Origin of the sequence: Sorangium sp. So ce381 (genome assembly GCF_051473845.1) — a bacterium.
GTDB classification, from domain to species: domain Bacteria; phylum Myxococcota_A; class Polyangia; order Polyangiales; family Polyangiaceae; genus Sorangium; species Sorangium atrum.
Genome location: NZ_CP150336.1, coordinates 8400999 through 8458669 on the forward strand (window position 1 = coordinate 8400999; position 57671 = coordinate 8458669).

General features: G+C 71.9%; 44 protein-coding genes (2 of these 44 cut by a window edge). 21 read left to right on the forward strand and 23 right to left on the reverse strand.

The window, feature by feature from the left end:
* The 3 genes from WMF29_RS31215 to WMF29_RS31225 all read right to left on the reverse strand — a co-directional run.
* A protein-coding gene (locus tag WMF29_RS31215; RefSeq protein ID WP_272094690.1) for a PTS sugar transporter subunit IIA crosses the window boundary here: on the reverse strand, positions 1–106 show its 5' portion. It extends 374 nt beyond the left edge of the window; the window shows 106 of its 480 coding nt (coding positions 1–106); it begins with the start codon at positions 104–106; the stop codon falls past the left edge of the window.
* Between the two features lie 419 nt (positions 107–525).
* Positions 526–894, reverse strand: coding sequence for a ribosome hibernation-promoting factor, HPF/YfiA family (hpf, locus tag WMF29_RS31220; RefSeq protein ID WP_012238397.1), 369 nt, complete (start codon positions 892–894; stop codon positions 526–528).
* Positions 895–1144: 250 nt separating this feature from the next.
* Positions 1145–1489: a sigma-70 domain-containing protein gene (locus WMF29_RS31225; RefSeq protein WP_437323780.1), complete on the reverse strand. Its 345-nt coding sequence runs from the start codon at positions 1487–1489 to the stop codon at positions 1145–1147.
* Between the two features lie 336 nt (positions 1490–1825).
* Here WMF29_RS31225 and WMF29_RS31230 point away from each other — a divergent pair, with 336 nt between their 5' ends.
* Positions 1826–2692, forward strand: coding sequence for an oxygenase MpaB family protein (locus WMF29_RS31230; RefSeq protein ID WP_437323781.1), 867 nt, complete (start codon positions 1826–1828; stop codon positions 2690–2692).
* Positions 2693–2773: 81 nt separating this feature from the next.
* On the opposite strand, the gene WMF29_RS31235 is transcribed toward WMF29_RS31230, so the two are convergent.
* Complete coding sequence (locus WMF29_RS31235; protein WP_437323782.1) at positions 2774–3829, reverse strand: serine/threonine-protein kinase; 1056 nt, start codon at positions 3827–3829, stop codon at positions 2774–2776.
* Between the two features lie 164 nt (positions 3830–3993).
* On the opposite strand from WMF29_RS31235, the gene WMF29_RS31240 reads away from it, so the two are divergent.
* A complete protein-coding gene (locus WMF29_RS31240) occupies positions 3994–5025 on the forward strand; it encodes an isocitrate/isopropylmalate dehydrogenase family protein (RefSeq protein WP_437323783.1) in 1032 nt (343 codons plus the stop codon).
* A 66-nt stretch (positions 5026–5091) separates the two neighbouring features.
* Here the strand turns inward: WMF29_RS31240 and WMF29_RS31245 are convergent, their stop codons facing one another.
* From WMF29_RS31245 to WMF29_RS31255, 3 genes are all read right to left on the reverse strand, one after another.
* Positions 5092–6831 carry an ATP-binding protein gene (locus WMF29_RS31245; RefSeq protein ID WP_437323784.1) on the reverse strand — a complete coding sequence of 580 codons (1740 nt, stop codon included), beginning with the start codon at positions 6829–6831 and terminating at the stop codon, positions 5092–5094.
* Between the two features lie 170 nt (positions 6832–7001).
* Complete coding sequence (locus WMF29_RS31250) at positions 7002–7445, reverse strand: gamma-glutamylcyclotransferase family protein (RefSeq protein WP_437323785.1); 444 nt, start codon at positions 7443–7445, stop codon at positions 7002–7004.
* 844 nt (positions 7446–8289) lie between these two features.
* Positions 8290–8952 carry a DUF2378 family protein gene (locus WMF29_RS31255; protein WP_437323786.1) on the reverse strand — a complete coding sequence of 221 codons (663 nt, stop codon included), beginning with the start codon at positions 8950–8952 and terminating at the stop codon, positions 8290–8292.
* Between the two features lie 582 nt (positions 8953–9534).
* Here WMF29_RS31255 and WMF29_RS31260 point away from each other — a divergent pair.
* The 3 genes from WMF29_RS31260 (at position 9535) to WMF29_RS31270 (ending at position 11203) form a co-directional block, all read left to right on the forward strand.
* Positions 9535–9807 carry a hypothetical protein gene (locus WMF29_RS31260; protein WP_437323787.1) on the forward strand — a complete coding sequence of 91 codons (273 nt, stop codon included), beginning with the start codon at positions 9535–9537 and terminating at the stop codon, positions 9805–9807.
* A 67-nt stretch (positions 9808–9874) separates the two neighbouring features.
* The gene (locus WMF29_RS31265; protein ID WP_437323788.1) at positions 9875–10270 is read left to right on the forward strand and encodes a VOC family protein; all 396 of its coding nucleotides are present in this window, start codon (positions 9875–9877) and stop codon (positions 10268–10270) included.
* A 195-nt stretch (positions 10271–10465) separates the two neighbouring features.
* Positions 10466–11203, forward strand: coding sequence for a M15 family metallopeptidase (locus WMF29_RS31270; RefSeq protein ID WP_437323789.1), 738 nt, complete (start codon positions 10466–10468; stop codon positions 11201–11203).
* A 10-nt stretch (positions 11204–11213) separates the two neighbouring features.
* Here the strand turns inward: WMF29_RS31270 and WMF29_RS31275 are convergent, their stop codons facing one another.
* Both WMF29_RS31275 and WMF29_RS31280 read right to left on the reverse strand, forming a co-directional pair.
* Entirely contained in the window at positions 11214–11702 is a 489-nt protein-coding gene (locus WMF29_RS31275; RefSeq protein ID WP_437323790.1) for an acyl-CoA thioesterase, read from the reverse strand.
* Between the two features lie 65 nt (positions 11703–11767).
* The gene (locus tag WMF29_RS31280) at positions 11768–14629 is read right to left on the reverse strand and encodes an ATP-binding protein (RefSeq protein ID WP_437323791.1); all 2862 of its coding nucleotides are present in this window, start codon (positions 14627–14629) and stop codon (positions 11768–11770) included.
* A gap of 42 nt (positions 14630–14671) precedes the next feature.
* On the opposite strand from WMF29_RS31280, the gene WMF29_RS31285 reads away from it, so the two are divergent.
* Positions 14672–15847: a hypothetical protein gene (locus WMF29_RS31285; RefSeq protein ID WP_437323792.1), complete on the forward strand. Its 1176-nt coding sequence runs from the start codon at positions 14672–14674 to the stop codon at positions 15845–15847.
* A 15-nt stretch (positions 15848–15862) separates the two neighbouring features.
* Here the strand turns inward: WMF29_RS31285 and WMF29_RS31290 are convergent, their stop codons facing one another.
* Both WMF29_RS31290 and WMF29_RS31295 read right to left on the reverse strand, forming a co-directional pair.
* Positions 15863–16489 (reverse strand): hypothetical protein, encoded by a 627-nt coding sequence (locus WMF29_RS31290; protein ID WP_437323793.1) that lies wholly within the window; start codon positions 16487–16489, stop codon positions 15863–15865.
* Positions 16490–16639: 150 nt separating this feature from the next.
* The gene (locus WMF29_RS31295; protein WP_437323794.1) at positions 16640–17965 is read right to left on the reverse strand and encodes a penicillin-insensitive murein endopeptidase; all 1326 of its coding nucleotides are present in this window, start codon (positions 17963–17965) and stop codon (positions 16640–16642) included.
* Positions 17966–18290: 325 nt separating this feature from the next.
* Here WMF29_RS31295 and WMF29_RS31300 point away from each other — a divergent pair, with 325 nt between their 5' ends.
* The 6 genes from WMF29_RS31300 to glmM all read left to right on the forward strand — a co-directional run bounded on the left by WMF29_RS31300 (position 18291) and on the right by glmM (position 24771).
* On the forward strand, positions 18291–19049 hold the full coding sequence (locus WMF29_RS31300; protein WP_437323795.1) for a CoA transferase subunit A: 759 nt from the start codon (positions 18291–18293) through the stop codon (positions 19047–19049).
* A 20-nt stretch (positions 19050–19069) separates the two neighbouring features.
* Positions 19070–19735, forward strand: a complete 666-nt coding sequence (locus WMF29_RS31305) for a CoA transferase subunit B (protein ID WP_437323796.1) — start codon at positions 19070–19072, stop codon at positions 19733–19735.
* A 10-nt stretch (positions 19736–19745) separates the two neighbouring features.
* The gene (gene accD, locus WMF29_RS31310; RefSeq protein ID WP_437323797.1) at positions 19746–20603 is read left to right on the forward strand and encodes an acetyl-CoA carboxylase, carboxyltransferase subunit beta; all 858 of its coding nucleotides are present in this window, start codon (positions 19746–19748) and stop codon (positions 20601–20603) included.
* Complete coding sequence (locus WMF29_RS31315; protein ID WP_437323798.1) at positions 20600–21922, forward strand: bifunctional folylpolyglutamate synthase/dihydrofolate synthase; 1323 nt, start codon at positions 20600–20602, stop codon at positions 21920–21922. Before accD ends, WMF29_RS31315 begins: the two co-directional genes overlap by 4 nt.
* 84 nt (positions 21923–22006) lie before the next feature.
* Positions 22007–23059 carry an SDR family NAD(P)-dependent oxidoreductase gene (locus WMF29_RS31320; RefSeq protein ID WP_437323799.1) on the forward strand — a complete coding sequence of 351 codons (1053 nt, stop codon included), beginning with the start codon at positions 22007–22009 and terminating at the stop codon, positions 23057–23059.
* Positions 23060–23328: 269 nt separating this feature from the next.
* Positions 23329–24771: a phosphoglucosamine mutase gene (glmM, locus tag WMF29_RS31325; RefSeq protein WP_437323800.1), complete on the forward strand. Its 1443-nt coding sequence runs from the start codon at positions 23329–23331 to the stop codon at positions 24769–24771.
* 207 nt (positions 24772–24978) lie between these two features.
* Here glmM and WMF29_RS31330 read toward each other — a convergent pair whose 3' ends face one another.
* Positions 24979–25986, reverse strand: coding sequence for an ABC transporter ATP-binding protein (locus tag WMF29_RS31330; RefSeq protein ID WP_437323801.1), 1008 nt, complete (start codon positions 25984–25986; stop codon positions 24979–24981).
* Positions 25983–27410 (reverse strand): sigma-54-dependent transcriptional regulator, encoded by a 1428-nt coding sequence (locus WMF29_RS31335; RefSeq protein ID WP_437323802.1) that lies wholly within the window; start codon positions 27408–27410, stop codon positions 25983–25985. Before WMF29_RS31335 ends, WMF29_RS31330 begins: the two co-directional genes overlap by 4 nt.
* A gap of 342 nt (positions 27411–27752) precedes the next feature.
* Here WMF29_RS31335 and WMF29_RS31340 point away from each other — a divergent pair, with 342 nt between their 5' ends.
* The 4 genes from WMF29_RS31340 (at position 27753) to aat (ending at position 33368) form a co-directional block, all read left to right on the forward strand.
* Complete coding sequence (locus tag WMF29_RS31340) at positions 27753–30683, forward strand: carboxypeptidase regulatory-like domain-containing protein (protein WP_437323803.1); 2931 nt, start codon at positions 27753–27755, stop codon at positions 30681–30683.
* A gap of 86 nt (positions 30684–30769) precedes the next feature.
* Positions 30770–31528: a hypothetical protein gene (locus WMF29_RS31345; protein ID WP_437323804.1), complete on the forward strand. Its 759-nt coding sequence runs from the start codon at positions 30770–30772 to the stop codon at positions 31526–31528.
* Between the two features lie 54 nt (positions 31529–31582).
* Entirely contained in the window at positions 31583–32584 is a 1002-nt protein-coding gene (locus WMF29_RS31350) for a glycosyltransferase (protein ID WP_437323805.1), read from the forward strand.
* A 61-nt stretch (positions 32585–32645) separates the two neighbouring features.
* Complete coding sequence (aat, locus tag WMF29_RS31355) at positions 32646–33368, forward strand: leucyl/phenylalanyl-tRNA--protein transferase (protein ID WP_437323806.1); 723 nt, start codon at positions 32646–32648, stop codon at positions 33366–33368.
* A gap of 39 nt (positions 33369–33407) precedes the next feature.
* On the opposite strand, the gene rbfA is transcribed toward aat, so the two are convergent.
* From rbfA to WMF29_RS31390, 7 genes are all read right to left on the reverse strand, one after another.
* Complete coding sequence (gene rbfA, locus WMF29_RS31360) at positions 33408–33779, reverse strand: 30S ribosome-binding factor RbfA (protein ID WP_437323807.1); 372 nt, start codon at positions 33777–33779, stop codon at positions 33408–33410.
* A complete protein-coding gene (locus WMF29_RS31365) occupies positions 33776–34171 on the reverse strand; it encodes a DUF503 domain-containing protein (RefSeq protein WP_437323808.1) in 396 nt (131 codons plus the stop codon). The genes rbfA and WMF29_RS31365 overlap by 4 nt, the downstream gene beginning before the upstream one ends.
* A 10-nt stretch (positions 34172–34181) precedes the next feature.
* On the reverse strand, positions 34182–37322 hold the full coding sequence (infB, locus tag WMF29_RS31370; RefSeq protein WP_437323809.1) for a translation initiation factor IF-2: 3141 nt from the start codon (positions 37320–37322) through the stop codon (positions 34182–34184).
* Between the two features lie 15 nt (positions 37323–37337).
* Entirely contained in the window at positions 37338–38489 is a 1152-nt protein-coding gene (locus WMF29_RS31375) for a YlxR family protein (RefSeq protein ID WP_437323810.1), read from the reverse strand.
* A 38-nt stretch (positions 38490–38527) separates the two neighbouring features.
* A complete protein-coding gene (gene nusA, locus WMF29_RS31380; RefSeq protein ID WP_437323811.1) occupies positions 38528–40171 on the reverse strand; it encodes a transcription termination factor NusA in 1644 nt (547 codons plus the stop codon).
* Between the two features lie 30 nt (positions 40172–40201).
* On the reverse strand, positions 40202–40840 hold the full coding sequence (gene rimP / locus WMF29_RS31385; protein WP_437323812.1) for a ribosome maturation factor RimP: 639 nt from the start codon (positions 40838–40840) through the stop codon (positions 40202–40204).
* Positions 40841–41203: 363 nt separating this feature from the next.
* On the reverse strand, positions 41204–42388 hold the full coding sequence (locus tag WMF29_RS31390; RefSeq protein ID WP_373372165.1) for a phosphoglycerate dehydrogenase: 1185 nt from the start codon (positions 42386–42388) through the stop codon (positions 41204–41206).
* 61 nt (positions 42389–42449) lie between these two features.
* Between WMF29_RS31390 and WMF29_RS31395 the strand changes: the two genes are divergently transcribed.
* Positions 42450–43490, forward strand: a complete 1041-nt coding sequence (locus tag WMF29_RS31395; protein ID WP_437323813.1) for an FG-GAP repeat domain-containing protein — start codon at positions 42450–42452, stop codon at positions 43488–43490.
* Here the strand turns inward: WMF29_RS31395 and WMF29_RS31400 are convergent.
* From WMF29_RS31400 to WMF29_RS31410, 3 genes are read right to left on the reverse strand one after another with little or no spacing between them, the layout of a single operon-like run.
* The gene (locus WMF29_RS31400; protein WP_437323814.1) at positions 43447–45294 is read right to left on the reverse strand and encodes a hypothetical protein; all 1848 of its coding nucleotides are present in this window, start codon (positions 45292–45294) and stop codon (positions 43447–43449) included. The genes WMF29_RS31395 and WMF29_RS31400 overlap by 44 nt on opposite strands.
* A gap of 12 nt (positions 45295–45306) precedes the next feature.
* Positions 45307–45951 carry a hypothetical protein gene (locus WMF29_RS31405; RefSeq protein ID WP_272094732.1) on the reverse strand — a complete coding sequence of 215 codons (645 nt, stop codon included), beginning with the start codon at positions 45949–45951 and terminating at the stop codon, positions 45307–45309.
* 15 nt (positions 45952–45966) lie between these two features.
* Complete coding sequence (locus WMF29_RS31410; RefSeq protein ID WP_012238434.1) at positions 45967–47652, reverse strand: FHA domain-containing serine/threonine-protein kinase; 1686 nt, start codon at positions 47650–47652, stop codon at positions 45967–45969.
* Between the two features lie 1000 nt (positions 47653–48652).
* On the opposite strand from WMF29_RS31410, the gene WMF29_RS31415 reads away from it, so the two are divergent.
* The 4 genes from WMF29_RS31415 to WMF29_RS31430 form a co-directional block, all read left to right on the forward strand.
* Positions 48653–50488: a protein kinase domain-containing protein gene (locus tag WMF29_RS31415; RefSeq protein ID WP_437323815.1), complete on the forward strand. Its 1836-nt coding sequence runs from the start codon at positions 48653–48655 to the stop codon at positions 50486–50488.
* 236 nt (positions 50489–50724) lie between these two features.
* Positions 50725–53385 carry a TonB-dependent receptor domain-containing protein gene (locus WMF29_RS31420; protein WP_437323816.1) on the forward strand — a complete coding sequence of 887 codons (2661 nt, stop codon included), beginning with the start codon at positions 50725–50727 and terminating at the stop codon, positions 53383–53385.
* A 20-nt stretch (positions 53386–53405) separates the two neighbouring features.
* A complete protein-coding gene (locus tag WMF29_RS31425; RefSeq protein ID WP_437323817.1) occupies positions 53406–54938 on the forward strand; it encodes a hypothetical protein in 1533 nt (510 codons plus the stop codon).
* Between the two features lie 132 nt (positions 54939–55070).
* Positions 55071–57671 carry the 5' portion of an FG-GAP-like repeat-containing protein gene (locus WMF29_RS31430; RefSeq protein ID WP_437323818.1) on the forward strand. It continues 1035 nt past the right edge of the window, so the window shows 2601 of its 3636 coding nt (coding positions 1–2601); its start codon is at positions 55071–55073; its stop codon lies off the right edge, out of view.

Consider the following 57671-nt stretch of genomic DNA (forward strand, 5'->3'; position numbering starts at 1 on the left):
GCAGGGCGGCGAGCCGGCGGAGCGCGTCCGCCTTCGAGCGGACGACCCCCTCCTGCTCGCTGGCGACGGATACCTGGTGCGCGGTCAAGATGTCGCGGACTTGCATGCTGATTTCGGCGCTCGGGCGAGGTGAGAGGGCTCTGGAACGGCGCACGTGGCACGGTCGGCGCGGCGCTCGGCCAGGGCCAAGCGAGCCGATGTGGCCATCGTACCCTGGGGACCTCGGGTACGCGACTCAAGGACGCTATCGCGGCGAGCGGCCCAGGAGGGAGCGTTCTTCGCGTTCTTCGCGTCGCGATCGCTGGGCGACCGCCGCGCCGCTCCAGGCAGGCCCCCCCGGGCAGGTTGGGCATGCGCAGGGTGAGCTGATGGAGACGAGCGCCCTTCGCCGCGGCGGCTCACGCGGAGGGAGCGCGCCACCTCGCCCGGGAGCGGCGGCTCACAGGATGGGAGCGCGCCGCGCCAGCGGGCGCGGCGGCCCTCGCTCCGGTTCGCGCGCCGCGCCTGGGCGACGCGCGCGGCGGCTCACGATCGGGTGCGTCCCGTCGCGGCCACCGCTTCGCGCTCCACCTCCACGGCGTACTCGCCGGCGCTCGTGCCGCCGCGCTTCCGCGCTATGGTGTGACCCTTCCCATCCCGGATCTGCCGCTCGAGCTTGTCGTGGACCATGTCGATCGACGCGTACATGTCCTCACCCCGCTCGGTCGCATGGAAGGCTAGACTGCCGGAGGAGAGGCGAACGTCGGCGACGTGCGTCAGACCCTCGACGGAGAGGGTGACCTGCGCCGTCATCGCCTGCCTAAGGAACTTCTGGAGCTTGGCCACCTTCTCATGGGCGTAATTCTTCACGGCGTCGGTACCCACCATATGGCGGAACGTGATCGTGATGTTCATCGGGTCCAGCCTTCCTTCCCTGATGCGTAGATGAAACAATCGACTACGGCTACAGAGCACCCCTCCATCTCCATCGTAACACTGATGTAGAGCTCTGGTCTGCACTCAACGGCGCAGCGCTTTCGTTTTGTTTGGCGTCGTTCCGCTTCTGCGTGCCTTGCCCCGGCTTGCCACCTCTCGCGCACCTCGTCGTCCCCACGCGTCACCATGGCTTGCCGCGCTGCGTCCTGCGCGGCGAGCGCGCCTCCTCTCAACAAGCCTTGGCACGCCCCGCTTGTTCCAGCGCCCGGCGCACCGTGTGCGGGGCATGGCCCGAGGCCAGCGCGATCTCGCCGATCGTGGGTGTGCGCCCGAGCTCGGCCGCGAGCCGCCTCGCGCCCGCGAGGACGGCGCGGAGCACCTCGACATCGCCCCGATCGAGCGGCTCGGCGACGCGGAGGCCCTCCGACTCCAGCCGGTCGATGATGTACTCCACCTCCTCGTACGAGACCGCCCGCCGGTCGACGACTTCGGCGATGTCGTTGAGGTCCACCCGACCGGTCGACCTATGGCGTGTAAGGAGCTCCTGGATCATGTCGTCGATGACAGGCGGCACGGCGCTAGCGTGCCACCTTCGCGCAGGCCGCGCACGCGCCTGCGCGCGCGAAAGCAGGCCCGAAAGCCGAGCGCGAGGCCGAGCTGATCGAGCGTCTCGGCGCCGCGCTCCGCGGCCTCGCCGCGCGGAGCCTGGCCAGCCGGCTCGCCCGCCGCGGGCCCGCCGCCGCATCACGGCTCATGATCACGGCGCTCCACGGTGAACCGCACCTCACCTCGTCTCGCCACGCTCGCCACGACCGACGTCTTCATCTGTTCAGCGATGTTTCCGCCAGGATACGCGAGGCATGATAGAAATGGACGCGTCATCGAGCGGATACACATCAGGAGATCTTCCATGCGCTGGGCCCCTCCCGAATCGCGATCGCGTTATGCGATCCGCGACCACATCGAGGCAAACCTGGATCCGGTCAAGGATCATCAGGAGATCGCATTTCTCTCGACGTGCTATGATTTCCCTTGGGACACGCAGCACGCCCTCGAGCTCGCGCTGTTCCGTGTGTTCGGGATCGCCAAGGGCACACCGCTCCTGGTGCAGACAGGGGAGTTCCTCCAGCGCACCCAGAAGCGCTACGACGACACGGTCCTCATCCTCTCCGAGATGCTGGAGAACGGATACGACAGCGACCGCGGCCGGGCGGCGCTGCGGCGCATGAACCGGCAGCACGGGCGTTACGCCATCCCGAACGACGAGTACCTGTACACGCTGTCGACGTTCATCTTCGAGCCCATCCGCTGGAACGAGCGCTTCGCCTGGCGCGCGCTGCTCGAAAAGGAGAAGCTCGCGGCGTACCATTACTGGAAGCAGGTCGGGGGGCTGATGAACATCAAGGATATCCCGCCGAGCTACGAGGCGTTCGAGCGGTTCAACCTCGATTACGAGGCGGAGCACCTGCGGTTCTCGGAGGACAACCGGAGGCTCGCCGTCGCGACGCGGGACCTCGTGCTGGGCTGGGCGCTGCCGAGAGCGCTATGGCCGCTCGGGGCGCCGGTCCTCCACGCGATGATCGATGATCGCATGCTCGACGCCGTCGGGCTGCCGCGGCCTCCGCCCGGGCTGCGCAGCCTCGTGCAGGCGGCGCTCCGCGCGCGCGGCCCGCTCTTGCGGGCCATGCCGCGCCGGCGCTCGCCGCGCCTGCTCACCCGGCAGAGGAACCGCACGTATCCGGACGGCTACCGTATCGAGGATCTGGGCGCGCGGTGACCAGCGCAGCTCCACGGGCCGGCGAGCCCGGCCGCCGCGCCGGGCGAGCGGCTTCCTACCGGCTCAAGGCTGCCTGCCGGCTCAGGGCAGCTGGCGCCGCAGGAACTTGAGCGCCTCCCGGGCGGCGCGGTTCACCGGTTCGTAGACGTCCGGGGTCTTCCTGAGCGGCACGCCGATCGGCTCGCCGGGGCGGACACCGAGGATGCGCTCGACGTCCTCCAGGAGCGATTGCATCGAGTCGTAGCGGTTCTCGGGGGCCTTGCGGAGCGCGGCGGCGACCAGCGCCTCGATGCGCCGATCGATGCCGGGCCGGATCGTGCTGAGCCGCGGGGCCGGGGTGCAGGCGTGCTGGGCGACGACCACCACGTCGTCCGGCGAGGAGAACGGCAGCTGGCCGGCGAGCATGCGGAACATGGTGACGCCGAGGGCATAGACGTCGGTGCGGCCGTCGATGGGATCGGCGAGGGCCTGCTCCGGGGCCATGTAGGGGACGGTGCCCAGCACGAGACCGGCGGCGGTGGTGGGGCCCGTCTTCAGCTTCGCGAAGCCGAAATCCATCATCTTGAGCACGCGCGGGCCGCCCGGGGAGCGGACGAGGAACAGGTTGTCCGGCTTCACGTCGCGGTGGATGACGCCGGCCGCGTGCGCCAGGGCGAGCGCCGACGCCGCCTGCCGTATCAGCGGAAGCGCGACGGCCTCGCTCACGGCCACCTCGCGGCGGAGCAGGACGCCGAGCGACTCGCCGGTGAGCAGCTCGAGCACGATGAACGGGGACCCGTCCTTGCGCTCGCCCGCGTCGAGGACCCGGACGATGTTGGGGTGCCCGAGCTCGGCCGCCACCTCGAGCTCGCGGAGGAACCGCTCGCGCTGGGCCCGATCGGCGGCGAAGCTGCGGTTCAGGATCTTGATCGCGACCTGCTCCTTCGTGCGGCTGTCCGCCGCGAGGTACACGCGCGACATGCCGCCGGCGCCGATGAAGCCCTGGATCACATAGCGATCCTCGAGGATGGCGCCGAACTGCCGCGTCGGCTGCGCGGGCGGCGCGGCCGACAGCGACTGGACGAGACGCGCGCCGTCGTCGGGGCAGAAGCCGTACGAGCGATCGGTGTACGCGCGGTGGCAGCGCGGGCAAATCATGGGACCCGCGTCATGATGGCGGCGGGGGCGGGGATCCTCAAGGGACTTGCGGGCGGGCGGCGCGCGGCGCAGCTCCGGCGAGGTGGATCGCGGCGCGCACCTCGGCTATGCGTGCGCCTTTCCTCGTCGACGCGACGACTCACCCCGAGATCGAGAGACAGCCCGTGACCTCACAGAAGCACCCTGCGACCCTCATCCCCGGCGACGGCATCGGCCCCGAGATCGTGGACGCGACGCTGCGCGCCCTCGACGCGCTCGGCGCGCCTTTTGAATGGGAGACGTGCGTGGCTGGCATGGCCGGCGTGAAGGACGCCGGCGACCCGCTGCCGCGGGCCACGCTCGACAGCATTCACCGCACGAAGCTCGCGCTCAAGGGGCCGCTCGAGACGCCGATCGGCGGCGGGTACCGCTCGTCGAACGTGCGCCTGCGGCAGGAGTTCAAGCTCTTCGCCAACGTGCGCCCCGCGCGGACGCTCATCCCGGGCGGTCGCTACGAGAACATCGACATCGTGCTCGTGCGGGAGAACCTCGAGGGTCTCTACGTGGGGTTCGAGCACTACATCCCGATCGGCAGCGACGAGCAGGCGGTGGCGATCGGCTCCGGCGTGAACACCCGGGTCGGCTCGCGCCGCATCGCCGAGTTCGCCTACGACTACGCGGAGAAGCACGGCCGCAAGAAGGTCACCATCGTCCACAAGGCGAACATCATGAAGGCGCTCACGGGCATCTTCCTGGAGACGTCGCGCGAGGTGAGCAAGGGCTACGAGGGACGCGTGGCGACCGACGAGCGGATCGTGGACGCGTGCGCGATGCAGCTCGTGCTGAACCCGTGGCAGTTCGATGTCATCGTCACGACGAACCTCTTCGGGGACATCCTCTCGGACGAGATCGCGGGCCTCGTCGGCGGCCTCGGCATGGCGCCGGGGGCGAACATCGGCCAGCACGCCGCGATCTTCGAGGCGGTGCACGGCTCGGCGCCGGACATCGCCGGCAAGGGCGTGGCGAACCCGATCGCGCTCATGCTCGCCGCCGCGATGATGCTCGACCACGTGGACCACCGGGAGCTCGCCGGCCGCCTGCGCGCCGGGATCGACGGGGCGCTGAACCTGGACGGGGTCCGCACCCGCGATCTCGGCGGCAAAGCGGACACGAAGACGCTCACCGACGCCATCGTGGCGCGCATCAAGAACGGCTGAGCGGGCGACGTCAGCACGGCGGATCTCGCCCCTTCGCCGCGGCGCAGGCCGCTGTGGCCCGCGGGGTCAGCCGCGGCCCGAGGGCGCTTCCGGGAGGGGGAGCGTGAAGTGGAAGGACGTCGTCTCGTCCAGCTCGCTCTGCGCCCAGATCCGGCCGCCGTGCGCCTCGACGATGCCTTTGCAGATGTAGAGCCCGAGGCCGGTGCCGGGCGGTCGGCCCCGGGACGGGGGTGACGAGAGCCGCTGGAAGCGCTGGAACAGCCTCGGCAGCTCGTCCGGGGGGATGCCCGGTCCGCGGTTCTCGATCGCGACCTCGACCTCGGCGTCGCGGAGAGAGAGCGTCACGCGGGTCGGCGCGTCGGGATCGCCGTACTTGGCGGCGTTGAGAAGGAGGTTCCCGAGCACCTGATCCATGCGCGCCTCGTCCACGAGGACGAGCGGCGCGGCCTCGTCCGCCGTCAGCACGATCGCGCGATCGGGCCTCTCAGCGGCCGCGAGCTCGACGTTCGCGTGGAGCAGGGCGCGCACGTCCGTCGGCTGCCGCTCGAGGGAGAGGTGCCTCGCCTCGATCTTGGAGGCGTCGAGCAGGTCTTCGGCCATCCGATCGAGGCGGCGGACGTTCGACAGGATCTTCTGGGTCCACGCCGTTGCACCAGCGGACTCGGGCAGCCGCGACAGCATGCCCGCGTAGGCGGAGATCGCGGAGAGCGGTTGCTTGAGGTCGTGCGCCACGAGGGAGGTCCACTCCTCGCGGAGCCGCTGGATCTCCCTGAAATTGGTGACGTCCTCATAGCTCGCGATGGCCCCATGGATCGCGCCGCCCTCGCCCCGGATGGGCCCAGCGCTCACCACGACGGGGACGTAGCTCCCGTCCGTCCTTCGAAACCACAGTTCCTTACACGTCGTCCCCTCGCCACGTGCCGCGCGAACGAGGGGCATTTCAGGCAGCAGGAGCGGCCGTCCCCCCGGTTCACACAAAAGCGCACCTCGCCCCATATCCAGCGCCTCGAGCGGGTGTGGCCCGCCGCAGAGCTCCTGGCAGCGGCGGCTCGCGAGGAGCGAGGGACCGCCGCGCTCGTCCAGGATGGCGATGGCGACAGGGAAGTCTTCGATCACGCTGCGCAGCCATCGCCGCTCCTCCGCGAGGCGCCACTCGACCTCGTGCAAAGCAGCTTCGGTGGGCCCCGGCGCGTCCGCGCCCCGCACGTACTCGGCGCCCCCGGGGCGCGTTCGCGCGCCCGCGGTGGGCTCGGCGCCCGCGAGCGCGAGCGCGAACAGCGCGCATAGGGCCTGCACGCGCGGCAGGATCTCCTGGAAAGGCGCGCTGCGGCTCCCGAACGCGCAGAAGAGGACGCCGAAGAGCCGGTCTGCGCTGAGCAGGGGCGCAGACAGGACCCAGCGGGGCCTCGTGCTGGCCGCGAGCGCGCTCAGGTCGGAGAAGCGCTCGCAGGCGGCCTGGTCGACCACGGCATGCTCGATGCGGCGGCTCTCCGCGGCGCGCAGCACGAGGGACGACATGCCCGTGAGGTCCGCGAGCTGCGCGGCGACCGCGCTCGGCAGGTTGGAGGAGGCGACCAGCCGGATCGGCCGCGCGTGGTGCTCCACTGCAGCGCCGTAGAGGAGCGAGAGGTCTGCGTTGAGCAGCCGGGCGGCTTGCTCGGCGATGATCTCGCGGAGCGCTTGCGGCTGAAACTTCCCTGAAAGCGCGGCGGCCGCCTCGACGACGACCTTGGCGAGCTGGGCAGCGGCGGATTCAGGCTCGCCGTCGTTGTCGCCGAGTTGGTCGTGCGCTGAGATTCCCGCCACGCTTTCCCTCGCCGCCATGCCCATAGCACCTGCGCTGGCACGCGCCGTTCCACGAGCGACGCGCCCTGCCTGCTCCCAGGGTACAGTATGCGCAGTGCGTCGAGGGAAGGCTCGTGTGCCTGCGCAGCGACGACTCGCGCCGAGCGCCGAGAGAGGAGCGCGCAGACTGGTCAGCGGGAGGGGTCGAAGCGGCGCTTCGCCCAGCTCACGAGTGGGCTGTTGTCCCGGGTCCGCACAGCGCCGGGCGCGCCGCGGCGTTTCCGCCAGTCGCCCTCGCGGACGCGTCGGCAGCCGGCCGCCTGCTCCATGGAGAGGAGATAGGCCTGCGCTTCGCGGCCATCGGCGAGGCGGATGGTTGCTCTCCGGTGCAAGACCGGGTGTCCGCGGTGCACGTCGAGCGCGGCCAGCGCGGCCGGAGCGATGGCATAGAGCTCGCCGGTCACGGCGATGAGCCCTCCCTGGACGAGGGCGCCGCTGGTGCCGAGGTCGACGAGCGCGTACTGCGGTGTCGTGGTCGCCGCACCGAGCGGGCGAGCTGATGCGAGCCATTCGTGTTGCTCCTCGCCCGTCATGAGGTTGTCGTAGACGAAGAGGACGATCTCGTGGGTAGTCATTGGCGTGGTCCTCGGACGGGCTCTGCGGCCCGCCTCAGACGCTCGCAAAGGGAGGGCGCGAGCGCAAGGCTCGTCGGAGCGACGCTGGCGAGGCCGTGATGATCATGTAGCTCCAGAGGAATGTTGCACCTGCGCACCTGCGGCGAGCTGCGTTTCCCGCGAGCGACTCGCCAGTTCCAAGGAGCATCCACCAGTTCCGACAGCACCTCATGCGCGCTCGACGCTCGCGTTCGATGGGAGTTCGAGCGCAGTCTTGCGCACAGCCCCCAATTCTCCTGTCCAGCGCGAATGCGGCTCTCATTCGACCGAGCATTCACCCTCTGGGAAGGCGACATCCATTTCTCGGAGGCGACCTCGATCCCTCCCCCCATCGATTCAAGATCACCTCGCGCTGAACGAAGATATCTATGGTCGCCAGGTTCGATAAACCGGCCGCAAGCCGACTCAAATCATCGCAACTCTCTATGTCTCGACGACCCCGCCCTGACCCGGCACCGCCCTCACCGCGAGCGCGCACGGCAACCGCTCCTCGCCGTCGCCCCCTCTCCACCACCGGATCCCCCTCCCCCTACCGCCGTAGCGCCGGCGGGAGGGTCCACGCGGCGGGGGCGGGTGGGCGCGGCGAGCACCGACCGAGGTGCCATAAGGTCGCAGGGGGCTCTACGTCTCAGGCGCGCCTTATGTGGCGCGCAACACAACGCCCCAGCAGGCATGGCCCGAAGGGAGACATGCCGGGTGGTGTTCTCAGCGCAAGCGCCTCGGTCCCCGTCTTGGCGGATGGCCGAGCGCCCGCCCGCCCCCGCCGCGTGGACCCTCCCGCCGGCGCGGCCCACCGGCCCGCGGGTTACCAGCTAACGAGGAACTGAAGCGTCTCCGCCCCCCGCACCTCGACCGAGATGGTCGGCTTGGCGCCGTACCCCATGACGAGCGCCTCGAAGTTCCCCAGCGGGTACTCCAGCGTACCCCGGTGGCAGCTGATGTCGATCTGCACCTCCGACGGCCCCAGCTGCCGCGCCCTGGCCAACGGCCCCTTCACGAGCGCGCCCAGGCTGCCCGTGTAGCGCATCAGCGCGGCGCCCGGGTCGGTCGCGAGGTGCATCGTGATCCGGCCGAGCGCGCTTTCCCTGAACGCCCCGACCTGCTGCCGCGCGAGGCGGCGATAGCCTTCCCGCGAGCTCCGGTTCGGGTGGGAGAGACGCGCGGCCGCGTCGTAGAGGCGCAGGAAGTCGCGCGTCGGATAGTCCGAGAACGGCAGGTAGAGCCCCCCCCTCGGCGGGCTCGACAACGTCGACACCACCTGAGCGAAACGCTCCCCGAGCGTCGCCGCCAGCGCGTTGAAGAACATCCCCTTCATCGCGTAGGACTCGGGGACCCCCGCCACCACGGCGTCGATGTCGATGTTGCCGAGGAGCGGATCGGAAGGCCGCACCTCGAACGAAGCTCCGTTCGGCCCGACAAGCAGCCCCTCTGTGGACGGTGCGCTCGGCGGCGCGACGCTTCGGGGCATGGCGCGCATGACACCGCTCTTGGGAATGGGCGTCTCGTTCGCTTGCCGGCGCTGGTCGCTGCGGACCTCTTTCATAGGGAGCTCGCCGCAAAAAAAGACTCAACACAAAGGCCGCTTGCGGCAACCGCCGCAGCGAAGGGCACACGACCCATCTAGCAACGGCCATGCCGACCACTCACTGAACGAGTCACCGCGTGAACCCGGGGTTCATGCCAGATTTCCCTTGCATGGATGAAACGCTGGTTCAGCGGTGCAACCGCGTGGAGATGACCGGGACGGTGTCGTTCTCCGCTCCCGCCGGCGCACGCGTCTGCGGCGGCACACACTTCCCAGCGTGCCGAGCCGAAGGAACAGCGCGTCAATGCGCCGTGAGGCTCGCGTCAAGTTGCCTCGAGGCTCGCCTCGACGTGCCTTGAAATTCGCATCGATACGCTCCACGACTCGCCTCGACGCGCCGTGAGGCGTCGCGTTGACGCACCCGGAGTGCCGATCTCGCGGAGCTCCGCTCGCGCCGCGGAAGCTCCTCGGCCCTGAAGAACCGTCGAGCGGCGGCGGCTTCACGCGAGCACCGGCGAGCATCGCGTGCGCCTGCCCACGATGAATCTGGTGGACGACGAGGTGGACCTGCGCGCTCCCCACGCGCTCGACCTGGACGTGGTCCGCGTGCAGAAGCCGCACTTCGGCCGCGCAGAAGCCGCACTTCGGCCGCGCAGAAGATGCACCTCGGCGTCGAGCGTGGGGAGCCTCTGGTTCGACCGGGCGTCGTGCTCTGCCATCGATCGAAGCGTGGGGAGGGGGTTCATGCGCGAGCGTTTCGCGCCTCGCTCGCGCCCATACATCGAGCGAGGCTGCTGACCGGACGCTGTCAGCAGCGCCGCCCTAGGATGCCGGCGTGTGGGGCAGGACCCCCGAGGAGGACCTCATGAACACAGGACTGGGTGGCGTGATCGTCTATGTGCCCGATGCGGTGGAAGCCGCCGCGTTCTACGAGCGCGCGTTTGGCTTCGAGCGCAGCTTCGTCTCCAACGGCAAAGAATACTGCGAGCTGAAGGGCAAGGTGCCGCTCGGGTTCGTGCAGGAGGACTTCGCCCAGAAGGGCCTCCCCGAGCTCGCGAAGAACCGGCCAGGGGAGCGCCCCGCCGGGCTCGAGATCATCGTCACGAGCGAGGACGTCGACGCGGCGTTCGCGCGCGCCGTGAAGGCCGGCGCTGCGCCTGTATCGGAGCCCCACGACAAGCCGTGGGGACAGCGCGTCTCCTACGTTCGTGACCTGAACGGCGTCCTCGTGGAGATCTGCTCGCCGTGGACCTCTCCATGAGCTCGCCGCAGCTCACCCCATGAGCTCGCCGCAGCTCACTTCTTGAGCTCGCACGGACCGTGCGGCTGCGAGCGATGCAGCGCGCCGTCCGCTGCCCGCTGCAAGAATGCGCTCGTCTCCCTGACGGTGGTTCTCCTGACAGGCTTTTACGGCAAGTCCTTGCCGCGCCTGACACGGCCTGCTTAACCTCCGGCCGTGAACGCGAACGGACGGACACGGGTGCACCTGCTCGTGGCAGCAGCGATCGCCCTGCTCGCGGCCGGCCCCTCGGGGCTCGGCGGCGGGCCCGTCGCGGAGGCCAAGGAGCCGGCCCGGGGAAAAAAGGCGAAGAGCTACGAGTGCCGCGTGCAGAGCCCGCAGAAGTTCCTGAAGCGGCGCACCTTCGTGCAGAAGGGGATGCTCAACCCGACGAAGCACGCCAAAGCGGTCCGCTACCTCGCCGAGCACTACGGCCACGTCGAGACCGACGAGACGCGGCGCCACAACTCCGAGAGCGCCCACTCCCAGGCGACGACCGTCCAGTTCATGGGCCTCCCGCTCTCCATCCACGAGAAGATCGCGCCCGCGCTCCACTGCGTCGAGAAGCGGATCCGCTCGACGTGCACCCGCAAGTCCCGCCGCTACACGCCGCGCGCGGTCGGCGGGTTCCGCACGGCGAACAGCTACCGCGGCGCCGAGATCTCGAACCACCTCTTCGGCATCGCCATCGACATCGATCCCGACCGGAACCCGTGCTGCGGCTGCGTCGACCCGTGGCCCACGAGCCCGCTGTGCCAGGAGAAGAAGCGCACTGCCTACGAGCGCACGGCCCTGTCCCGCTGCTGGATCAAGGCGTTCGAGCGCTACGGCTTCGACTGGCTGGGACACGACGACCTCGAGGACACGATGCACTTCGAGTTCCTCGGGGATCCCGACCGGATCAAGAAGAAGTAGCGCGCGGCGATCACGCGCCGCGGCCGCCCCCGCGCCGCGAGAGCCGCCGCGCGCGCCGCTCCGCCGCGGCCTCGGCGAGGCGGCGATCGTCGTCCGTCTCGAGGACGATCGGCGGCACCGCGGTCGGCCTGAGCGACGCGTCGACCGCCACGAACGTCACGAAGGCCGTGACCATGGGCCAGATGGCGCCCGTCATCGCCTCCTCTCCCTCGACCGACACCAGGATCTCGAGCGACGTGCGGAAGGTCGCCGTCACCCGCGCGGCCAGGCGGACGACCTGACCGACCTTGATCCCATGATCGAACGAGAGGTCGTCGATGCCCGCGGTGACGACCGCGCTGCCGGTGTGCCGCTGCGCGCAGATGGCGGCGCACAGGTCGATCCACGCGAGCACCTGCCCGCCGAAGATCGAGCCGAGCGCGTTCGTGTGCGTCGGCAGGACGTACTCGGTCATCGTCGTGACCGACTCGGAGACGCGCTTCTCGTGCAGGGCCTTCACCCGGCATGCGTATCACGGGCGCCCCCCCGCGCCAGAGCACGCCGGCCCGCCCGGATCACCCGGCCTCAGCTGGAGGTCGAGGCCCTGCCCGGGCTCGGGAACGACGGCTCTTCGGGGGTGGGCGAGCGGCCAGGGCTCGCGTTGACCGACGACTTCGTGGGGGCCGACTGGCCCGGCGGGCCCGTCGGGAGCGTGGGCTCGTCCTCCAGGCGCACCGACGTGACCTTCAGCCGCCCGAAGATCGCCTCGGCCTTCTCGTTCATCGCCACCGCCTCGCGCCGCGCCGCCATGTTCGCCACGAAGCTGCGATCGGTCGTCAGGAACCGCGCGTAGGCCTGGAACGTGCGCGCGAGCTCGAGCTCGTTCCCCGTCTCCTCGAAGATGCTCACCGAGCGCGCGAAATACGCGCGCGCGCTCTTCGTGTGCGCGCTGCCCCAGCCGCCCGCCGCCGTGATCTCGCCGAGCGTCCGGAGCGCGATGCCGAGGTGCACCTTGCTCCGGACCGACGCGAACAGGTCCACCGCCCGGCTGATCGAGTCGCGCGCCTTCTCCAGATCGCCCCGGAGCATGTAGGCCTTCCCGAGGGCGCGCCGCACCTCGGCCAGGCCGAGCCGGTCGCCGAGCCCGTCGCAGAGCTCCTCGGCCTGCTGCAGCACGCGCACCGCCTCGTCGGGATCGCCGCTCCGGTAGAGCGTCCCGCCGATGTTCGTCAGGATCAGCGCCGTCCGGTTGCGATCGCCGACCTGCCGCGCCACCTCCAGCGCCTCCTCGAAGAGCTCGAGGGCGTGGCGGTGATCGCGCTGGTCCTGCGCGATCATGCCGAGGTTGTTCAGGCTCATCATGACGCCGAGCAGGTCCGAGATCTCGCGCCGGATCGCGAGCGACCGCTCGAACGTGTTGAGCGCCTGCTTGAACTCGCCGGAGTCCTGCAGGGCGAGGCCGAGGTTGTTCAGCGACAGCGCGATCGAGCGGCGATCCCCCATCCGCTCGCGGCGGGCGAGCGCGTCGCGCAGCCATTTCAGCGCCTCCTGGTACTCGCCCCGGAGCCAGTGCAGCTTGCCGATGTCGTCGATCGTCGAGGCGATCCCCCGCTCGTCCCGCGCGCCCTCGAAGAGGCGGAGCGCGGTCGTGAGGTGCTTGCCGGCCTCGTCGAGCGAGCCGCTCTCGCGGTAGAGGCGCCCGATGCGGTTGTGCGCGGCCCCGCCCTTGCGCCGGTTGTCGAGCCGGTAGGCGAGCGTCAGCATCTCGCGGAACGCGGCGAGCGCGTCGTCGATGCGCCCGGCGAGCTGGAGGACGTCGCCGTAGTCGTGGAGCGCGTCGATGCGCCGCGCGACGTGCGCGTCGCCGAGCAGCGAGAGCCCGCGCGCGTAGTACTCCGCCGCCTTCGCGTTCGAGTAGCGCCCGCGCGCCACGTCCCCGGCGTCGAGCAGCGAGAGCCCCGCCCGCACCGCGTCGCCGATGCGCTCGCGGTGCGTCGCGAGCTCGGCGAGGAACTCCTCGCTCGCGCGCACCGCCACCTGCTGCTCCAGCCACTCGGCGATCGCGTGGTGGTACCGCCGCTGCGCCGCGGCGCTCATCCGCTTCTGGAGCGCCTCGCGCTCCTTGGCGTGCACGAACACGTACTCGTCCGAGCCCGCGAAGCTCGTTTCGCTCTGCTTGCGCAGGTAGCCGCGGTCGCACAGCGAGCGCAGCGCGGCGTTGATCCGGTCGAGATCCTTGTCGCTCTGCTCCTCCCCCCACAGCTCGGGGGCCTGGCAGCCGGCCCTGCCGAGGACGAACAGCGCGCCGCTCCAGAACACCGGGCCGATCGTCGCGGCCTGCTCGAGCAGCTGCCGGCCGTCGTGATCGAGCGCGGCGAGGCGGACGTTCACGGCGTCCTCGACCGTCATCGGCAGGCGCGCCGTCGACAGCTTCCCGAGGTGCACGCGCCAGCGCGGCCCGCCCGCGGAGTCGGGCGAGAGCTCCTCGATCACGCCCTGCTCGTGGCAGATGCGGACCATCTGCTCGAGCAGCGCCGGGTTGCCGTTCGCGAAGGAGCAGGCCGCCTCGACGAGCTCCGACGGCACGCCCGGCTGGGGCTGCGAGTCGGGGCGCTTCACGTCGACGCCATCGACGGCGTCGACGACGTCGATGATGACGACGGCGTCGCTCCCGCGCGGCGCGCAGGGCGCGAGCAGCGCCCTCGCCATCTCCGCCGCGGCGGCCTCGCCGAGCGGCGTGAGCTCCAGGAGCGCGTGGCGCCGGTCGCCGACCTTGCCCCAGTCGTCCTGGCGGGTGAGCAGCTCGGGGCGGGCGGCGCAGACGATCAGGACCGGGCCCGTGAGGTACTCGATGAGGTAGCGCAGGAGCGCGAGGGAGTCGTCGTGGGCCGCGTGGAGGTCCTCGAAGACGAGGCACAGGGGGCCGTGGACGGCGTCCGCCTCGAGGAACGCCTTCAGGACGGCGCGGCGGATGAGGTCGGCCTGCGCGGGATCGTCCTGCACCGCGCGGGTGAGCGGGCTGTCGCCGAACGCGAGCCCGATGAACTGGCCGAGGAAGTAGATGACGTCGCCGACCTTGCGGTCGCCCATCACGTGGGCGACCTGCGAGCGGACCTCGGCGCGGGCCGCGTCCTTGTCCATGCCGTCGGAGAGGCCGAAGCGGGCGCGCAGGAGCCGGGTGAAGACGCCGTACGCGGACGCCATGTCGCCGGTGCTGCCCGAGGTGACGCGCAGCGCGGCGGAGCCCTGGCGCCGCCGCTCGAGGAACTCGCGCACGAGCCTGCTCTTGCCGATGCCCGGCGGGCCGACGAGCGTCACGGTCCGCGTGGAGCGCTCCCTCTCCACCGCGTCGAGCGCGCGGGCCAGGGCCGACAGCTCCGCCTCGCGCCCGATCAGCGGCGCGAGGGCGGGCGGCGCCGCGCCAATTGCACTGTCCTCTCGGCTCATCTCCTGGCCTCCACGTCCCCGGGTGCCGCAGCGCCGGACACGATGTCCGGAGCCTATACCAGGTTCGGCTTCGGTGGCGTGTGCGGTAAGCTGCCGGGCGTGGACGGCGAGGGCACGGGGACGTCGGGGAGCACGGCGCGCAGCGCCGCGGAGATCCGCGGGCGCATCACGGCTTGCTTCAGCCTGGCCGAGCTGCGCCGCTTCGCGGAGGAGCTCGGCGTGCCGGACATCCCCTGGGAGCGGGGGATCCAGGGAGCGGCGTACGAGCTCGTCCGGCGCTTCGAGCAGCGGCGCGAGCTCGGGCCGCTCGTCGACAGGCTCCGCGCGGCGAGGCCGCTCGTGGAGTGGCCCGACACGCCGACGGTGCCGTCCGCCGCGTCGAGCGAACCGGCGCACACGGACATCCCCCGGCCGGCGCCGCTGCCGAACCTCTCGCCGATGGTGGCCCCATCGCCTCCCCTGGAGGTCGCGACGCTGGCGCCGCCGGCGATCGCGCCTACCCCGCGGACGCCGAACGTCACCGGGCCGCAGCCCGAAAAGGCGCCGCCGCCCGGCGCCGCGGGGCCGGCGCACCTCCCGGCCGGCTCCCCGCGCGCCGGCGCGCCGGCGCGCGGGCCGCGCCGCATCGATTCGCGGCTCGCGCTCGCCGCCCTTGGGCTCGTGGCGGTAAGCCTCATCGTGGCCTTCCTCATCGGCAGGGCGTCGAGCGCGACGGGGGACGACGCTGTGCGCGGGATCACCGCGTCCGCGAGCGCCACGCAGAGGGGCGCCCCACCGCCGGCGGCGCGGCCGGACGGGGTCGCGTCGCGCGCGGCCGCCGCGATCGACCGCAGGATCGAGAGCCTCGCGCGGGCGTGCGAGATCCAGCCCGGCTCGGCGGAGGACGTGATGCGCCGCGCCTTCGAGCGCTGCGGTCCGTCGCCCGCCTCGGCGGGGTACCGGACCACCCCGGCGCAGCGGAGCGATCCGCCTGCCACGCAGGCGCCGGACGCGCCGCCGGCGTCTCCAGGGGCGGGGCCCCGTGCGGCGGCCGCGGCTGGCCTTGCGCCCGCCGGCGGCAACACCGGGTGCCTGGGTGCGTGCGAGCGGCGACACCAGGCGTGCAGGGCGACGCAGTGCGGTAGAGAGCCAACGCAGAGCACGCAGTACCAGCGCTACCAGGGCTGCCTGTCGGATTGCCTGGAGCAGGCGTCCAAGTGCCGCCTCGGCTGCCTCTGAGCCCAGGGTGACGCGTCAGAGCGACGGACGGCTGCGGCGCATCACGTTGAGCGCGACGGTCGGCTCGTGCTCGGGGCAGCCGGTGCGACCGGACAGGCTCGGATCGAAATCGATGCGAAAGCAGGTCTTGCAGACGCAGAGATGGGCGTCGTGGAACGCGCGGAAGTTGAGGATGTCCGCGGCGAAGAGGCTCAGGACGATGTCGCTGAGCAGGTCTTCCTCGCACGGACACGGCTCCCACGGCGCGGGGCCTCCGGCGCGGCGCACGCGCCCGCCGTCGATGGCCGCGGCGAGGAAGCGATCGTCTGCGACGGGCGGCATGAAGGCGCGAAGCGAGGCGAGCACCCGGAGCCGCGCCGCGTCGACGAGCTGCTCGATCTCGGATGCATCCGGGGCCGCCGGGACCTGAGGGCCGAGCGCTACCTGCTTGGAGAAGCCCTCGGTCACGTAGGCCGGTCGCTGCATCCTCCCGGCTGCCACGAGGTGCTTCTCGAACCAGATCGCGAGCGCCCCCGCGCTCCGGGGAGGCCTGCCGACGAACGTGAGCGCCGCGAGCAGCGCGCGGCGATCGTGATCGCTGGCGATGAGCGATGCCGCGGACGGCAGCGTGGGAATCGAGGTGTGGGAGTCCTCTTGCGGCATGAACACCCCCTTGATCCGCCCCAGTCTGCCCGAGGACTTCTCTCCGGGTCCAGGCGCGACGGCGCCCAGGTCAGAGATTGCGGAACTTCCTGCAATGCATTGCGTTACCGGCTCTTTGCCGCTTTTGTAGTGAACGGCACCCGGCAGATCTCAGTCCGTGATCTTGAGCGCCCCGCTGTCGTCGAGCGCGCCGCTCGCGTCGGCGCCGTCCGAATCTGCCTCGATCTCCACCTCGGACGCAGCAGGCCGCAGGAACGACAGATCGAGGCCGCCCATCGGCTGCTGCGCCGCCGCGCGCGAGGCGGCGAGCGGCAGCGCCTCGGCGTCGGCAGCGGCGCGCGGGGCGGCGCGGCGCGCTTCCCGTTCAGGTCGCCTGTCGTCGCGGCGCGAGGGCTGCGCCGCGTCGCGCCGGCCGGCGCCGGCCTCGCGGGGCCGCTCCGGCGCGGGCGCCGCGGCGGCCTTCGGGGGGCGCGCGGCCTCCGCGCGCGCGGGCGGTGACGGTGTCCGGAGCCCCCTGTCCGTCTTCCTCGCCATGCGCGCGCGGGCATGGGAGGGAGCGTTCTTCGCGAGCTCGATGCAGCTGCCGCGCATGGCCGCGGGGCAGGAGATGCGCACGTGCATGTGGTCGTCGTGCGCCTCGGCGCCCGTGGGCTGCATCATCGCGAGCTGCGCGCGGACGAGCAGCGCGCGGGAGACGCCGATCCGCTTGGCGTGGGCGATCAGCGCGGACCGGAGCGGATCGGAGATGAAGATGTGGCTCACGCGGGCGCGGGGATCGGTGAGCAGGTGCTGCACGAGCAGCCAGTTGCGCGGCAGGTCGAAGCGCGCCCCGGGCACGTTGGTCGAGACGAGCCGGGCGTCGAACCGCAGGAAGACCGGCGCGTGGACCTGCTTGCCGCGCGCGTCGAGCGCGTAGAAGCCGAGGTCGACGTCGCGGCCGCTCTCGTGGGAGTTGTGGCGGTGGACGTCGCCGCCGCGCTGGCGCGACAGGTCGCCGACGCCGAGCACGGCGCCCGGGAAGCGCTTGGCCACGCCGCGCGCCGCGCGCTCGATCATGCCGACGAGCGCCGGCAGCCCCCAGCGGACGTCGGCGCCGGCGTAGGCGGGCACGACGCGGATGTCCTTGCGCGAGGTGTCGAGCCGCACGCCGCCCTCGAGGCGCCCTTCGTTGGGGTGGCCGACCGACGAGGCGGGCGCCTGGGGCGCGGCCTTCTTCGTGGCCGGCTCGGGCGAGCGCGGGCCCGCGTCGCCGGCGCGGGGGCGGTGGCCCGTGACGTCGTCCTTCGCGAGCCGCGCGCGCGGCGCGCGCTTCGTCGCCCCGCGCGCCTTGGCGGCAGCGGCGGCGTCCCGCGGCTTTGCTTCCGCGGTGGGGCGCGCGTGCGAGCGCGCCGGCGCATCCGGCGCCGCGGCGGCCGCCCGGGAGCCGGAGAGGGAGAGCGCCAGGATCGTGAACAGCACGGAGAGCGGTCGAGGCACACCGGTGCGTTACGGGGTTTCGGTAGGGCGGGCCAAGAAGCCGGCGCCGCCTGGCCGCGACCTCCGAGGGCCGCTCCTGAAACGTGCACCGAGCGTGCGCCGACCGTGCGCTGAACGAGCGCTGGCGGACGCGACGAGCGCCTCATGCACCCGGGACACACGCGAGCTTCCGTCGTTCGCCGGAAGCGCGGATCACCGCGCGGCGCCGTGCCGCGGCCGGCGCCGCCCGGCCCCTGTGCCGCGCTGCGGCGCCGGCGCCACGGCATACCGCGGTGGCAGCGGAGGCTTTTGCCTCGCGGCCAGTTGGGCTACCTCTCGGTCGGCCATGGACAAGGTCTACAAGAGCGCGCTGGATGCCGTGAGGGACATCCCGGGCGGCGCCACGATCCTCTCGGGCGGCTTCGGCCTCTGCGGCATCCCGGAGAACTGCATCGCGGCGCTCCGGGAGCTCGGCACGAAGGATCTCGTGGTCGTGTCCAACAACTGCGGAGTCGACGCCTTCGGCCTCGGGATCCTCCTTCAGAACCGGCAGATCCGGAAGATGATCTCGTCGTACGTCGGCGAGAACAAGGAGTTCGAGCGCCAGTACCTGAGCGGCGAGCTCGAGGTCGAGCTCACGCCGCAGGGCACGCTGGCCGAGCGCATCCGCGCCGGAGGCGCCGGGATCCCTGCGTTCTACACCCCGACCGGGGCGGGCACGGCCATCAGCGAGGGCGGGTTGCCCGTGCTCTATGGCCCGGGCGGCGCGGTGAAGAGGTACTCCGAGAAGAAGGAAGTGCGCCAGTTCGACGGCCGCGACTACGTGCTCGAGCCCGCCATCCGCGGCGACTACGCGCTCGTGAAGGCCTGGAAGGGCGACCGGTTCGGCAACCTCGTCTACCGCCACACGGCCATGAACTTCAACCCGATGATGGCGATGGCCGCGAAGGTGACGATCGCCGAGGTGGAGGAGCTCGTCGACGTCGGCTCGCTCGACCCGGACCACATCCACACGCCCGGGATCTTCGTGCACCGGATCTTCCAGGGCGAGCGCTACGAGAAGCGGATCGAGCGGCGGACGGTGCGCAAGGCGTCGGCCGCCTAGGCGCGGGGACAGGGGACACGATGGGACTCACGCGGGAACAGATCGCGCAGCGCGCCGCGCTGGAGCTCAGGGACGGCTACTACGTCAACCTCGGCATCGGGATGCCGACGCTCGTCGCCAACTACATCCCCGCGGGGATCGAGGTGGTGCTCCAGAGCGAGAACGGGCTGCTCGGCATCGGCCCCTACCCGATCGAGGGCGCGGAGGACCCGGATCTCATCAACGCCGGCAAGGAGACCGTGACGATGCTCGCCGGCTCCGCGATCTTCTCGAGCGCCGAGTCCTTCGCGCAGATCCGGGGCGGCCACATCGATCTCGCGATCCTCGGAGCCATGGAGGTCTCCGCGAAGGGCGATCTCGCCAACTGGATGATCCCTGGCAAGATGGTGAAGGGGATGGGCGGGGCGATGGATCTGGTGGTGAGCGCGAAGCGCGTCGTCGTGATCATGGATCACGCGGCGAAGAACGGCGCGCCGAAGATCCTGGACGAGTGCTCGCTGCCCCTCACCGGGCGGGGCGTCGTCCACCGGATCATCACCGATCTCGCCGTGCTCGATGTGACGCCCGAGGGGCTCGTGCTGCGCGAGCTCGCGCCCGGCGTGAGCGCCCGAGAGGTGCAGGAGAAGACACAACCAACGCTCCGGGTCCCCTCCGACGTGAAGGAGATGGACCTGCGGAGCGCCTGAGGGCTCGCCGATGACCTGGCCTGAAAAGACCCTGCCGACGACCGACGCGAGCGAGAAGCGCTCGCTGGGAGCGGGCGTGTTCCGTCGCTGCGACGGCTGCTCGCACACGCACGACGCCGCCGAGCTCGCGCGCACCTTCGAGGTGTGCTCGCAGTGCGGCCACCACCACAAGCTCGACGCCGACGGCTGGCGGAGGCTGCTGCTCGACGACGGCGAGCTCGCCGCGTGGGACGAGCACCTCGTCCCGAACGACCCGCTCCGGTTCAGCGACGGCAAGAGCTACCGGGACCGCGTCGCGGCGCTCCACAAGAAGGGCCGCGCGAAGGAGGCGATCGAGATCGGCCGCGGCAGGCTGGGCGGCCGCGACATCGCCTACGGCGCGTTCGTCTTCGCCTTCATGGGCGGGAGCATGGGCTCGGTCGTCGGCGAGAAGATCACCCGCCTGTTCGAGCGCGCGACGCGCGAGGAGCTCCCGGTGGTGCTCCTCCAGGCGTCGGGCGGCGCGCGGATGCAGGAGGGCATCCTCTCGCTGATGCAGATGGCGAAGAGCGTGGCCGCGCTCGAGCGGTACCGCAAGGCGCGGCTGCCGTTCCTGTCGGTGCTGCTCCACCCGACGACGGGCGGCGTCGCGGCGAGCTTCGCCTTCCTGGGCGACGCGAACATCGCCGAGCCCAAGGCGCTCATCGGCTTCGCCGGCCCGCGGGTCATCGAGAACACGATCCGGCAGACGCTGCCGGCGGGCTTCCAGCGATCCGAGTTCCTGCTCGACCACGGGATGGTCGACGCCATCGTCCCGCGCCTCGAGATGAAGGCGTACATCGGGACGCTGCTCCAGCACCTCACGGCCAACCGCCGGGCGCGGCGATGACCTCGGCGGCGCCGCGGCTGCCCGCGCTGCTCGAGGCGCTCGGGCAGCGGGCGCCGCGGGGGATGGAGCTCGGGCTCGGCCGGGTCCGCGAGGCGCTCTCCGCGCTCGGCGATCCCCACGAAGGCCTCCCCGCGGTGCACGTCGCCGGCACGAACGGCAAGGGCAGCGTGTGCGCGATGGTCGAGTCGATCGCGCGCGAGGCCGGGCTGCGGACCGGCCTCTACACGTCGCCGCACCTGTCCCGCTTCGCCGAGCGCATCCGCGTCGGGGGGGAGATGATCGGCGACGCGGCGCTCGAGCGCGCGCTCGCCGCCGCGCTCGAGCGTGTCCCCTCGCCGCTCACGTTCTTCGAGGCGCTGACGGTGGCCGCGTTCGTGGCCTTCCGCGAGGCGGACGTCGACCTCGCGATCCTCGAGGTGGGCCTCGGCGGGCGGCTCGACGCGACGAACGTGATCTCGGCGCCGCTCTGCACGGCGATCACGTCGATCGCGCTCGACCACCAGGCCGTGCTCGGCCCGACGCTGGCGGACATCGCCCGCGAGAAGGCGGGCATCCTCAAGCCGGGCGCGCCCGCGGTGCTCGGCCCGCTTGATCCGGAGGCCGACGCCGCGATCGAGGCGGCGGCGCAGGCGATCGGCGCCGGGCCTCGCCTCCGCGTCGCGCGGGCGGAGCGCGCCGGGAGCGCGGGCGAGATCGCGGTGGGGCGCGGCGGTCGCGGGGCGCGCGCGGCGCGCGTCGCCGGGCCGGGGCGCCGCGAGATCGAGGTGGAGCTCGGCCTCCGCGGCGCGCACCAGGCCGAGAACGCGGGCGTGGCGTGCGGCATCGCGTGGCAGCTCGCCGGGCGGTGGCCCGAGGTCGAGCGGGCGCTCGCGGGTGGGCTCGCCGCGGCCCGCTGGCCCGGTCGCCTGGAGCAGATCGACGCGGGCGGCGCCCGTGTCCTGCTCGACTGTGCGCACAACCCGCACGGCGCGCAGGCGCTCGCGGCGTGGCTCGATGAGGAGGGTCCGGGGGCAGCGCTCACCACGCTCGTGTTCGGCGCGATGGCCGACAAGGGGTGGGGCGAAATGCTACAGATGCTCGCGCCACGAGCGCACCGTCGGCTCTATGTGACGCCGAAGGGCCGCGCGGCCGCCTCGCTCGATGCGCTGCGCGACGTCGCGCCGGGCGAGGCGATCGGCGATCCGCGCGCCGCGGTGGCGCGCGCGATCGAGGCCGCCGAGCCGGGCGGGCTCGTCGTCGTGGCCGGCTCGATCTACCTGGTCGGCGAGGTGCGCTCGGCGCTGCTCGGCATCGCGGCGGATCCGATCGTCACGCTCTGAAGCGGGCGCGAGCAGCGCGATGTGCAGGCGCGTCGCTGCCGCCGGCGCGCGCAGCGTGGCACGGGCGATGCCGTCCTCCGCGGCATGGCGTTCAGGAAGCGGCGTTCTCCGGTGCTCTTCTCTGCGGCGGCCCTCGTGGCGGCCGCGCTCGCGCGGACGGCGTTCCGCGCCCTGCGGCAGCTCGATCTGCGCGGCCGGGTCGTGGTCGTCACGGGCGGCTCTCGCGGCCTGGGGCTGCTGCTGGCCGAGGAGTTCGGCCGGCACGGCGCCCGGGTGGCGATCGCCGGCCGCGACGCGGAGGCGCTCTACCGGGCGGAGCAGCGGCTGCAGGCGCTCGGCGTCGAGGTGCACGCGGCGGCGTGTGATCTCGGCGACCGCGCCGCGGCCGAGGCGTTCATCGACGGCGTGGCGAGGGCGTTCGGCCGGATCGACGTGCTCGTCAACAACGCCGGCGTGATCCAGGTCGCGCCGATGCAGGACCTCCGGGTGGAGGAGCTCGACGAGGCGATGCGCTCGAACTTCTGGAGCGCGGTCCACGCGACGCTGCGCGCGCTGCCGCACCTGAGGCGGCAGGGGCGCGCGGCGCGCATCGTGAACGTGGTGTCCATCGGCGGGCGCGTCGCCGTGCCGCACCTGCTCGGGTACAACGCGTCGAAGTTCGCGATGATGGGCTTCTCGGAGAGCGTGCAGGCGGAGCTCACGCACGGCGGCGCGAAGGGCCCGCGCGTCACGACGGTGATCCCGGGGCCGATGCGCACGGGGTCGATCTACAACGCCGCGTTCGGCGGCAGCCCGCAGCACGAGTTCGGCTGGTTCGGCCTGGCCTCGTCCCTGCCGATCGCGACGATCGACGCGCGGCGCGCGGCGCGGCGGGTGGTGGCGGCGGCGCGCGAGGGGCGCGCCGAGGTGAAGCTCGGGCTGTCGTCGCACCTGCTGAGCTGGGCGCACGGCATCGCGCCACAGGCGACGGTGAGGCTGATGGGCCTCATCAACGCGCTCCTTCCGCCGCCCGGCGGCGGCGAGGGCACGACGAGGGGCCGAGACCTGCGCACGCCGGCGCAGGGGTCGGTCTTGCTGCGCCTGAGCAACGAGGCCGCTCGGCGCAACAACGAGGCGCCGCCGGAAGCGGCGCGATAGCGACCGCGCTGCAACAGCGGCGCGATAGCGACCGCGCTGTAACAGCGGCGCGATAGCGACCGCGCTGCAAACACGGCGCGATTAGCGACCGCGCTGCAAACACGGCGCGATTAGCGACCGCGCTGTAACAGCGGCGCGGTAGCGACCGCGCTGCAAACACGGCGCGATAGCGACCGCGTCACCGTCGCCGCGGCGGCGATTGGCCGTAGGCCTTCTTGGCAAAGGTTGCTAAGGGTGGTCTCCTCAGCCCCACACCACAGAGAGGGACCGTGCCGAAGCACACCAAGAAGGATCCTAGGGAGGGCGCTCCGTCGGCGACGGGCGAACCGCAGAAGCAGGCCGCAGGCCGCAAGCTCTTCGGCACCGACGGGGTGCGCGGCGTGGCAAACCAGCCGCCGATGACGCCCGAGATGGCGCTGCGGCTCGGGCGCGCGATCGCGTTCGTCGCGAGCCACGGGAAGTCGCGGCAGGTGCGGGTGGTGATCGGGAAGGACACGCGCCTGTCCGGCTACATGCTCGAGACCGCGATCGCGTCCGGCGTGTGCGCCATGGGCGGGCGCGTGATGCTGAGCGGGCCGATCCCCACGCCGGCGGTCGCGCAGCTCACGCAGAGCATGCGGGCAGACGCCGGGGTCGTGATCAGCGCGAGCCATAACCCGTATCAGGACAACGGCATCAAGATCTTCGGCCCCGACGGCTACAAGCTGCCCGACACCGCGGAGGAGGAGATCGAGCGGCTCATGGAGAGCCACGAGCTCGACGAGGCGCGGGTGGTCGGGGCGGCGATCGGCAGCGCGGTGAAGCTCGACGACGCGCGCGGTCGGTACGTCGTGTTCTGCAAGAGCACGTTCCCCACGGCGCTCTCGCTCGACGGCGTGAAAATCGTCGTCGACGCGGCGCACGGGGCGGCGTACCGCGTGGCGCCCTCGGTGTTCACCGAGCTCGGCGCGAACGTGACGGCGCTCGGCGTGAAGCCGAACGGCCGCAACATCAACCGCGAGACCGGCGCCCTGCACCCGGAGCACGTGAAGGCCGAGGTGCTGAAGCGCGGCGCGGCCATCGGCATCGCGCTCGACGGCGACGCGGACCGGGTGATCATGGTCGACGAGCGCGGCGAGGTCGTGGACGGCGACGCGATCATGGCGCTCTGCGCGCTCCGGATGCTGCGCACCGGCAAGCTGCCGCGGAACACGATCGTGACGACGGTGATGTCGAACCTCGGGCTCGAGCGGGCGCTCAAGGCCCAGAACGGGCACGTCGTCCGCACGGCGGTCGGGGATCGCTACGTCGTCGAGGCGATGCGGAACGGCGGCTACTCGTTCGGCGGCGAGCAGTCGGGGCACCTCATCTTCCTGGATCACGCGACGACGGGCGACGGCATCGTGGCGGCGCTGCAGGTGCTCGCCATCATGATGGAGGAGGACAAGCCGCTGAGCGAGCTCGCCTCGAAGGCGATGCAACGGGTGCCTCAGGTCCTGGAGAACGCGACATTCGCGACGCGACTGCCGCTCGACAGCATGCAGCGGACGCGGGTCACCGTGGATCGCATCGAGAAGACGCTGGGCGACAAGGGGCGCATCCTCGTGCGCTGGAGCGGGACGGAGCCGAAGCTCCGCGTCATGGTCGAGGGCGAGGACGCGTCGACCATCGGGGCGTACGCGCTCGAGATCATCGAGGCCGCCAAGCAGGACGTCGCTGGGGCATCGGCGTAGCCAGGGGCGTGGCTAGGGCTGACCGGCCCCCGGAGAGGGTGTCCTCTGCGCGGGGTGGGGGCCCCGCCGAACTCGGCGCACGGATGGATCATCCGGCGTTGCCGGATGATCCATCCGTGCGCCTCAAACATCGGCCCATCCCCCACCCCGCGCAGAGGACACCCTCTCCGGGGGCCTACGGCTGTCTTGGGGACGCCACGGCGCTGGCTAAAGCGCGCGGCGCATGAAGAGGTCTTCCAGCGTCTCGCGGCGCGGCGCCACCTCGACGACCTGCGCGCCCGCCGCGAGCGACGCCTGCAGCACGTCGCGCACGCGCGCCTCGCCCTCCACATCGACCACCACGACGTCGCCCCGGCGCGTGGTCGCGAAGCCCTTCGCGCCGAGATCGGCCAGGAGGCGCTCGCTCGCGCCCGCCAGCGTGACCTCGGTGCGCAACACGTCGCCCCGCAGCAGCTGGCGGATCGCGCCGCTCACCACCACCTGGCCCTCGCGCAGGATCGCCACGCGATCGCACATCGCCTCGACGTCGCTCAGGATGTGCGTCGAGAAGAAGATCGTCCGGCCCTGATCGCGCTCGGCGAAGATGAGATCGCGCACCTCCTTGCGGCCAACCGGATCGAGGCCGCTCATGGGCTCGTCCAGGATCAGCATCTCCGGATCGGCGACCAGCGCGGCCGCCAGCCCCGTGCGCTGCAGCATCCCCTTCGACAGCCGGCGCACCTGACGATCCGCGGCGTACGCGATCTTCACCTGATCGAGCACCTCCATCGTCCGCCTGCGCAGCGCCGCGCCGCGCATCCCGGAGAGGCGGCCGCAGAGCTCCACGAACTCGCGCGGGGTGAGGTAGGGGTAGACGTACGGGTTCTCCGGAAGAAAGCCGATCTTCCGGCGCGCCTCGGGCGACGGCACGCGCGCGCCGAACAGGTACGCCTCGCCGCCGGTCGGGGCGATGAGGCCCGTCAGCATCTTGATCGTCGTCGTCTTGCCGGCCCCGTTCGGCCCGAGGAAGCCGAAGATCTCGCCGCGCCGTACGCCGAAGCTCACCCCCTTGACGGCCTCGACCGCCTTCCGGCGCAGGAACCCCACCTGGAACGTCTTCAGGAGGCCGCGGACGTCGATCAGCAGCTCGCCGTCCGGCGCCCCTTCCCCGACGGAGCTGGCCGGCGCGGCACCCGGGTCGCGCGGCTCGACGATGCGCTCGGCTGCGTTGCTCATGCGCCCTCCTCCCCCTCGGGGATCTCGCCGGGCGCGCCGTCCCCCGGCCGCGCCCGGCCACGCGCGTTCGCCGCGCTGTACTCGTGCAGCTTGTACTGGATCTTGCGCGGGCTGATCCCGAGGATCGTCGCCGCCTTCGAGGTCGAGCCCTTGCACGCCTCGAGCGTGCGCAGGATCGCGTAGCGCTCCAGGTCGTAGATGGTGCTCCCCGGGACGCGGGGCATCGCGTCGACGGATTCGGCCGGCTCGGACGACATCTGCGCCGGCAGGTGCCGGAGCTCGATCCGCGCGCCGTCGCAGAGCACCGCCGCCCGCTCGATCGCGTTCTCCAGCTCGCGCACGTTGCCGGGAAACGAGTAGGACGTCAGCGCCGACAGCGCCTCGTCGGTGAAGCCCTCGATGCGCTTGCCGTTCTCCTGCGCATAGCGGCCGAGGAAGAACGTCGCGAGCTCGGGGATGTCGCTCCGGCGCTCGCGGAGCGGCGGGATCTCCAGGGTGACGACGTTGAGCCGGTAATAGAGGTCCTCGCGGAACAGCCCGTCGGCGATGCGCTGGCGCAGATCGCGGTTCGACGCGGCGAGGATCCGCACGTCGACCTTGAGCGTCTCGTTGCCGCCCACCCGCTCGAGCGTCCGCTCCTGCAGGAAGCGCAGGAGCTTCACCTGCGTGGCGAGCGGGATCTCGCTCACCTCGTCCAGGAACAGGGTGCCGCCGCTCGCCTGCTCGAAGCGGCCCTCGCGGCGGCCGACGGCGCCGGTGAAGGCCCCGCGCTCGTGGCCGAACAGCTCGCTCTCGAGGAGCGACTCGCTCAGCGCGGCGCAGTTCAGCCGGACGAGCGGCGCCTTCGCCCGCGGGCTGGCGCGGTGGATCATCTCGGCGATGAGCTCCTTGCCCGTGCCCGTCTCGCCCACGATCAGCACGCTCGCGCGGCTCGGGGCCACCTGCTCGACCAGCCGCAGGACCTTCGCCATGCTCGGGTGGCTCGCGATCACGTGCCCGAACGCGTTGCGCTCGCGCAGCCGCTCGCGGAGCCGCGAGTTCTCCTGGAGCAGCCTCGCCCGCTCCACCGCGCGCTCGACCACGACCGCGAGCACCGAGAAATCGAGCGGCTTCGTCAGGTAGTTGTACGCGCCCTTCTTCACCGCCTCGACCGCGCTCGAGATGGTGCCGAACGCCGTCATCACGACGAAGGTCGCGTCCGGCAGCGCGAGCTGTGCCTTCTCCATCATCCGGATGCCGTCGAGCCCAGGCATCTTCAGATCGGTCAGGACCACGTCGGGCGCGAACTCCTCGAGCTTGCCGAGCGCCTTGAAGCCGTCGGCCGCGGTCTCGGTCGTGTACCCCTCCTCGCGGAGGATCTCGGAGAGCGCCGCGCGCGCGTTGGCCTCGTCGTCGACGATCAGGATGCGCCCCCGGGATGCCATGGTGATGGCTTTCCTAGCATGCGCGCCTGCCGGATTGGACGGCTGCGCGGCGCCGGCCGAGCGGCGGCGGGGCGGCGGGGCGCTCTGGTCGAGCACGTTTGCGACCGGGGTGCCCGCGCGGCGGCGCAGCGCCGTGACCCGCGCAGAGGAGGCCGAAAGGCGCGGCATCACCGCGCGGCGATGCCGTACTGATCGAGCCGCGCGGCGCGCCTGTCGCGGAGCTGCTGCCAGCGAAAACCGCTGTTTCACGCGCCGCCCGGAGTGATACAACGGGCCGCGCGCGAGGTCTCCACCGTCCCGATTGGCGGGCGTTTCCTTGTTCGACCTCGCGGGTGAGGCTCGATGCATACGCTTCGGAAGGTGTTTGCCGACAGGCCCCGGCGCGCTGCGCTCACGGCGCTGCCGCTCGTCGGCTCGCTCACGCTCGCGGGCGCTGCCGAGGCGCAGCAGCCGCAGCCGCCCTTCGGACCGCAGCCGATTCCGGGCCAGCCCGCGCAGCCGCCCTTCGGACCGCAGCCGATGCCGGGCCAGCCCGCGCAGCCGCCCGGCGCTTTCGGGCCCGAGCAGCCTCCCGCCCAGCCCGGCCCCTTCGGGCCGCAGCCCGCCCAGCCCGGCCCCTTCGGGCCGCAGCCCGCCCAGCCCGGCCCCTTCGGGCCGCAGCCGGGCTTTCCGGGCGACGCTCCGCCGCAGTTCGGGCAGCAGCCGGGCTTTCCTGGCGACGCTCCGCCGCAGTTCGGGCAGCAGCAGCCGGGCCAGCCGCCGCCGGACGCGAGCTTCTCGTTCGGCGCGCAGGCGTCGGTCGGTGATCAGGGCCTCCAGGCCAGCGCGGCGGCGCCGAGGTCCACCGCGTGGGACGAGGAGGAGCGCGCGCTCTCCCTCACCGCACAGCCGAACCTGTGGGGCTCGACCGGCCTCCTCAGGACGTCGTACGCGGGCTCGGGCGCGCCGGGCACCTTCCGGGTGTCGTTCCTGCTCGACTGGTTCTCCACGAGCGGCTTCCTCTGCGATCCGGCGGAGTCGACGCTCGCCGGTTACCCGATCACGTGCGGTCCGGACGCGAAGGAGGACTCGGCGAGCCACGTCGGAGCGTTCTTCGCGCTGAACGCGACCCCCCTGCCCTTCCTCGAGGGGTACGCGTCGATCCGCACGTTCGCGAACGCGAACGATCAGGGTCGTCCGCGGCTGCTGCAGGTGCTCGGCGACACGACGTTCGGCGTGAAGGCGTTCACCCCGACGAAGATCGGCAAGCCGTTCTCCTTCGGCGGCGAGGCGCAGCTGCTCCTGCTCAACGGGACCGGCGAGGTCGGCCTCGCCGGCGGCGGCACGAGCGCGGTCTTCCGCGGGCTCGCGTCGCTCGATCTGCGCAAGCCGCAGGGCAAGGGGTTCCCGCTGCGGGTGAACGTGAACCTCGGCTACAAGCTCGACAACTCCGGCGTCCTCGTGGAGGAGGTCGAGAAGGCGCGCGCGAAGGCGTTCACGGACGGGCGCGAGCGGCAGCCGATCTCGCGGATCGAGCGGTTCGGGCTCGGCATCAACCGCGTCGACTTCTTCCAGACGCACCTCGGCGTCGAGGTGCCGCTGCCGAAGGTGCAGCCTTACCTCGAGTACACCCTCGACATCCCGGTGAACCGGCAGGGTTACGAGTGCCACACGAAGACCGTGTCGCGCGGCGACGTCTGCCTCGGGCTCGACGACTTCGCGTCTCCTGACCCGCAGAACCAGGGCGGACCGGGCTATGCCGCGGCGCCGTCGCGGCTGTCGCTCGGCGTGCGGGTGACGCCGTTCGAGAAGGCGTTCCGCGGGCTCTCCGGACACGCGGCGTTCGATCTCGGCCTGTCGGCGACCTCCGTGTTCATCGAGGAGGTCGCGCCGCAGGCGCCGTGGACGCTCTATCTCGGGATTGGCTATGCGTACGATACGAAGCAGAAGGAGCCGCCGCCGGCCCCTGCGCCGCAGATCATCAAGGAACCGCCGCAGCTCGTGCCGGCGCCGCAGAGCTTCGCGCGCGGCTTCGTGCACGAGCAGAACAAGCCCGACGCGGCCGTGGCAGACGCCATCGTGACGATCGAGGGCGCGGCTCAGCCGCCGTACGCGACAGGGCCGGACGGCCGCTTCCTCACGAGGCACCTCGAGCCGGGGACCTACACGTTCAACATCCGGGCGAACGGGTACAAGCCCGGCACCTGCCAGGCGACGATCCTCCCTGGCGGGGCAGCGCCGGGGCAACCCGGGGCGTTCGGCCCGCAGCCCGGCGTCTTCGGTCCGCAGCCCGGGCAGCCTGGGCCTTTCGGTCCGCAGCCCGGGCAGCCCGGCGCCTTCGGTCCGCAACCCGGACAGCCTGGGCCTTTCGGTCCGCAGCCCGGCGCCTTCGGCCCGCAGCCGGGACCCTTCGGTCCGCAACCCGGGCAGCCGGGCGCCTTCGGTCCGCAACCCGGGCAGCCCGGCGCCTTCGGTCCGCAGCCGGGACAGCCCGGCGCCTTCGGTCCGCAGCCGGGACAGCCTGGGCCTTTCGGTCCGCAGCCCGGGCAGCCGGGTCCCTTCGGTCCGCAGCCGGGAGGGCCCGGCGCTGCGCCGAGCCCGACACAGCCGCAGGGGCCGACGTTCGTGGACGTCGACTGCTCCCTCGAGGCGCTGCCCAAGACGGGCAACATCGTCGGAACGGTGAAGGACGCGGAGAGCGGGGACGCGGTCGCCGGCGCGACGATCCGGCTCGTCGACGCTGCGGGCCGCGAGCAGACGGCGACGGCCGACGGCAGCGGAGCCTTCCGTTTCCCCGACCTGCCGGCCGGCGCGGTGACGCTCAAGGTCGAGGCGCAGGGCTACATGAACCACGTCAACGAGGCCGACGTCCGGACGAGCGAGGACACGCGCGCCGCCCTCACGGTGAACAAGCGGCCGAAGATCTCGCTCGTGAAGGTGCTGGGCAACGAGATCAAGATCTCGCGGCAGATCCACTTCGAGACCGACTCGGCGAAGATCCTCGGCGACTCGAACTCGCTGATGGAGGAGATCGCGGACGTGCTCCAGCGGAATCCGAACATCCGCAAGGTCGAGATCCAGGGGCACACCGACAACACCGGCGGGCGTGAGCACAACCAGACGCTCAGCGAGGCCCGGGCGAACGCGGTGCGCGCCTGGCTGATCCGGGCCGGCGTGGACGGGTCGCGGCTGCTCGCGAAGGGCTATGGACAGGACCGCCCCGTCGCGCCGAACGTCACGCCCGCCAACAAGGCCAAGAACAGGCGCGTTCAGTTCATCATCGTGGAGAAGTGAGCCAGGTCCGCCGCCGGGCGGGCCCCGCATCCGGCCGCGCCTCGGCGTCGCTTGTCGGCGCCGGGGCGCTGCGATAGGGCACGCGCATGATCAAGCAGGTCGTCGCGACCGCGCTGGCGGTGGTCGCGGGTTGCGCGGCGCCCACCCCGACGCCCGATGCCCGGCCGGCCGAGAGCGCCCGGCCCTCCTCGGTCGGCGCCGCGCCCACGGTGGCAGCAGCGACGCCTGGCGCCAGCGCGGCCGAGGCGGCGTCAGCGCCTCGGCCCGAGGACGCAGGCGCGCCGGAGCCGCCGCAGGACGGGGGCGGTCGCGCGGCCGAGGCGCCCGCGGCCGACGCGTCGCCCGGCCCAGGAGCGGAGGCGAGCGCCGGCGCCGACCCCAGCGCCGCGACATCCGCCCGCGCGGACAACAAGATCCTGCCGGCGCTCGAGGGCGAGGAGCTCACGGCGCGAGCCAGGGCGTTGTTCGACGCCATCGTGAAGAAGGAGCCGGCGCTTGCCGACCCCTTCTGGTTCCCCAAGGAGCCGTTCATCCCGCTCAAGGACGTGAAGGACCCCGGCAAGTACTGGGACAACCTCCACGCCGCTTACGCGAACGACGTGAAGTCGATGCATCGGAAGCGCAAGAGCTGGGAGGGGGCGCGGTTCATCGGCTTCGTGGTGGGGTCCAAGCCGAAGTGGGTGCCTCCTGGGGACGAGGTCAACAAGATCGGCTATTACCGGTCCTTTCACGGCAAGCTGAAGTACGAGATCGACGGGAAGCCGGCGAGCCTGGACGTCCACACGATCATCTCGTGGCAGGGCCGCTGGTACATCACGCACCTCGGCGACTTCAAGAAGCACTAGGCGTCCGCGCCCGTTCTTGTGGACGCTGCGCGGGCGCGCCGCCATGGTCTCCGCGTGGCGCCGCTCGTCTCCGTCTTGCTTCCGTACCGGCAGGCGGAAGCGACGATCGAGGAGGCGCTGGAGAGCGTGCTCGCCGAGCGCGCGGTCGATCTGGAGGTGGTCGCCGTGGACGACGGCTCGACGGACGGCGGCCCGGCCAGGGTCGCGCGCGTCGCGCAGCGCGATCGCCGCGTCCTCCAGATCGCGACGGGCGGCGTGGGGATCGCGCGGGCGCTCTCGCGCGCGGCGGAGGCGGCGCGCGGCGAGCTCCTCGCCCGCATGGACGGAGACGACATCTCGGTCGGCGAGCGGCTCGCGCGGCAAGCGGAGACGCTCCTCCGGGATCCGCGGCTCGGCGTCGTCGGGGCCCGCGTCGAGGCGTTCGCTGCCGGGCCGATCGGCGAGGGCATGCTGCGCTACGTCGACTGGCTGAACTCGATCATCACGCCGGAGGACCACGCGCGCGAGATGTTCGTGGAGTCGCCGCTGTGCCACCCGTCGGTGATGCTGCGGCGGAGCGCGCTGGAGCAGGTGGGCGGGTTCCGGGAGGTCCCGTGGGCGGAGGACTACGATCTGTGGCTGCGCCTCGACGCGGCGGGCGCGCGGATGGCGAAGCTCCCGGACCTCGGCCTGCGCTGGCGGCACCGCGAGGGGCGCGCCACGTTCGCCGATCCGCGGTACGCGATCGTGAGGTTCCTCGAGGCAAAGGCGCACTACCTCGCGAGGAAGCTGGGCCCGGCGCGCCCGGTGGCCGTGTGGGGCGCGGGAAAGACAGGCCGGCGGCTGGCGAGGGCGCTCGCCCGGAACGGCGTGACGCCCGCGCGGTTCGTGGACATCGACCCGCGCAAGATCGGCCGGATCGCGCAGGGCGCGCCGATCGTCGACCCGTCGCGGCTGGAGCGCGGCGCAGAGACCCTCGTCGTCGCCGTGGGGGCGCGAGGGGCGCGCGCGCTCATCCGCGGCCACCTCGCGGCGCGCGGCTTCGTCGAGGGCTCCGACTACGTGTGCGCCTCCTGAGCGAGCGCCGGGCGACGCTTTGCAACCGCGCGCTCTTTTGGGAGGATTCGATCCCACAGCGATGCGGGTCCCGATGCTCACGAGCAAGCTCGACTTCCCTCCGCCAGAACGCGCGACCCCGGAGGGGATCGTGGCCGTGGGCGGCGAGGCCTCGCCGGAGCGGCTGCTGGCCGGCTACCGCCGGGGCATCTTCCCCTGGCCTCACGAGGGGCTGCCGCTCCTCTGGTTCTCTCCGGATCCGCGCTTCGTCCTGCCGCCCCGCGAGGCGCACGTCCCGCACTCGCTGCGCAAGCGGGTGCGCCGGGGCGAGATCGAGGTGCGGACCGATACGGCGTTCGAGCGGGTCATGCGGGCCTGCAGCGCCGCGCCGCGACCTGGGCAGGACGGCACGTGGATCACCGAGGAGCTCATCGCCGGCTACACGGCGCTGCACGCCGCCGGGGTCGCGCACAGCATCGAGGCGTGGTCGAGCGGCGAGCTCGTCGGCGGCCTCTACGGCGTGTCGCTGGGGCGGATGTTCTTCGGCGAGTCGATGTTCGCACGCGCGCCCGACGCCTCGAAGATCGCGTTCGCGACGCTCCTCGGGAACCTCGTCGCCTGGGACTTCGCGCTGGTGGACTGCCAGGTGTACACGGACCACCTGGAGCGATTCGGCGCCGTCGAGTGGCCGCGCCGCGAGTTCCTCGGCGCGCTGAAGGTGGCCCTCGACGCCCCGACGAAGATGGGACCGTGGCGCTTCGACCTCGATCCCGCGCGGTCGATCGAGCGGCTCATCTCGCGGTGATCGCGGCCGAGCTTCGGCCGCGCGCCGCTCGACCCCGCGCTAGGAGCGATCGCCCGAGCCGTCCTTGATCTCCCGGAGCAGCTCCTCGATCCGCCGCTCGGCGTCGGGCCCCTCGTCGTAAAAGAAGCGCAGCGTCGGCACCACGCGCAGCCCCATCGTGCGGGCGACGTCCCTGCGCAGCCGGCCCGAGGCCGCCTCCAGCCCCTTGAGCAGGGCGCGGCGCGCAGCGGCGTCCTCCGCCCCGAACTCGTGGCGCACGTGGACCTTCGCGCTCTGCAGGTCGTCGGTGATCTCCACGCGCGACACGAGCACGCCGGCGATCCGCGGGTCACGCAGATCCCGGAGCAGGTTGGACAGGTCCTCACGGAGCCGCTCGGCGACCCGCGTCGCCCGCTTCACCACGCCGCTCATTCGTCGTCCTCTGCGTCCTCGAGCATGTCCGAGGGCGCTCCCAGATCTCCATCGTCACGGCCGAGCGCCTGCTCGATACCGCCCTGCACACCAGCGCCTCCGTCGCCGAACGGCACGATCTCGGTCGCCCGATCCGTGAGGACGGCGTGCGGCAGCGATCCCGCCATCGCGGCCACGTCCGCGAGGACCTTGTCGCACATGACCGACGAGTTCGAGACGACCGCGACGCCGAGCGTCGCCCGCCTCGGATCGTCGAGCACGCCGACCTCGGCGATCGACACGCGCATCCGGCTCTGCGCCCGCTCCTTCAAGGAGCGCACCACGCTGCGCTTGTCCTTGAGGGAGCGGGCCCCGACGATATCGAGACGGAGACGGAGGACGCCCACGAACATCGGATGAAGCTCAGAGCTTCGTCTTGATCTCTTCGATCTCGAAGCTCTCGATGATGTCGCGCTCCTTGATGTCCGAGTAGCCCTCGAGCGAGATACCGCACTCGAACCCCTCGACCACCTCTTTCACGTCATCCTTGAACCGGCGCAACCCGGACAGGCGACCCGTCCAGACCACGGCGTTGTCCCGGATGAGGCGCGCCTCGCCGGTGCGCTTGACCGAGCCGCTGATGGCCATGCAGCCGGCGACCGTGCCCGCCTTCGTGATCTTGAAGACCTGGCGGACCTCGGCGCGGCCGAGGACCTTCTCCACCTTCGTCGCGGGGAGGAGCCCCTCCATCGCGCTTCGGATGTCGTCGACGGCGTTGTAGATGATGTTGTAGAGCCGGATCTCGACGCCCTCGTTCTCCGCGAGAGCGCCCGCCTTGCCGGCCGGCCGGACGTTGAAGCCGACGATGATCGCCTTCGACGCGACCGCCAGGTTGACGTCGCCCTCGGTGATGCCACCGACGGCGCCGTTCACGATCGTGACCTTCACCTTCTCGGTCGAGAGCTTCGCCAGCGCGTGGGTGATCGCCTCGACCGAGCCCTGCACGTCGCCCTTGATGATCAGCTTGAGCTCGAGCTGATCGGCCTCCTGCAGGTTCTTCGTGATGGACTCGAGCGAGACGCGCGAGTCCTGCGGGATCAGCGTCTTCGACGCCTTCTTGCGCCGGGTCTCGGCGATCTCCTCCGCGGTCTTCCCGTCCTTGACGGCGTGGACGGGATCCCCCGCGCTCGGCACCTCGTTGAGGCCGAGGACCTCGACGGGCGTGGCGGGGCCGGCCTCCGCGACGGAGCGCCCGAGCTCGTCGGTCATCGCCCGGACCTTGCCCCACGCGGCGCCGGCCAGGAGGATGTCGCCCGTGCGGAGCGTGCCGTCCTGGACCATGACGCGCGCGACCGGGCCGCGGCCACGATCGAGCAGCGCCTCGATGACGGTGCCGCTGGCGCGCTTCTTCGGGTTGGCGCGGAGGTCCTGGACCTCGGCGAGGAGCAGGACCGACTCGAGGAGCTGGTCGATGCCCTGCCCCATCTTCGCCGACACGCTGCAGAACATCGTCTCGCCGCCCCACTCCTCGGGCTGAAGCCCGAGGGCCGCGAGGTCGCGCTTGATCTTGTCGGCGTCGGCGCCCGGCTTGTCGATCTTGTTCACCGCGACGATGATCGGCACCTTCGCGGCCTGGGCGTGCGAGATCGCCTCCTTGGTCTGAGGCATCACGCCGTCGTCGGCCGCGACCACCAGGATCACGATGTCGGTGAGCGAGGCGCCGCGGGCGCGCATCGCCGTGAACGCCTCGTGGCCCGGCGTGTCGAGGAACGCGATCGTGCCGCGCGGCGTCTCGACGCGGTAAGCGCCGATGTGCTGGGTGATCCCGCCGGCCTCTCCCTCGGCGACCGTGGCTTTCCTGATCCTGTCGAGGAGCGAGGTCTTGCCGTGGTCGACGTGGCCCATGACCGTGACGATGGGCGGCCGGATCTCGACCTCTTCGTCGGTCTCGGCCCCGGCCTGCATGGCCGCGGTGAGCGTGTCCTGCTCGCTGACGGCCACGTCCTCGACGCTCCAGCCGAACTCGCTGGCGAGGATCTTCGCGGTCTCGGCGTCGAGCGTGCTGTTGATGTTCACGCCCGTCATGCCCATCGACAGGAGCCGCATGAGCACGTCCGTCGCCTTCAGGCTCATCTTCGCGGCGAGCTGCTGGAGGGTGACCTGCTCCTCGATCTTGATGACCTTCTTGTGCGAGGCCATCTCCTGCGTGGAGACCTGGACCGGCTTGCGCGGGAGACCACCGCCTCCCGGACGCTGCCGCCCGAACGTCCCCGGGCGGGTGTTCCGGCCGCCCATGGGCCGGCCGCCGGGACCGAAGCTGGGACCACCGGGGCGCGCTTGCTGCGCGTTGGCGCGCGGATCGTAGGTCGTGCGCCGCGCCGGCGGCGTGCTCGTGCGGGCTGCCGGCATCGTGACGCCGGGGCGCCCCTGCCAGACCTCGATGCCGGTCTTCGGCGGCGAGGACGGGCGGCGCGGCGCCTGTCCCGGCGTGCCGGCCGGCTCTTCCGGCTTGGCCGCGGGAGCCGACGCGGGCGGCGTGGTGGGCCGAGCGCCCGGGCGGGCCGCGGCCGGAGGCGCAGTGGGCCGCTGCGGCGCGGGCGGCGGCGACGTCGGCCGCGATGCGCCCTGCGCCGGAGCAGGCGCCGAGGGCCCGGCTTGCGGCCGGGCCGGCGCCTGCGCCGCGGCTGCTGCGGGAGCAGCGGCTGCTGCGGCAGGCGCGGTGGCCGCGGGCGCTGCGGCTGGCGCAGCAGGCGCGGGCGCAGCGGCTGCGGCGGGCGCAGCTGCTGCGGGCGCAGCGGATGGCGCCGGGGTCGGCGCGGGCGCAGCCGCCTGCGCAGGGGCGGCTGCAGGCGCCTCGGGCGCAGCCGCAGCGGGGGCGGGCGCCGGCGCGGCGGCGGTGGCAGGCGGCGCCGCGACAGGCGGCGCAGGCTTCGGCTCGGGCGAGGTCACCTTCGTCTCCTCCGCGGCCGCGGACGCCGCGGCAGGCGCGGTTGCTGCGGGAGCGGGAGCCGCCGGGGGCGGCGGCGCAGGGGGCGCAGCCGCAACAGGCGGCATCGCCGGGGCAGGCGCAGTGGGCGCGGGTGCGGGAGCAGGCTCGCGCAGGCTCGCGGCGACGACCGGCTCGTGGGCCGGCGCCGAGGGCGCTGCGACGGGAACGGCGGGCGGCGGCGGAGCGGGGCGACGGGGCGGCGCTTCTTCCTGAACGGCGCGCTCGGGCGGCGGCGAAGCCGAAGCGGACACCGCCGCAGGCCGAGAGGGCGCAGGCTCCGGAGCAGCGCGAACCGGCGCCTCCGACAGGTCGGGCCCGCGGCCCGGCGAGGACGGCTCGGGCTCGGCCCCAGGCCGGGCGCGGCGCTTCACGACCGTGGGGCGGATCCTCTCCTCCACCACCTCAGGCGACTTCTGCCGCTCGAGGTGTCGCTTCACCCGCTCGACGACGTCGGACTCGACGGCGCTCATGTGATTGCGCACGTCGCCTATACCCATGGACTGGAAGAGCGCGACCAGCGTCTTCTGGTCCATGTTCAGCTGCTTGGCGACCTCGTAGACCCGGACTTTGCTCATGCACCTCGCTCCACGTTAACCAATCCGCCTCACCCATCCGCGCGGGCGACGATTTGCGGCCACTCTGTCCACCGTCGAGGCGCGTCCGGTAGGACCGGACATCGCCGCCCTGCCCCCGACCGCGCCGCCTCCCCCCATGCCCGGCGCAGTAGCAAGAAGCCGACCGGACTCACTCTCCGGCCCCCGCCGCTCCTCGCGGCTCGTAAGCGCGCCCTGCGGGCTGCCGGGTCTTCCCCCGACCTCCTCGGACGCCGAGAGAACCCCGACCTCGGGGCTCTCGCGCTCCATGCCCGACGTCCCCGGCTCACGGCGACGCCGGAGGCCAGCATGGCCAGGCGGCGCCTTCCGTTGCTCGGGGCTCCCGCCTTCCTCTGATCGGGCGGCTGCATTGCGCGAAGGCCGCCCCCTGCGACCGGCGCCGCGGCGCGCATCGTCCGCGGCGCCCGCGGCGTCCTCGCCTCGCTCGACGCGCGCGCACGTGTCCACGACGTGCGCTGCGTTCGCGATGGCAGCGGCGATCGGCGCCGCTGAGATCGCCATCACGGCAACGCCGCGCTCGTGCGGGCCGCCCGCCAAGGCGCCGAGCCCCAGCTTGCTGCCCCACGCGACGGCGCGCCCTTCGGCGACGGCGCGCCGGACCTCCGGCAGATCCGCGCCTGCCGCCGCGTCGCACGCGACCAGGACGAGCGCGGCCTCACCCCGCACGCACGACCCCACGACCGCATCGGCGCCGATCGCCGCGCTCTGGCAGCGGACGGCGGCACGGATGAGCCCCTGGAGCCGGCGCTCGGTCGCCTCTCGGACCGCCCGCGCCAGCGAGACGGTCGTGAGCGGCTCGACGCCGTGCGTGGCCTGATCACCGGCGCCCTCGGCGCCTTTTCCAGCGGCCCCCACGATCGCGTGGACACGTCCCTTCGCGGCGCGGGCGAGCCCCCGGGCGACCGCCGCCGAGAGGCAGTCCTTCTGCGGGTGCACGTGTGCGCCCCGCCCGAACCCGCCGTCGCCGGGATCGACCGCGATCACGCCGCCAGGACCAAGGATGAGCCGGACGAGCGGGCGAGCGCCGCGGACGTCGTCGACGCCGACGCGCTCCCCGCAGCCGACGCACGTGCGCACTCGCCCCTTCTCGAAGGGCTCGCGCTCACCCGCGTCGCTCTGTCTGCTCACCGCTGATCCCATCCTCGATCCTCTGCCTCCCCCGCAGCCTACGCGTGCCTGGCCTCTGCGGCGCGACGAACGTCCGCCCGCGCCGCATCGAGCACCTTCTGCTCGCTTTCAACGAAATCCCGCGCCCCCTGCTTGATGGCGCGCGCCTTCTTGATGCCGAGGCCGGTGCGGATCGCCAGCCGATCCTCGTCCTCCCGCAGCACGTCCTCGACGCTGCGGTACCCGGCCTCCTCCAGCAACACCACCGTCCGATCGCCGACGCCGCGGATGAACATCAGCCGCTCGCGGTCGGTGAGCGGCTCGGTGCGCGAGCTCGCGGAGCGGATACGCTCCTGCCGCAGCCGCTCCATCGTCGTGTCCGCCTGCGACTTGATGCGCTCGGCGGCCTCGACGCCGCCGAGGCCCGGGATCGCCGCGAGCTCCTCGAGCGACGCCTCGCTGACCTCCTCGAGCGCGCGGAAGCCGAGCCGATACATGGACTTGGCGATCTGCTCCGTCACCACGTCCATCTGCTGCAAGGCGGAGATCGCCTCTTCTTCCATCTGCTTGAACTTGGTCTCGCTGATGATGTCGAGCTTCCAGTTCGTGAGCTGCGCGGCGAGCCGCACGTTCTGGCCCTTGCGCCCGATCGCCAGCGACAGCTTCTCGTCCGGGACCACGAGCTCCATGCGCCCGTCGGCCTCGTCGACGATCACCTTGTGCACCTCGGCCGGCTGGATCGCGGCGATGACGTAGCGCGCCGGATCCCGATCGAACGGCACGATGTCGATCTTCTCGCCGCGGAGCTCCTGGACGACCGCCTGCACGCGCGAGCCCTTCATGCCCACGCACGCGCCCACCGGGTCGACGTCCGCGTCGCGGCTGGTCACCGCGATCTTCGAGCGGGCGCCCGGCTCGCGTGCGACCGACACGATCCGCACGATGCCCTCGTAGATCTCGGGGACCTCGGCCTCGAAGAGCTTCTCGACGAGCCGGGGATCGGAGCGAGAGAGGATGACCTGCGGGCCGCGGGCCTCGCGATCGATGTCCTTCACGTACGCCACGATGCGGTCCCCGGGCCGGTACGTCTCGCGCGGCGTCTGCTCGCGGAACGTGAGCACGCCCTCGGTGCGGCCGATGTCGACGATGATGTTGTTGCCCTTCTCGAACCGCCGCACGATGCCGCGGATGAGCTCGCCCTTGCGATCCTTGTACTCGTTGAAGATGAGATCGCGCTCGGCGTCGCGCACGCGCTGCAGCAGGACCTGCTTCGCCGTCTGCGCGGCGATGCGCCCGAAGGTCGTGCGGCCGTGCTTGAGCTTCAGGATGTCGCCGTATTCCTTGTCCTGATCGCGCGCCTTCTCCGCGTCCTCGGGCCGCCAGAAGACCTGGAAGCCGAGCTCCTCGCCCAGGGTCGCGTCCAGCTTCAGCTTGTCCACGTCAGTGATGGAGATCTCGCGCTCCGGCTCCGTCACGGCCTCGACCACGGTCATGTACTGGAAGAGGTCGATCTGCCCGGTGTCCTCGTTGAAGCGCGCCTCGAGCTCGCGGGTGGGGCCGAAGACGCTCTGCGCGGCCTTCAAGATCGCGGCCTCGATCGTCTCGACGAGGATCTTCTTGTCGATCCCCTTCTCCTTCGCGACCTGATCGAGGATGCTGCCGAGGCTCGTCTCCGAGGTCGGCATCGCTGCCATCGTTGCCATGACGTCCCTGTCTCCTGATCTTTCTTCTCTCTACTTGCGCTTCTCGGAGCCGCGCTCGCTCCGCTTTGAGCCCGACCGCGGAGCCGCCTCCGCGAGCTGCCTGATCTGCCCCGACTCCTTAGCGGGCTCCTTGCCCTGCCGCTGCCCCTTCTTGGCTTTGGGCTGTGACGGGAGCTCGAAGACGAGGCGCGCCTCCACGACATCCGCGAACGGGACCGCGATCCGCTTGCCATCGACCAGCACCGCGACCTGCCCCTCCGGAGCCTCGAGGAGCTCGCCCCGGAGCAGCCGCTGGCCGTCCGGCGCGGGGCGCGACAGCTTCACCTTCGCCGTCCTGCCGAGGAAACGAGCGAACTCGGCCGCTGTGCGCAGCCGCCGATCGAGGCCAGGAGAGCTGACCTCGAGGTTGTAATGGTTGGGTATGAGATCCTCGACGTCGAGGACCGAGGAGACGTCGCGCGACACGTCCGCGCAGTCCTCGAGCGTGACCCCGCCGCCCGCGTCCACCGCGTCCTCGCGCTCGATCGTGAGCCGCAGCGTCCAGCCCGCCCGCTCCCGCTCCGTGGTCCACTCCAGATCGACGAGCGTGACCCCGTGCGAGGCAAGCACCGGCGCGACGGCGTCGCGGACGCGCCCGAGATCGAACACGGCTCTGGTCGAAGGCTCCATGGGTTGCTGCATGTGAGAGACGTCACCCTCGGCGGATCCGGGTCCTCCTAGCGCGATCGGCCCCGAGCGAGGGTGCCCGGTACCTCTGCGCCAAAAAAAAAGAGCCGATTCCCCGAACTGGGAACCCGGCTCGCGGATCCGCCTAGTTGTCGGCGGACAACCTAGTCGAATGCGGGCCTTCATGCAAGGGGGGATACGGGCAAACCGCCCCTGCGCGGCCGGGGATCTCCCGCCGGTTCATCTTCGCGTTTTTCGCGTCTTCGCGGCGTCTTCGCGGCGGCCTGCGGCGCGTCAGCGCCGGAGCGCTCCCCGCCGCGCGGCAGTCGCGACAGCCTCGCGTCGCGCCTGCCGGGTCCGTCGGAGTTACGCCAGATTCGGCAGCGCGACGATATCGACGTGCAGGACCTCCTCGAACGCCGCGATTTCCTTCAGACAGGCCTCGCTCGGCCGGCCGGAGACGCGCATCTTCGTGCAGGTCGCGGTGGCCCCCTCGAAGACGGTGTTTGAAATCTCCTCGATGTTGATCCCGTGGCGCTTCATGACGCTGAGCGTGTTCGCGAGGACGCCGACCTTGTCCATCATCCGGACGACGACCGCGTAGCGGGCGGGCGACGTAGCGCAGATGTTGACCACGTTGGGCAGCTCCTCCTCCGTCATGAAGGCGCGGATGATCCGGGCCGTCTCGAGGGCCACCGCGCGCTGGGCCTGCTCCGTCTGCGCGCCGACGTGCGGGGTGCCGTAGACGAGCCCTCGCCCGAGGAGATGCGACTCGAAAGGCGCCGAGCTCTTGTCAGGCTCGGTGGCGAACACGTCAAGGCCGACCCGCAGCCCCTTGCGCGGAATGAGCTCCTCGAGCGCGGCGTAATCCATCACCTCGGGGCGCGCGGCGTTCACGACGATGGCGCCGTCGGGGAGCGCCTCGAGGACGCTCCGGCTGACGATGCCGCGCGTCTGCGGGGTGGCCGTCAGATGGACCGTGAAGATGTCAGAGCGGGCAGCCAGATCCTCCAAGGTCCGGGCATAGCTGACGTCCAGCTTGGCAGCGCGGCCCGGCGTCAACGAGCGCGACCAGGCGTGCGGCTCGAGGCCGAACGCGCGGGCGCGCAGGAGCACCTCACGGCCGATCGCGCCGAGCCCCGCGATCCCGATCCGCCGACCGAACAGGCCCCGGGCCACCGAGTACTTCGCCTTCTCCCAGCGGCCGGCCCTGAGCTCCGACGTCGCATCGACCAGGCGGCGGTCCAGCGCGAGGATGAAGGCCATCGTCAGCTCTGCCACCGCGGTCGCGTTCTTGCCGGGACAGTTCGCCACGTAGATGCCGCGCGCGCTCGCGGCCGCGACGTCGATCGTCCCCACGCCGACCCCTGCCCTCACGATCAGGTTGAGCTGTCGCCCGGACGCGATCGCCTTCGCCGTGACCTCCGTGGAACGAACGACGAGAATGCCGATCCCGTCGAGGGCCGCCGGCAGCGAGTCTCTGGTGAGCTCCGGCCGGGACTCGATCTCGATCCCGAGCACCTTGAGCTCTTCCAGAGCCGAGAGGTCCATCTTATCGGCTACTAGCAGGCGCATGCGGACGGGAACCGTAACAGAAAAGCTCTCGCAGACGATGGGCGTTCTGCTCCTCGTCTGCGGCGTCTACGTCAGTTGCGCCAGCTCCTGCGCCAGCGATCATCAGGTCTCTCCCTGGGGTGCAGCGGGCAGACCGATGCTCGGCGCGTTCATCGCGCCTCCGGACCTCGACGCTCGGCTGCACGCCATCGACGTGGAGGCCGCCGAGCTCGGGCTGACGCTCGAGGTCGAGCTCCGCGGCGCGCTACGGCGCGGCGGCGAGGTGGTCGTGCGCGGCTACAGCGGGACCGACGCGCTCGGGCGCCGCACCTCGGCGGTCCGCGTGGCGACGCCGCGCGGCGTGGTCCTCGCCGCGGGGCCCCTCGACGCCAGGCGGGTAGACCATAGCCAGGCGACCCAGCTGATACCGTCGCTGCTCCCGGGCTCCGAGCCGGAGGCGACGGAGCAGCTCGGGGTGTTCCGCTCCGGGACCGATCTCAACCGAGACGGCGCTCCGGACGTCGTGCTCAGAAACGAGAATGGCGAGCTGGAGATCTGGGCCGTGCAGCCGCTCGGCGCGGCCCGGTACGCCGTCGAGCTGGCGGCGCCGCCGCGGTTCGCGCTCGACGTCGATCGAGACGGCACCCTGGAGCTCGCCGGCCGGATCCCGCTGGACGAGGGGGATCCCATCGCGCCGGATCTCCTCGACGTCGCGGGGTTCGAGGGAGATCGCTACACGCACCGCGGCAGCGTCGCTCGGGCGTTCCATGCAGCGCGCGCCGAAGGCCCCGGCGCGGAGACGGCCGGCCAGGGCAAGCGGCAGGAGCCGCCGAAGGACGACGCCGCGCGCCTGCGGGGAGCCCTCGAGCGGGCCTGGCACGCGGCGCTCGCGGGCAGGCCGGCGGCCGAGACGCTCGCGGCGCTCGACCGAGAGCCGGTGCCGCCAGCGCTCCGGGGCGCGTTCTCCGCGCACCGCGCGCGCGTCGCGGGCGCGATGGCGGCGGCCGCGAGCGGTCCACCGGCCAGGGGGGCGCCGCCCGGCGAAGGCGGCGCCCCTACTCGTCCGCAGGGAGCATCGGAAACGCCTGCTCGAAGGTGACGAGGATGTCGCCGGGGAGCGCGTCAGGCTCCTTGTAGCCGCGCGTCAGCGGCACGCCCCAGTCGGCGCGCATGACGACGCGGTTGAGCTGCGGGAAGAGGGCCCGCACCCCGAAGCCAGCCGACTGCTTGAGGCGCAGATCATCGAAGCCGTCGAAGGCGTCGCCCGCGTCGAAGAAGGCCGCGCCCGCGACCTGGCACGACCAGACCTCGACGGGCCGCGTGCGGAGCTCCAGGTTCGCCGAGAGCACGTCCTCGCCGATGAACGCCGCCGTCGGGTACCCGCGGAGCCGCGTGTCGCCGCCGAGCACCGACCTCCTGTTCAGGTAGTTCCTGTATCGGTCGAGCAGGCGCACGTCGAACACGAGCCGCCCGACGCCGAAGCTCGGCGTATGAACCCGCGCGCGCGCCTCGATGGAGGCGTCGAAGATCTGCGAGCCGTCGAGCTCGGTGACGCTCTCGACCACGGCGCGCGCGAGGCCGTCGCCGAGCGCGACGGTGTACGCCGCGGCGGCGGAGATCCCGAGGAAGTTCCGGCTGGAGTTGAGCGCGGTCGTGACCGGATAGATCAGGATCGCGAGCTCGTGCCCGAGCCGGTAGTCCTCCTGCAGCGCGAGCGTGTTGAAGTCGAGGACGCGCAAGAAGCGGGTCGAGTACGTCGCGTACTTGAACGTCGGCGCGACGCGGGTGTCGCTCACCGGCATCACGCGCCTCTCGAACTCGGCGATCGCGGCCGGGGCGAGGCCCTCGGGCGCGTCGAAGCGATAGACCTTGCGGCTCGCCTCGATGCCCACCGAGAGGTCGTGCTTCACGGCCGAGGACCGCGCCGCGCCGCCGCCGAAGCTGCGCGTGACGGCGTAGCTGCCCACCAGGAGGTCGCTCCGGTAGCGGTACGGGACGCGATCGTCCTCCGGCGTGGCCGCCGCGTCGAAGGTGGCGAGCTTCGTGCCGACGAAGCGGCGGGTCACCTCGTCGCGCCAGGAGATCTCGGCTTCCCAGGCCCACTCCGCCTGCGTCGCGTAGAGCGGCTGCCCGTAGATGAACTCGCCGCTCGTGCCCTCGAAATCGCCGGTCTCCCGGTCGATGATCGCGTTCGCCTGGGTCCGCAGCCGCACGTGGCTGCCCCCGATGCGCGGCATCGCGTAGGTGGCGCCGAGCGAGAGCGCGCCGGGATCGAGCGCGAGCTGCGCTGCCACGGCGTGGTGGATCCCGAGCAGGTTCTGCTCGCTGGGCTGCAGGAACAGGTACTCGAGCTGCCCGCCGGCGATGCGGTAGTCCGAGTTGAGGCGCAGGCTCCAGACGTCCTTGGTGACGACGGCGACCCGCACCCGATCCGGCGCGCCGCCCCGCACGGCGAAGACGAGGACGAGCGACAGCTGGCTCAGCTCGCGCAGGTGGCGCGCCGACTCGTCGGCGAGCGCCTGCTCGTAAGGAAGCCCGACCGCGAGCAGCACCTCGCGCCGGATGACGTACGGCCGCGAGAGCGCGTGGAACCAGTTCAGGAAGGCCGGCGCAGGATCGCGGTCCTCGATCACCTCGAGCGGGACCACGTCGATCCCCTCGACGATCTTCCCTTCGGGGGCAGGATCGAGGGTCGCGCGGAGGCGCGACAGGACGCGCTCGATGGTGGCGCTCTCGTAGCTCGAATAGCCCTCGCGCCGAGCCGGCGCGGCGAGCGCCGCCGTCCCGCCCTGCTTCGCGGCGGGCGCCGCCGTCCCGCCTTGCTGGGCCTGCGCCTCGATCGAGAGGAGCGCCCCGAGGGCCGGGATCGCGAAGCGCACCAGCACGATCGATGCGCTACGCACGAGCCGCTCGCCTCAGAAGGACTCGTTGGCAGGGTACGTCGCCATGACGTTGATCTTGTACTTCACGTACTGGTGCGGGATCGTCCCCCAGTCGGGCGTCGGCATGGCCCGCTTCACGCAGCGGAGCAGCTCCTTCGTCTTCGCGCGGCTCACCGTCGTCGACTTGCCCACGTAGAGGTTGGTCCGCTTCCGCCGGAAGTCCATCTCGAGGACGAAGCTCACCGTGACGCCCGTCTTGTCGGAAGGGGCGCACTGGACGTTGTCGCGGATCGCGCGCGACAGGCCGTCCTCGAAGAAGGTGACGTGATCGCAGCGCTCGGGCGGGGTGGTGCCCGGGCCGGGGTTCTCGCACTTGATCGTCGTGAACGGCGAGAGCGTGACGCCCTCCGCCAGCGCGGCGCCCGCGTCGGAGAGCGCGCCCGCGTCCCAGGCGTAGGCGCCGGCGTCAGCCGTCGCGGCGTCCGCGGAGGGGATCGACTCGGGCTTCGGGCGCCGCCACAGGTAGAGCGGCACCGCCACCACGATGAGGCCCGCGACGAGCGCGATGATGATCTGGAGCCGCACGGGGCGCTCGCTGCCGCCGCGACCCAGGTAGCGGTACGGCGAGGGTTGAGACGGCGGACTGGAGGTGGAAGGGAACGGAGGCCTGCTGTTCATCGGACACGCTCAGGCTCAATCGATGAGCGTCCGCGCAGGGCGCCCGGGCTCGCCCTTCACCAGCGTCGCGCCGAGCTCCAGCGTCTCGGGGAGCATCCCCTGAACCTGCGCGACCACCTGCTCGACCACGTGACGGGCCTCGTCGATGCTCGGACCCACGATCGAGACCACGAACTTGAGCGGCCCCGTCCGGCCCGCGACGGCCGGCGTGAGGCTGAGCAGGAGCATCTCGGTCAGATCGATCACCCGCTGCGCCGCCTTCCGCAGGGCGAGCATCTCCAGGATGGTCGGGCGCTCGCTGACCTGGCGGTTCGGCCCGCGCAGCTCGTACCGCGCGACCTGCATCGGCACCTCGGCCCAGTCGGCGAACAGGCCGTCCTCGTCGATCGCCTTCATCAGGTGCTCCCGCACGAGCAGGCCCGTGAGGCCGTCGCGCTTCGCGAGGTACTGCTTCGCGCGCCGGTGCTGCGGCGAGTCCGGGCCGAACGTCACGAGCTTCATCCGGCACTCGCCGACCTGCACCTCGCCGCCGTGCAGCAGCGAGACCTGCGACTTGCGCTCGTAGTTGAAGTCCGCGTAGCTGCCGTTCGTGCTGCCCTGGTCCTCGATGAACCACGAGCCCGTCTGCCACTTCAGGATCGCGTGCGCCCCCGAGACGGTCGCCTCGGGCACGCACAGGCTCTGATCGCTGCGGCGGCCGAGCGCGAGCTTCGTGTCGTGCAGCGGCAGCAGAGAGCCCACGATCTCGGGCGCGTTCGTCGCGTACGTCACGAGCAGCGACTGCGCCCCGGGGGTGAAGTTCAGCTTGAGCGCGCCGCCCGGCGGCGGGCCTGGATCGAGGCGCTCGCGCGGCAGCTGGATCGGGCTCGTCGTGAGCTGCGACGGGTTGAAGAAGCGCATGTGCCGCGCCTGCGGCCGCATCGACGGGTCCTCGTTGAGGCCGCGGAAGATCTGCCGCACCTCGTCGATCGACAGGCCCGCCGGGACGTCGAACATGATCTGCTGCTTCATCGTCTTGACCCGCGGCTTGTAGCCGGGCTCCGGGACGCGGCAGGTCCACATCTCCCAGAGGGTCAAGGCCATGGCGTACACGTCGTCCTCGGGGCTCGCGCCGCCATTGCGCAGCCGCTCGGGAGACATGTAGTTCGGCGTGCCGCCGTCGGGCGGGGCGCCTGGACGGCGCGCCGAGGCGCGCGCGCGCTCCTGGGCGAAGCCGAAGTCGAGGATCACCGCGCGGCCCTCGGAGACCATCACGTTGCCGGGCTTCAGGTCGCCGTGGACGAGGCCCTGCGCGTGGATGGCCGCGAGCCCGTTGCAGACCTCGCTCGCGATCTTGCGGAACTCGTCCGCCGAGTAGCCGCCCTGGGCCTTGCGCTTGCGGATGTGCGTGTGGAGCGTCTGCCCGGGGATCTGCTCCATCACGAGGATGGGGCCCCACGGGCTCGGCGCGAGGTCGTGCACGCGACAGACGTTCGGATGGCCCACCGAGCGAGCGAGGAGGAGCTCCTGGCGGAGCGCCTCGTCGTCGCCTGGCATGCGCGACTCTTCGCGGACCACCTTGAGGGCCACGGTCTGCTGCGTCGAGCGATCGAAGGCTAGGAAGACCTCGCCCATGCCGCCCTTACCGAGGCTCTGACGGATGTCGTAACGGTCATTGATGACCGTTCCGGCAGTGATGGGAGGAGGGGGTGTCTTGGTCACGGCCCGCGGTGGATAAAAGGAGCGCGAACCGGAGCGTGCCCGACACCGGCTGCGGCGCACAGCGTCGTCCATCTGAACGTAGAGCGCAACGGTCGTTCGGAGGGAGAGGCCGGACACCGCGCGGAGGCGGCCGCTTCCCCGCTGATTTGGGCCAAGATCGCCCTTCCGAACGTCCCGGCCGCCGGGATCCCTTGACGATGACGGCTGATTTGTTTACGCGCCTCCGCCGGCCCGGCGCGACCGCCCCGCGCACGCCGGCGAGCGCGCGCTGTACGCCGGGCCAGCGAGCCGTTGAAGCCACGTCCATCCACCGGACGGGCGAGAAGGTCGGCCTCTCCGCGATGGCCTGAGAACGGCCCAGCGGACCGATGTTCGTCCGGGACGACACAGAGGGCGCGACGCGCTCGCGCCGGTCGCCGTCGCCTTCGACGCGCTCGCGCCGGTCGCCGTCGCCTTCAGCGACGACGGTGGTCGCGTGCGCAACGCGTGCGCAACGCGTGCGCGCCGACGGCTCCCTGGCTCCGCTCATGGGCTTCGCGATCGCAGGCGCGTCGCTCGCCCTCTCTCTTCGCCGACGACGCGAACCGCCGCTGGATGGGCGACCTCGCGCTGAACGCGGCTCCCTGTCCGTGGTCGCGTCCGCCGCAGATCGACCCCCTTCCGACCGCGCGCCGCGCAGCGCTCCACGACGGAGCGATCCGCCCGCGAACCGCGCAGACCGAGGCGATGCGCAGGCCATGCAGACGTCCCGCTCCTGCGCGCGATCCGTCTACGTTCTTCGCGCCACAGCGACCCGCCAAGGTCACCGACGTTCAGCCTCGTGCGGCCCGCCACGCATCACTGACCGTACGGACGGCAGCGCACCATACGCCGCGCATTTCCTGCTTGTATCGTGGCACTGCAGATTGACACCTCAGAGTCGCCTCAGTCACACTGCTCCCGAGGCGGCTGCTGTGTGTCCAATCTTCACCTCCTCCCGCTGCCCGAGGAGAGGCTCGACATGCCTGATAGCGGACAGCGAGAGGTAACCGGCAGCTCGAAGGTCTCGAGGGCTGCCGCGACAGACCCGCTGCTGGGGCGTGTCATCAACGGCCGCTTCAAGATCGTCAGCGTCATCGCCCGCGGCGGCATGGGGAAGGTGTACAGGGCCGAGCAGGCGCCGCTCGGCCGCATCTGCGCGCTCAAGGTGCTGAGCCCCAAGTACGATGGCGACCACGATCCCGAGTTCCACAGGCGCTTCTTCCTCGAAGCGTCGATCGCGGCGAAGCTCACGCACCCGAACACGGTCACCGTGTTCGACTACGGCCAGAGCGACGACGATATCTACTACATCGCGATGGAGTACATCGAGGGGAAGACCCTGCACCGCGTGCTCCGCGAGGAAGGGCCGTTCTCCGAGGCGCGCGCGGCCCACATCGCGCGCCAGATCTGCCGGTCGCTCCGCGAGGCGCACGGGCTCGGCGTCGTGCACCGCGATCTCAAGCCGGGCAACGTGCTGCTCGTCGATCACGAGGACGAGCACGATCACGTGAAGGTGCTCGATTTCGGGCTCGTCAAGGACACCCAGAGCGGCGAGGACCTGACCCAACAGGGCCTGTTCATGGGCTCGCCCAAGTACATGGCGCCCGAGCAGATCACCGGCAACGACGTCTCGGCGCGCACCGATATCTACGCGCTCGGCGTGATGATGTACGAGATGCTGTCGGGCCAGGTGCCCTTCGACAAGGGCGCGAGCGTCGGGACGCTCATGTCGCACGTCCACGACCAGCTCCCGCCGATGCAGGCCCACAACCCGCAGCTCTCCATCTCGCAGACGATGGAGGGGATCGTCTATCGCTGCCTGGAGAAGGACCCGGCGCATCGCTTCTCCTCGATGAACGAGCTCGTCACCGCGCTCAAGTTCGCGGCGGGCGGCATCTCCACGCGAGACACGGGCGAGAACCCGCCCATGCCGTCCGGCGCGACGGGCTACCGCGCGTCGTTGCCCTCGTATCCCTCGGCGCCCTCGCAGCCGTCGGCCACGCCGTACCCGTCGGCGCCTTCGTATCCGTCGGCCGCTTCGTACCCGTCGACGCTCTCGCGTCCGCCGGCCACGCCGTACCCATCGGCGCCTTCGCATCCTCCGGCCACGCCGTACCCATCGGCCCCTCCTCTCTCGACGACGAGCGATTTCCCGGGCCTCTCCACGCCGAACTCGTCGCCCCCCACGAGCGCGCCCGCCACCTCTACAGGCCCCCTCGCCACGGACAGCGCCCTCAAGCAGCCGGCGGCGCCCGTCTTCGTCCCCCCGTCGATCACCGACGCGATGGGATCGCGCCCGGCGCCGCCCGCGGAGGGGCTCTCCTCCACCCAGACCGGCGCGGGCCCGGGTCGAAAGGTCATCCCCTGGGCGCTCGCCGCGACCCTCGGTGTCGGGGTCGGCGTCACCGCCGTCCTGCTGGCGCGCGTACCGGCCGCCCCGACGAGCGCGGCGGCGCGCGAGCAGGGCGCGGCGAGCCCGCCTCCGCCCGCAGCGCCGGCCCCGGCAGCGCCGGCGGCGCGGGGGCTGCAGATCGAGAGCACGCCGCCCGGCGCGGCCGTCAGGGAAGGCAACAAGGAGCTCTGCGCCGAGACGCCGTGCGAGATCGTCTGGCGAGGGGCCGCGGCCGCGCTCGCGCTGGAGCACGAGCTCGTGTTCGAGAAGCCGGGCTACAAGCCCGCCACGGTGCGCGTCTCCGGCGCCGAGGAGAAGGTGCGCGCGAAGCTCGACCCGGCCGCGATCGCGGCGCCGGCGGCCCCGATCAAGCCCAGGGCGAACCTCCAGAAGCCCGAGCCGTACAAGAGCAACCCCTACTGACGAGGGCGCGGACGCGCCCCGGCCGCTCTTCTGGTAGAGTCGCGGCGCTCTCGCGGCTGCGGCCCCTCACCATGGCCGCAGCGGCTTCGCGTTCGCGCGAGAGCTCACCGGACGCTCCTCGCGTCGACCCGTCGATGAAGTGTTCGGTGTGATGTGGGGAGCAGCGCCGTCAGCGCTCCCGAGCTCTCGCCGGGATCGCCGTCGCTCCCCGGCCCCGCTGAGGACAGGGCGAACTCATGTCGTCTTCCGATTCCTGCTCGCACCGCCGCCGCGACGCCGTCCCGGCGCTCGACCCGACCCACGACGCCCGCGCAGCGCGGCCGCGCCGAGCGAGGGCGCTCCAGCGGAAGCTCCTCGCCTGCGCCGTCGCCTTCGGCGCGATGACCGCCGCGCGCGGCGCGCTCGCCGACGCCCGCACCGAGGCGCGCCTCCACTTCCGGGCAGGCATGGATCTCATCGCCCAGAAGCAGTTCGACGAGGGCATCCGGCAGCTCCAGAAGGCCAACGAGATCCTCCCGCACCCGAACGTCACCTTCAACATCGCGCGCGCGCACGCCGAGGCCGGCCACATCGAGCAGGCGCTCGCCGCCTACCGCGAGTACATCGCGAGCGATCCCCCGGACCGTGAGCAGGTGACGAGGATCGTGGAGCAGCTGGAGCAGCGCCTCGCCGCGCAGCGCACCGCGGCGATCCCCGAGCCGAAGCAGCCGCCGGCGCCCGCGCCGCAGCAGCCGGCGCCGCAGCAGCCCGCCCCGGGAGAGGCGCCCGCCCCGCCCGCCTCGCCGGCCCCCGCCGGGGAGCCGGCCGCGCAGGGCGCGCCCGCGGCGGCCGCGACGAAGGCGGCAGCGCCGGCGCCAGGGCCAGGATCGAAGGCGGCCCCCGGCGACGCCGCGGGGATCGTCGGCGCGGCCCGGACCGAGGACGTCTACCAGGAGACGGTCGTCACCGCCTCGCGCGGCGCCCAGAGCCCGCTCGACTCGCCGAACTCGACGACCATCGTGACCCGGCAGGACATCCGGCTCTCCGGGATCACGCGCATCCCCGAGCTGCTCCGGCGCGTCGCCGGCATGGACGTCATGCAAATCACGGGCGGCGACGAGAACGTGTCGATGCGCGGCTTCAACAGCCGCCTCGCCAACAAGATCCTCGTCCTCGTGAACGGCCGCACGGTCAAGAACGACGTGCTCGGCTCGACCTTCTGGGAGGCGCTCTCGATCGACGTGGATCAGATCGAGCGCATCGAGGTCGTGCGCGGCCCGGGCTCCGCGCTCTACGGCGCCGACGCGTTCGCCGGCATCGTCAACATCATCACGATCGAGCCCGGCGTCGGGAAGAGCGGCTTCCGCGCGGGCTACGGGGATCACCGGCAGGGCTACGCCTCGGTGTGGGCCTCGGCGCGCGAGGGCGATTTCGCGTACCGCCTCTCCGCGGGCTACACCCGCTACCCCCGGTGGTCGCGCGAGGTCGCTGACGACCGCATCGACCTCGAGACGAGCGGCCAGAGCCAGGATCTCGGCGCGCAGAACGTCCGCATCGACCTCCGGACCTCGCAGCGGCTCGGGCCGCAGCGCGAGCTCACGGTGGGCGCCGGCTACTCCCGGAGCGAGCTCGACATCTACGGCATCGGCCCGTTCAACGACTACAACCTGGAGGTCGCCAACGCCGACGTCGCGGTCACGTACCGCAGCGAGAACGTCAACGCGCGGACGTACTACTCGAACCTCGACGGGTACTCGCTGCTCAACGCCGCCTACCTCGGGCACACGCTGTTCGCAGGGCGGCCGCAGCAGCACGTCGTGAACGCAGAGCTCGAGTTCGTGAAGACGCTCCGCGCGCCCAGCCCCGTCGTGCACGACTTCCACATCGGCCTCGGCTACCGGCTCAAGGCGACGTCGTGGAGCTACCTCGAGGACGACATGCCGCTCGAGCACCAGGGCTCGGTGTTCCTCCAGGACTCGATGAAGCTCGGCGAGCGCGTCACGGTGGTCGCGTCCGGGAGGCTCGACTACGTGCCCTACCTGGAGCGGCTCATCCCGTCGCCGCGCGGCTCCGTCATCTTCAAGCCGACCGAGCGCCAGGCGATCCGCGTCTCCGGCTCGACGGCGTTCCGTTCGCCCACGTCGCTCGAGGCCTACGTCGACCTTCCCATCCAGCTCGCGCTGCCCGGCCTCGAGCTCCTCTCGACATCGAGGACGCCGGACAGCTCCGAGCGCCCCATCGACCCCGAGCAGATCATCACCGCCGAGGCGAGCTACCTGAACCAGCAGAGCGATTACTTCGAGTTCGAGGTCACCGCGTACTACAACCGCGTGAGCGATCTCATCGTGCTCGCCGAGCCTCAGCGCACGACCCTCTCGCAGCGCGCCCACGGGTCCGGGGGGCTGAACCCGGAGACGGGGAGATACACCTCGGGGTTCGGCGGCTTCGAGAACCAGAGCGACGTCTACCACGTCTTCGGCGGCGAGCTCGGCGGCCGCGTCTACCCCGTCGAGGGGCTCGACATCTTCGCCAACTACGCGCTCAACCGCTCGGTGCACCGGCGCCCGGACGGGCGCGACACGCTCGAGGACGCCCGCACCAGCCGGCACAAGGTGAACGCAGGGGTCCAGCTCCGCACGCCGATCGGCGTCGACGGCGAGGTCACGTTTCACTACCAGTCCTCGCAGGTGTGGGCCGAGCAGGTCCCGACGGGGACGGTCATCGCCACGAAGCAGTACGAGCTGCCCGCGTACACGCTGCTCAACGCGCGCGTCGGCTACCGCTTCCTGGACCGCGCCGAGATCTCCGCGACCGTGTTCAACGCGCTCGACGGGCTCGGCGACAACGCGCTGCAGATGCACCCGTTCGGCAACCGCATCGGCCGGCGCTTCATGGGATTCTTCAGCTACTCGCTCTAGTGCTCGCTCTAGCCACCGCCATGCTCCGACCCAGCCCCCGCACCGGTCTCCTCCTGCTCGGCGCACTCCTCGCGGCCCTCCCGGGCTGCGACGACGTGGAGGTCTTCGTCCCGCTGCCGGATCAGAGCGGCCCCGCCGGGGTGCTCGACGGCACGGTGACGTACGCCGGACCCAGGCCCTGCACGAAGGACGGCCACGTCGTCGGCGCAGCGATCGTGCTCGGCTTCGACACCCGCCTGCTGCCGCCGCCCGAGGGGCTCGGCACCTCGGCCGCGAGCATCGACGTGATCCCCGGCGACGAGCTCTTCGGGGGCCTGGGCGCCGCGCTCGATCGCACCGCGGACGGCGCGCTCCACTGCCCCGAGCCGGACGCGCCGCCCGTCACCGTGAGCGCTACCTGGAGGCTTTCGCCCCTGGCCGCAGGCACCTACCAGATCCGCGGATTTTACGATCACGACGGCAACTTCGACCCCACCTTCGGCATCGCCAACCTGCCGACCCGGGGCGACGTGGCCGGCGGCGCGATCGAGAACGCGACCGAGGTGCTCGCCGGCGCCGCGCCGCGGTACCGCGCGATCACCATCGCCGCCCCCATCCCCGAGACGGGCACGCGCGTCAGCGGCATCGCCGTCACCCTCGGGCTCCCGCTCCCGCTGGAGCGGCCGCTCTTCCACGTCGCCGAGGTGCTCGCGCCGGCGTCCGGCGTCACGCAGAGCCCGAGCGAGGTGGTCATGGCCTCCGACTTCCAGCTGGAGACGTTCAGCCAGGCCGATCCCGCCGGCACCGAGGCGTCGCTCCTGCGCCTGCGGCTCGCCGCGGGGGTGCCGGACGGCGAGGTCGCGCGCGCGGCGAAGCCCCCGCTGTCGCTGCCGGTGGGCGGCGAGGCCGCGCCGACCCTCACCTACGCGCGGCAGGACGTGAACGGCGACGGGGCGATCGACAGCGACGACCATGTCCCCGACTCGGCCCTGATCCCGGCGCTCTTCCCGATCTCGGTGTTCGCCAAGCAGGACGACGAGGAGCCGCTGACCAGCCAGGCCGCGCCCGCGGTGCTCCTCCAGGGGCTCACGATCTACGACGATCTCCTGACCACGGCGACGCTCGGCCCGGAGCCGCTGAACGAGCCGCGAGACAGCGCGCTCATCGGCGTCCGGCCCGCGGCGCTGTGCATGCACCCGACCGAGCCGCAGCAGGGGGGCGTGCTCGTGCTCAGCCACAAGACCGACAAGGAAGGGCACGACATCATCGCGGAGCGGGACGTGGCCCAGGTCGAGGAGGCGCTGAGCCGGCAGTTCGGGCGAGAGATCAAGGTCGCGTTCGGGTGCCTGCCCGAGGGGCGCTACGCGCTCAGCCTCATCTACGGCACCGGCCAGGCCTGGACCGTGCCCAACGAGGCCGGCGTGTGCGCGCCGTCGGAGACCGAGACCTCCGACGGCGAGATCTGCGGCGCGCGGCCGCGCCTCGCGTCGCAGCGCGTCGCGCTGGTCATCGGTCCGCCGGACGACGAGGCGTACTGCGCCGAGCACCCGACGCCGGCGGCCTGCGCGCGCTGAGCGCGGCGGCCGCGTCCGGTCCCGATCGGCGCGGAGGCCGCCGCGATCCGCGCTCGGGCGCGGCGAAAGCGCCGGTTTCCTGCTGGAGGCGGCGGTTGCCTCGCGCGCGCGGACCGATGGTAGGGTCTCGGCATGCGCTGCACTTGCTTTCCCTCGCTTGCTCTTCTGGGGGCGCTCGGCGGCGCCGCGGCGGGCGTGCTCGTTCCATCCGACGCGTCCGGCGGCTGGCCGCCGCCCGTGTCGGCCAGCGCAGAGGACATGGCCGAGCCCGAGCACTGGCCGAACGACCCCGACTACGGCACGTCGGTCACGCAGAGCGGACAGTGGAGCTTCTACTCGTTCATCCCGGCCTCGAGCGGGTACGTCCGGCAAGAGGAGTCCGCCGCCGGCATGGCGATCGATCTCGCCTGGCGCTTCACCCAGGGGGATCCGCGCGTCAGGATCGCCGTCGCCGACTCCGGGATCCTCTGGGGAGAGGGGGATCTCCTGGAGAAGGTGTGGCTCAACCAGGGCGAGCTCGCGGCCCACAAGCCGCGGCGCGCGGACGGCGCGGCGTGCGGCGGCGACGGCGCGCTCGAGGGCTTCGACTGCAACGGCGATGGGATCCTCTCCGTCGCGGACTACAGGGACACGCCGGAGCTCACGCCCGCAGCGTCGGAGGGGCGGCCGCAGGGCGATCGGAACGGGAACGGCCAGCTCGACGCCGGCGACCTCCTCCTCCACTTCTCCGACGGGATCGACGACGATCAGAACGGCTACGTCGACGACATCGCGGGCTGGGACTTCTTCAAGAACGACAACGATCCGTTCGACGACGCCCGCGACGGCCACGGCACCGAGGGCGCGAAGACGTCGGCCGCGCAGACGAACAACCAGCTGGGCGGCGCGGGCGTCTGCCCGCAGTGCCGGGTCATCCCGCTGCGCGTCGGCGAGAGCCACGTCGCCGACGCGCAGGACCTCGCGAAGGCGCTCCTCTACGCGGCCGACGGCCGGGCCAACGTCGTGCAGTGCCCTGTGACCGCGGTCGACAACACCGGCTTCGTCCAGGCGGCGCTCGACTACGCCCACGCCCAGGGGACGCTCGTCGTCGCGTCGATGGGCAACGAGGGCTCGCGCCACCACGGCGTGCCCGCGACGAGCAACCACGCGCTGCCCGTGAGCGCCGTCCGCTACGACGGCCAGAGCGTCGCGACGTCGACCACGTTCGTCGACGCGTCCCCGTGCTCGAGCTTCGGCGGCAACAACGTCCTGGCCGTGTCGAGCCCCGGCTGCGCCAGCGACGCGACCGCCGAGCTCGCCGGCGTCGCGGGGCTGCTCTACTCCGTCGCCCTCGACCGCGGCGTGTCGCTGTCCCCGGGGGAGGTGCAGAGCTTGCTCATCGCGACCGCCGACGACATCGCGGTGCCGGAGTCGCAGGAGCCCGGATCGCTGTACCGCTTCTCGCAGGCGGGGTTCGAGCAGCGGTTCGGCCACGGCCGCGTCAACGCGAACCGCGCCGTGGAGGCGCTCAGCGAGGGGCGCGTGCCGCCCGCCGTCGACATCACGTCGCCGCGGTGGTTCGAGGTCGTCTACAAGGATCAGGTCCAGGGCCCGGTGCCGATCGAGGGCACCATCTCGGCGAAGCGGGCGATGGCCTACGACTACTGGGTCGAGTGGGCTGCAGGCGCGCAGCCGCTCGAGGCGGATTTCAAGGTGATCCACAAGGAGGCGAACCTGGCGCCAACGGTCGTCACCGGCACCGAGGGCCCGATCGCCTCCCTCGACGTGCGCACGATCGACACGTCCCACCTCCGCGACCCCGACAGCCCCCACGGCGAGGACGATCGCGCGATCACGGTGCGCGTCCGCGCGAGGGCCCACTACGCCGCCGGCAACGTGGAGAGCGAGGCGCGGCGCACGGTCCACGTCGACAGCGATCCGACGCTGGTCCAGGGCTTCCCCGTCCGCGTCGGCGACAGCGGCGAGGGCAGCCCGAAGATGGCCGACATCGACGGCGACGGCGTCCGCGAGCTCGTCTATCCGACGGCCGGCGGCGCGCTGCACGTGCTGAAGGTGACGCCCAAGGGGCCGCAGCCGCTGCCGGGGTTCCCGTTCATGACCCGCGCCACCGACGGCCTGCTCGCGCCGCCGCCGTCCCCGGCCACGCCCGATTACCTCGGCGCCCCCGCGTACAGCAAGGTGAACGGTGAGCTCGGCCGCGAGCCGATCCTGAGCGCGCCCGCCATCGCGGACCTCGACGGCGACGGCAGGCAGGAGATCGCGATCTCCACCTGGCCGGGCACGATCTACGTCATCGGCGCGGACGGCAGCGACCGGTACGGGTGGCCGATACGCCTCCCCGAGATCCCCTCCTGCCCCCTCGATCCCGGGGCTCCGGCGAGCGCGCCGTGCATGTCCGCGGCCGCGCGGATCGCGCGCGGGGCCTTCGCCTCGCCGGTCCTCGCGGATCTCGACGGCGACGGGCGGCTCGACGTGATCCAGGCGGCGTTCGACGGCACGGTCCACGCGTTCGACAGGGATGGCCGCGCGCTGCGCGGCTTCCCCGTCGAGGTGCACTACGCGGGTCCGCTCGCCGAGGAGCCGGCGCGGAGCCGCCTCCTCGCGACGCCCGCCGTGGCCGACTTCAACGGCGACGGGCTGCCGGATCTGCTGGTCGCGTCGAGCGAGCGGCTCGGCGAGGACGGCGAGGCCGGGGCGGTCTACGTGATCGATGGGCGGGGCACGACCGCGCCC

What these genes read in the sequence shown, in the direction of transcription:
- hpf (WP_012238397.1), bottom strand. Translation starts at nt 894, where the DNA reads ATGAACATCACGATCACGTTCCGCCATATGGTGGGTACCGACGCCGTG.
- WMF29_RS31230 (WP_437323781.1), top strand. Translation starts at nt 1,826, where the DNA reads ATGCGCTGGGCCCCTCCCGAATCGCGATCGCGTTATGCGATCCGCGAC.
- WMF29_RS31235 (WP_437323782.1), bottom strand. Translation starts at nt 3,829, where the DNA reads ATGATTTGCCCGCGCTGCCACCGCGCGTACACCGATCGCTCGTACGGC.
- WMF29_RS31250 (WP_437323785.1), bottom strand. Translation starts at nt 7,445, where the DNA reads ATGACTACCCACGAGATCGTCCTCTTCGTCTACGACAACCTCATGACG.
- WMF29_RS31255 (WP_437323786.1), bottom strand. Translation starts at nt 8,952, where the DNA reads ATGCCCCGAAGCGTCGCGCCGCCGAGCGCACCGTCCACAGAGGGGCTG.
- WMF29_RS31265 (WP_437323788.1), top strand. Translation starts at nt 9,875, where the DNA reads ATGAACACAGGACTGGGTGGCGTGATCGTCTATGTGCCCGATGCGGTG.
- WMF29_RS31280 (WP_437323791.1), bottom strand. Translation starts at nt 14,629, where the DNA reads ATGAGCCGAGAGGACAGTGCAATTGGCGCGGCGCCGCCCGCCCTCGCG.
- WMF29_RS31285 (WP_437323792.1), top strand. Translation starts at nt 14,672, where the DNA reads ATGTCCGGAGCCTATACCAGGTTCGGCTTCGGTGGCGTGTGCGGTAAG.
- WMF29_RS31290 (WP_437323793.1), bottom strand. Translation starts at nt 16,489, where the DNA reads ATGCCGCAAGAGGACTCCCACACCTCGATTCCCACGCTGCCGTCCGCG.
- WMF29_RS31300 (WP_437323795.1), top strand. Translation starts at nt 18,291, where the DNA reads ATGGACAAGGTCTACAAGAGCGCGCTGGATGCCGTGAGGGACATCCCG.
- WMF29_RS31305 (WP_437323796.1), top strand. Translation starts at nt 19,070, where the DNA reads ATGGGACTCACGCGGGAACAGATCGCGCAGCGCGCCGCGCTGGAGCTC.
- accD (WP_437323797.1), top strand. Translation starts at nt 19,746, where the DNA reads ATGACCTGGCCTGAAAAGACCCTGCCGACGACCGACGCGAGCGAGAAG.
- WMF29_RS31315 (WP_437323798.1), top strand. Translation starts at nt 20,600, where the DNA reads ATGACCTCGGCGGCGCCGCGGCTGCCCGCGCTGCTCGAGGCGCTCGGG.
- WMF29_RS31320 (WP_437323799.1), top strand. Translation starts at nt 22,007, where the DNA reads ATGGCGTTCAGGAAGCGGCGTTCTCCGGTGCTCTTCTCTGCGGCGGCC.
- WMF29_RS31330 (WP_437323801.1), bottom strand. Translation starts at nt 25,986, where the DNA reads ATGAGCAACGCAGCCGAGCGCATCGTCGAGCCGCGCGACCCGGGTGCC.
- WMF29_RS31335 (WP_437323802.1), bottom strand. Translation starts at nt 27,410, where the DNA reads ATGGCATCCCGGGGGCGCATCCTGATCGTCGACGACGAGGCCAACGCG.
- WMF29_RS31340 (WP_437323803.1), top strand. Translation starts at nt 27,753, where the DNA reads ATGCATACGCTTCGGAAGGTGTTTGCCGACAGGCCCCGGCGCGCTGCG.
- WMF29_RS31345 (WP_437323804.1), top strand. Translation starts at nt 30,770, where the DNA reads ATGATCAAGCAGGTCGTCGCGACCGCGCTGGCGGTGGTCGCGGGTTGC.
- aat (WP_437323806.1), top strand. Translation starts at nt 32,646, where the DNA reads ATGCGGGTCCCGATGCTCACGAGCAAGCTCGACTTCCCTCCGCCAGAA.
- rbfA (WP_437323807.1), bottom strand. Translation starts at nt 33,779, where the DNA reads ATGAGCGGCGTGGTGAAGCGGGCGACGCGGGTCGCCGAGCGGCTCCGT.
- WMF29_RS31365 (WP_437323808.1), bottom strand. Translation starts at nt 34,171, where the DNA reads ATGTTCGTGGGCGTCCTCCGTCTCCGTCTCGATATCGTCGGGGCCCGC.
- infB (WP_437323809.1), bottom strand. Translation starts at nt 37,322, where the DNA reads ATGAGCAAAGTCCGGGTCTACGAGGTCGCCAAGCAGCTGAACATGGAC.
- nusA (WP_437323811.1), bottom strand. Translation starts at nt 40,171, where the DNA reads ATGGCAACGATGGCAGCGATGCCGACCTCGGAGACGAGCCTCGGCAGC.
- rimP (WP_437323812.1), bottom strand. Translation starts at nt 40,840, where the DNA reads ATGGAGCCTTCGACCAGAGCCGTGTTCGATCTCGGGCGCGTCCGCGAC.
- WMF29_RS31390 (WP_373372165.1), bottom strand. Translation starts at nt 42,388, where the DNA reads ATGGACCTCTCGGCTCTGGAAGAGCTCAAGGTGCTCGGGATCGAGATC.
- WMF29_RS31395 (WP_437323813.1), top strand. Translation starts at nt 42,450, where the DNA reads ATGGGCGTTCTGCTCCTCGTCTGCGGCGTCTACGTCAGTTGCGCCAGC.
- WMF29_RS31405 (WP_272094732.1), bottom strand. Translation starts at nt 45,951, where the DNA reads ATGAACAGCAGGCCTCCGTTCCCTTCCACCTCCAGTCCGCCGTCTCAA.
- WMF29_RS31415 (WP_437323815.1), top strand. Translation starts at nt 48,653, where the DNA reads ATGCCTGATAGCGGACAGCGAGAGGTAACCGGCAGCTCGAAGGTCTCG.
- WMF29_RS31420 (WP_437323816.1), top strand. Translation starts at nt 50,725, where the DNA reads ATGTCGTCTTCCGATTCCTGCTCGCACCGCCGCCGCGACGCCGTCCCG.
- WMF29_RS31425 (WP_437323817.1), top strand. Translation starts at nt 53,406, where the DNA reads ATGCTCCGACCCAGCCCCCGCACCGGTCTCCTCCTGCTCGGCGCACTC.